The sequence below is a fragment of the Lentibacillus populi genome (assembly GCA_014642895.1).
GTDB lineage: Bacteria > Bacillota > Bacilli > Bacillales > Amphibacillaceae > Lentibacillus_C > Lentibacillus_C populi.
In genome coordinates this window covers 9,432-67,102 of record BMJD01000006.1, presented here as the reverse complement: position 1 = coordinate 67,102, position 57,671 = coordinate 9,432, and the positions used below count along the sequence as shown (strand labels likewise).

The following is a 57,671-nucleotide window of genomic DNA, read 5'->3' as shown; positions in this document are numbered from 1 at the left end:
GGCAAGGGCAATCGAAAGTGTGTTACCACGGGCACCTTCCCCTTTTAATAGAACGGCAGGATATTTCATCGTCAGCTTCGATCCGATGTTTCCGTCAATCCATTCCATTGTTGCATTAGCATCACACGTTGCCCGTTTTGTTACTAGATTATATACGTTATTTGCCCAGTTTTGGATCGTTGTATAACGGCAGTAGGCATCTTTTTTAACAAAGATCTCTACAACCGCACTGTGCAGTGAATTCGTTGTATAAACTGGAGCTGTACAACCTTCCACGTAATGAACAGATGCACCCTCATCAACAATGATCAGTGTCCGCTCAAACTGTCCCATATTTTCCGAGTTAATCCGGAAATATGCCTGTAATGGTGTCGTTGCTTTCACGCCTTTTGGCACATAAATGAATGATCCGCCAGACCATACCGCTGAATTTAGTGCGGCAAATTTGTTGTCTGTAGCTGGAATCACTTTACCAAAGTACTGTTTGAATAATTCTTCGTTTTCCTTCAGGGCTGTGTCGGTATCTTTAAACACAATACCCATTTTTTCCAAATCTTCCTTTAGACTATGATAAACAACTTCGGACTCATATTGTGCTGATACACCAGCTAAATATTTTTGTTCTGCTTCCGGTATACCTAATTTATCAAAAGTTTGTTTGATTTCATCTGGTACTTCATCCCACGTTTTACCTTGTCTTTCGGACGGCTTCACATAGTAAACAATTTCATCAAAATCTAGTTCTGAAAGATCGCCGCCCCATTGTGGCATAGGTCGTTTATAAAAGTGGTCCAATGCTTTTAAACGATAATCCAACATCCACTGCGGTTCTTCCTTCATTCTGGAAATTTCCTTCACCACTTCAGGTGTCAGACCTTTTCCAGAGCGGAAAACTGAAACGTCTCTATCACGAAAGCCATATTGGTACTCTTCTTCCATCTCTGGCATATTCTTAGCCATGAAAAAAACCTCCTTTTAGTGTCACCCATGTCTAATCCGTATTTCCTACTGCATGTCGTGGACTCCTTTTTCCATTGCCTTCCAAGCAAGGGTTGCACATTTAATCCGTGCAGGAAACTGCGAAACACCTTGCAATGCTTCGATATCACCAAAATCAGCCTCTTCGGTGTCAACGTCCTCGCCAAGCATCATATCGGAGAACATTTTTGACATATTTAATGCCTCGTGAATTGGCTTTCCTTTGATCGCTTGTGTCATCATCGATGCGGATGACATACTAATGGAGCAACCTTCCCCATCAAACTTAGCGTCCTTAACGATCCCATCCTTCACTTGCAATTGAAGCTGGATACGGTCCCCGCATGTTGGGTTATTCATATCAACGGTTAGTGCATTGCCGTCGACTGTTCCCTTGTTCCGCGGATTTTTATAATGATCCATAATTACTTTTCGGTATAGTGTATCAAGGTTGCTAAAAGACATCACCAAAATACTCCTTCGTTTTCAAAAGTCCATCAACTAAACGATCAATATCTTCCTCGGTGTTGTATAAATAAAAGCTTGCTCTCGCGGTAGCAGTGACATTCAACCATTTCATCAGCGGCTGTGCACAATGGTGCCCAGCTCTTACGGCAATCCCTTCCGCATCAAGTGCCGTCGAAGCATCATGCGGATGGACATCATCCAGATTAAACGTTACGAGTGCTGCCCGTTTTTCCGGTCCATAAATCGTAATACCATCAATTGTCCGCATCTTTTCCATCGCGTAGTCCGCCAGTCTATGCTCGTGAGCTGCAATATTCTCCATACCAACTTCATTTAAAAAGTCAATTGCCGCACCAAGTCCAATCGCACCTGCTATGATTGGGGTACCGCCTTCAAATTTCCAGGGGAGCTCTTTCCAGGTTGAATCATAGAGGTTTACGAAATCGATCATCTCACCGCCAAATTCAACTGGTTCCATTGCTTCCAGATGTTCGCGTTTCCCATATAATACCCCAATACCGGTTGGTCCACACATTTTATGGCCGGAAAAAGCGTAGAAATCACAATCCATGTCCTGTACATCCACTTTTATATGTGGAGCGCCTTGTGCACCATCAACAAGCAATACGGCTCCGTGCTGATGGGCAATTTGCGCAATTTCTTTGACCGGATTAATCGTTCCAAGCACATTTGATACATGCGCGACTGCGACCAGTTTTGTGCTATCGGTAATGGCCTGACGAACATCATCGAGATCAATTGTACCATCTGGTTGTAATGGTAAATAGTTCAATGTTGCACCTGTAGCCTTCGCGGCTTGCTGCCATGGAATAATATTACTATGATGCTCCATCGGGGTAATCAAAATTTCATCCCCGCTTTTCATATTACTACGTGCATAACTATATGCAACTGTATTAATCGATGTTGTTGTCCCACGAGTAAAAATCACTTCCGCTGTACTTGATGCATTAATAAAACGACGTACTTTTTCTCGTGCACCTTCATACTTTTCTGTGGCCCTTGTACCTAAAGTATGAACACCGCGGTGAACATTTGAATTATCTTCCCGGTAATAGGCATCAAGTGCTTCGATAACAGGTAACGGCTTTTGCGATGTTGCCGATGAATCAAGATATACTAAGGGATGTCCGTTCACTTCCTGGTTCAAAATAGGAAACTGTTGCCGTATGGCTTGCACATCCATTAGTAAACCTTCCTTTCAATAACCTGTTTCAGTTGTTCTTTAACCGATGCAATCGGCAGCTGACCAACTACTGGCTCCAGGAAGCCATGAATGATTAATCGTTCCGCTTCAAATTTTGAAATCCCACGGCTCATTAAATAGTACATTTGAATCGGATCAACGCGACCAACCGAAGCCGCATGCCCCGCCATTACATCATCTTCTTCAATCAATAGAATTGGATTTGCGTCTCCACGGGCTTTTTCACTCAGCATCAGGACACGAGATTCCTGTTCCGCATTTGATTTCGATGCCCCGTGCTCAATTCTGCCGATCCCATTAAAAATAGTCGTTGCATTATCTTTCATAACACCATGTTGAAGGATATACCCTTCTGAATTTTTTCCAAAGTGAACAATCTTTGTTGTGAAATTTTGTGTTTGACTGCCGCGTCCTACGGTTACAGCTTTTGCATTGGAATTGGAATTATCGCCAACTAAATGCGTAACATTTTCTGAAACCGAGTTACCGTCATTCATTTGCCCTAATGCCCAATCAATTGATGCATCACGATAGGCAACACCACGACGGTTTACATATGTTGTTGTTCCTTCAGCAAAATTATCAACAGCACCAAATGAGATTTTGGCATTATTTTGGGCAATTACTTCGGTCACTATATTGGCTACGCTTTGTTCTTCATGATTACTGGAGATATAGTTTTCCACATATGTCAATGAGCTGTTATCATCCGCAACAACTAATACATGATTGAACAACGCCACTTCCGGATCTTCCTGCCAAAAAATAGCTTGCAACGGTTTATCCAATTGAACATTTTTCGGTACGTACACGAAAACGCCACCGTTCATTAACGCAGCATGAAGTGCAGTCAAACGATGTTCATCGATTGATACCGCATCTTTCATATAATAACGTTTCACTAAATCCTCATGTTCGTTTAAAGCAGTGAAGATATCAGTGAAAATAACACCTTTTTCCTTCAGATCATCTGTCAGTGCTGCATATGCAACGGTGTGATTACGCTGGATTACCAGATTTTCAGTTTTATTTTCTTTATCAAGAAATTCCTGAATTTCCGCCGGCAGCTCTTCTAGAGAAGAAATTGTAGCGCCTTCTGCTGTATGTTTAAACTTACTGAAATTCCACTTGCCTATTCTCGTTTTATCCGGTTCTGGCATTGGAAGAGCATCAGCTTGTTCCAAAGCTTGAAGGCGTAAATTCCGCATCCATTCTGGTTCATTCCTGTCTTGTGAAAACTTGATTGTATAACCTTGATCGTATGGCAGCTTTGTTTCAACAGTCATATTACCCCTCCTAACCTTTACGCATTTTGCTCAACAGTTTCGTCTTCAATACCCAATTCTTCCTTAATCCAGTCGTACCCTTCAGCTTCTAACCGTTGTGCCAGCTCAGGTCCGCCAGATTTAACAACACGTCCTTGCATCATGACATGGACAACGTCCGGAGTAATATAATTCAGCAAGCGTTGATAGTGCGTAATAATTAAGCAGCCAAAGTTTTCATCACGTAACTTATTGATCCCTTTGGAAACAACTTTCAGTGCGTCAATATCCAGCCCGGAATCGATTTCGTCCAAGATGGCAATTTCTGGTTTGATCATCATTAATTGTAAAATTTCATTACGCTTCTTCTCACCACCGGAAAAGCCTTCGTTTAAATAGCGTTGTGCCATGTTTTTATCAATTTCCAGGTAATCCAGTGTATTATCCATTTCCTTAATAAATTTCATTAATGGAATTTCATCGCCTTCCTCACGACGAGCATTAATCGAGGAGCGCAAGAAGTCAGAAGTTGTCACACCACTGATTTCACTTGGATACTGCATGCCAAGGAACAGACCAGCACGAGCACGTTCGTCAACTTCCATTTCCAACACATCCTGGCCGTCCAAAAGTACACTTCCTTCTGTTACTTCATATTTCGGATGACCCATAATTGCTGATGCCAGGGTGGATTTCCCTGTTCCGTTCGGCCCCATGACCGCATGGAATTCTCCACCCTTTATCGTAAGGTTTACACCTTTTAATATCTCTTTTCCTTCAATAGATACATGAAGATTTTTGATTTCTAGTGTTGATCCTGCCATATCGATACCTCCAATTACTATTATGTGTGTATTCAAATGGAGCAATTTCCATTCTCAATTTATTCTCATTACAATCTTATATCATTTCGAATGTATATTCAACTCTTTTAGGTTGATAAATATCACGTTTTTTCTTGGGATAGTTATAGTTTAACACAAAGTGAAACGTCATTGTCTGTTAGGCAATTTGGCCATGAACGAGGAAATTACACAACTTGCAATCTAAGGCCATTCACCAATCTCATATTCCAAAAAATGCTGGCAACTTGTATATAAAGTTGCCAGCATTCATTCGTTAAATTTCTATTAGAAAAGAAAATGTATAAACTAAGGCCCAATTCCGTTCGCAACAGTGTAGGCCACGTCCGGCTCCAGCGCCCAGCGACTAGTGGACAACACCCGCCTCCGTACGATAAGTCAACATCGGTTCGGGTAAGAAGGAATGCCGACTAAGAACGGACTTTGCGTCCAACTCACGTCTACCCCTGTTGCAGGGGCATGTTTCCTTTATCTCCTACGGTAGGAATGTTCGGTTAAAACCGCCGCTTTGCGCGGCAACACCGAACCACCCTGCATGGCAGGGCGCAGTCCATACGTCGCTAACCGGGCGCTTCCACCTTTGGTTCTTATTTATGAAAATGACTATCGATTTCCGCGACAATATGCTTGCATTGCTCGTATTCTTGTTGCCTTCTCTTTTCCACAACGATTCGTTTGTCAAGTTTCCTCCCGTATTCCGCATAGCCCATTCCGTGTGACTGCTGCATTGCTTTCTCCATTTCGGGAGTGTAATTCATCCTTATTCCACTGTGGATAGTGAATCATCCTTTCGTTTTATTTACAATCCTAAGATTATCACAAGGACGATTCCCGTGGCAAAGCCGATTTAAACGTCAGTTAACGCATTGAATTGGAAATTAGCCGCTGAACCGAACATAGCCATTTTTCTTCATCATATTTATCTTTTTTCACCTGGATACTGCCAAATACTCAAAATTCCCAATAAATTACTTTTCTCCACCGACCGGAACAACTGCCCCGTCATATTTATCCAACATAAAGTCCTGGATTTCTTTTGAATGCAGCACGTCTACCAATGTATTCAACGCTTCATTATCTTTGTCTTTCGCTTGAACAGCAACAACATTCACATATGGCGATTTTTCATCTTCCAAAATAAGCGTGTCGTCCATTGGATCTAAACCGGCCTGAATGGCATAGTTTGTGTTGATGGCAACGAGAGTATTTTCCTCTGAATTATACAGTTCCGGTAAAATTGCTGCCTCATAATCCGGTGAAAAGGTTAAGTTCTTCGGATTTTCAACAATATCATCAAATGTCGCTTTGTTCGTTTTCACACTATCGTCCAATTTGATCAGACCAGCTTTTTCAAACAAGGCTAATACACGGGGATGATCTGATACGGAATTACTTAAAATGACTTCAGTACCATCTTTCACATTATCCAGACTGGTAATATCTTTGGAGTAAATCCCCATTGGTTCAATGTGGATGCCATCTATATAGTCCAAATCATATCCCGTATCCTTTACTGTTTGCTCCAAATATGGGGTGGTTTGAAAATAGTTGGCATCAAGATCACCATCTGCCAAGGCGTCGTTTGGTAATACATAATCCTGGTATTCCTCAATTTCAAGTGTGATTCCTTTTTCTTTCAGAAGTGGTTTTGCTTCTTCCAAAATTTCTGCATGCGGCACACTGGTTGCCCCAACTTTAATGGTTGTATTTTCATCGTCACCTTTGCTTTCATCAGACCCGCCACATGCTGCTAATACGAGTACCAACAATATAGATACAAATGCTAAAATCTTTTTCATGATGAACTCCCCCTTTTTATCTTTTATCTAATTTATTGGAAATAAAGTCGCCAATAAACTGAAAAATAAATACGATTAAAACAATAACGACGGTACAAATAAAGACAATATCAAAATTACGCCGCTGAAATCCAAAGTAATAAGCATAATTCCCTAAACCACCAGCGCCAATGACACCAGCCATTGCTGTATAACCAATCAGTGCAATCGCCGTTACGGTCAGCCCTGAAACCAATGCGGGCATGGATTCAGGAAGTAACACCCGAAAAATAATCGTTCGTGTTTTGGCACCCATTGCTTTCGCCGCTTCCACCACACCTTTATCCACTTCCTTCAAAGCAATTTCCACAAGCCTTCCATAAAATGGGGCTGATCCGATAATCAATGCTGGTAAGGCAGCATTGGGGCCACGAATCGTACCAATTAAAAAGTCGGTAAATGGAAATAACAGTAAAATCAAGATGATAAACGGAATCGCTCGAAATATGTTTACGATTGCTGCGACAACAAGGTTAATTAATTTATTTTGCCAAATCCCACCCTTCGCAGTCAGGTATAATAGCAAACCGAGCAGGATCCCCAAGATTAACGTTCCAACGAGTGAAAGTATCGTCATATAAAACGTTTCATAGATTGCTCCCCAAAGGTCCTCAACATCCAAATTGGGAAATAAATCAGTTAACATCACGGATCACCTCCACTTCAACCGAGGTTTTGGTGATAAAGCCGATTGCCTTGTCCATTTCTTCTGTTTCTCCTTCTATTTGTACAAACAGCGTTCCATAGGCGCCAGCTTGCGTTTGGGTAATTTTTCCCTGTAAAACGTTAATATCAACCTTATATTTCTTCGCCACTTGACTAATCAGTGCCTGGTTTGCCGTTTCCCCGATAAAATGAAGGCGAACAATCTTTCCATGATCATAGGCATTAATCAAGTCCTGTATTCCTTCATTCTCATCCTGTGTACCCATTACCTGCTCAACAAATTTTTTCGTCACTTGCTGCTTTGGCCGTAAAAACACATCCAGCACGTCACCTTGTTCAACGATCTTTCCATTTTCCATTACGGCAACCTGCCGGCAAATTTTACGAATAACGTGCATTTCATGGGTAATTAAAATAATCGTCAGGCCCAGCTTTTTATTAATATCCACCAGCAAATCTAAAATCGCGTTGGTCGTTTCCGGGTCAAGTGCTGAGGTAGCCTCATCGCAAAGCAGCACTTTTGGATTGTTGGCAAGTGCTCTGGCAATCCCGACTCGCTGCTTTTGCCCGCCGCTCAGCTGTGACGGATAGGCATTTTCCCGTTCAGAAAGTCCAACCAAATCGATCAGCTCCCGAACCCGCCTCTCCCGTTCCGCTTTTGGCACTCCAGCAATTTCCAAAGGAAACGCAATATTATCCTTTACTGTCCGCGACCATAGCAAATTAAAATGCTGAAAAATCATCCCAATTTCCTGTCTCGCCAGCCGGAGCTGATTAGAATTCATGGCCGTAATGTCTTGATCATCTATAATAACCCGTCCGCTAGACGGCTCCTCTAACCGGTTAAGCAATCTGACAAACGTACTCTTACCGGCACCACTGTAGCCAATCACACCGAAAATCCCGCCTTCCTTAATTGCAAGTGTTAAGTCATCAACGGCAGTGATTTGCTTTTTATTGGATGTAAAAATTTTGCTTAATCCTTCAATTGAAATCACGAATAATCCTCCTTAGCAATAACTCGGCATCCGCCTTGCATTTTCAGAGGTCGGAAGCCAGAGGTCGGATTGGAAGAAATCGGCGAATTGCTGATTTCATTATCAAAACCTCTTACATATCTCTTATTATGCCCATTGAAACCAAAAACGCCTTTCTGCAAGAGAACAGAAAGACGTATCTATAAAAAGTCTCACGTCCCCTCATCTGTCAAAGGATTACTTTGCAGGAATTGGCACCTTTCAAATACACCTGAAGGTTGCCGCGGGTTCATAGGGCCAGTCCCTCCACCGCTCAAGATAAGAGATAAGTCGTATTTAATTTAAAAATGATAAGTAAAATACTAGCACTTACCGAAACACGTGTCAATGCAAAAAGTAATAGTCCGCTAATTATGAATTATTAGCGAACAACTCCGGTTTATATTTCAGCAAATAACTGTAAATGTTCCCGATCGAACGGAACGCATAAACGCTTTCTTTGATTTCCCCATCTTGTTTTATCAGCAGACATGGCACACTTTCGATTTTGTTATCTTGCATAAAATCGGGATGCAGTGCAGCATTCATTTCATAAAAAATGTCCTCATGATGCACCGCTTCAATTTTGTCCAGCATCGATCTTGCCAATGCACATGTACCGCAAAACGGGGTGTAAATATATAGTAAATAATGATCTCCAATCAATGTTTCGTCTGTAATCTGTTGCAAAACTATCACCCTACACCAAAAATATCGGATTGACCGCGATTCGTTTGCTTACTAATACGGTTGCAAGGATTTGTTCAGGCGTCGTTGCTACTTCCCGATATTCACTGTTTACGTAAATATGCTCTGCATGGGGGAGCTCCCGTGCTAATTGTTTACGCAGCTTTATCCCTGATTCATCCTCATCAACTAAAATGAAGACATCCTTATTATCCAAATCATACGTATACAAAAGCTCATCAAACCGTTCCACACCGAGCGTGCCATTCGTACAAATTATTTCAACATCCTCCGTGATTACTTTTTTGATTTGCTTTTTATCGGTTAACCCCTCAACAATAATGACTTTGTCTGATTCATGTGTCATGATCCCACAGCACTCCTTACCAAATCAAGCAAAAAGCTGCTTACAACTATAATATGATGCGAATAAGGCTGACTCTACACCTTTTAATTGGAGTGCAAAGTCAGCCTCGAATGCGTTCTAATTTTATCTGATTAATCTTCCTGAATAACCTCTTCGTATTTTTCAGCAGATAACAATTCGTCTATTTCCGATTCATCAGAAGGCTCAACCACAACCATCCATGCTTTCTCATATGGCGATTCGTTTACTAGTTCAGGGCTGTCCTCTAATTCTTCATTTACTTCAACGACTTTACCACTGATTGGGGCATACAGTTCAGATACAGTCTTAACAGATTCAACACTTCCAAAAGGCTCATCCGCTTCGATTTCGTCTCCTTCTTCCGGCAGCTCAACAAATACAATATCGCCTAACTCATCTTGTGCAAAATCAGTAATTCCGATTCGTACTTTGCCATCTTCTTGTTTTACCCATTCATGTTCTTCTGAATATAATAAGTCCTTTGGTAAGCTCATTAAAATCCCTCCATTAATTCATAGCAATTTTACTATACTAGGTAACCCGGTTTATTTCTAGTATTTCACCTTACATTTACAGCCATTCTTCTTCAAAGGTTTCTTCTTTAAATCCAACCGTTACCTTTTGTCCATTTGTAACAATCGGCCGCTTGATCAGCATACCATCTGACGCCAGGATTTCCGCCATTTCTTCAGTACTGGCATCTTTAATTATTTCCTTAATATTCCCTTCCCGATACTTCTTGCCACTTGTGTTGAAAAATTTCTTAGCAGGTAAACCGCTTTTCTCGATCAAATCCAGCAACTCGTTTTTTGTCGGCGGGTTGTCCACAATATGTATGCTCGTATAGGTGATGTTTTGATCGTCCAACCATTTTTTCGCCTTTTTGCATGTACCGCAATTTGGATACCAGTAGAATGTTAACGCCATATACTTTACATCCCTCCCCTGCCCATGTAATTAATTTCATCTATTATAGCAGATTTGTATGGGAATGGTCGAAGAAATTGCAGATTAAGAATCCAATTTTATTCACCGATGGTATAATGATGAAAAGAAGTACTGTTTGAAATCGAAAGCAATACACGTTGACGATTCTATTTTCATAGTAACAAATAAAAAACCATGATATACTATAAAAAATAGCGCCATAAAGGGAAAGGTGTTCGGGATGGGAGAAAAATACGGTGGCAAAACAAGTAAAGATAATGACATGATCAAAGAAAGCAATCTGACATATGATGATTACGCTTCAATCGACGACGGGAACCGATATGAACTGGTAAATGGACAATTAGAATTGATGAGTCCTGCGCCAGCCGTTACCCACCAATTGATTAGTCATCAAATGCAAAAGATAATCACACACAGCTGCGAATCGGATTATTTTATTTTATATGCACCTGTTGATGTCATTCTCTCTTCCAAGGAGGTTCGTCAGCCAGATCTTGTTCTATTACACAGAAGCCGTATCGATATTTTACGTAACCGCGGGATTGAAGGTGCACCAGACCTTGTTGTCGAAATTCTGTCACCTTCGACATTAAAGCGTGATAAAATTGATAAACTTAAAACTTACGCACGGTATAAAATCCCGGAATACTGGATCGTGGAACCTGCAAGCGGAATGTTAGAACAATATACGCTTCAAGACGAACAATATACTATATTTAATGTTTTTCAACATAATGATAATGTATCTTCTCCAAACGTCTCATGTATTTCCTTCACTATGGAAGAAATTATGAATAATATTCCCGATATCAAGAATTAACAAAAGCCCTAGTTACCAACGTAACTAGGGCCTTTGATTTTTTATACAAAATATTTTTCTTCTTCAATAATACCCGCCGCAATCTCGCGTTTTTTCGCAATAACATTTGTTGGTGTGTGGCGTGTAAGTTTGCGTAATGACGAAAGCATCATACGCAATGTATCGCCTTCTTCAACAGCGATCAGCGTTTCTTTTGCATCCGCTTCAATTCGGTTAAATGCTTCCTGAACATAAACTTGTGTATAAAGCAGTTTTTGTTTATTCTTTTCTTCACCCGATTTGTTAATAGCTTTTTCGGTCCGAAGAATAGCAGATTCCATGTTATACACTTCATTAACCATATCGGCAAGGTTTACGAGGATTTCTTGTTCATTCTCCAGCTTCTGCATATACTTTTGTGCTGCGAGTCCGGCACCAAGCAAAACGATTTTCTTAGCATTTTTCAAGAGATGTTTTTCTTGTGCTAACGTTTCATCACCGACTTCTTCCGGCATCATCATCATGAGCTCTTCCTGCAGGCCTTGTGCTTTTTGCAGTAATGGCAATTCCCCTTTCATTGCTTTTTTCAGCAATGTTCCAGGCACGATTAAACGATTGATTTCGTTTGTTCCTTCAAATATCCGGTTGATCCGTGAATCACGGTACATACGGGCAACCTCATATTCTTCCATAAAACCATACCCGCCATGAAGCTGTACGGCTTCATCAGTGACATAATCGAGACATTCCGTAGCAGCGTATTTATTCATCGAGCACTCGATTTGGTATTCGGCAATCGCTTTGGCTATTTCACGTCCATCTTTTAATTGCTTATCTGTTAAAGCTCCCATCCGCTGTTCGAACAATCCGACTGTGCGGTAAACGGCACTTTCATTTGCATACGTCCGTGCTGCCATTGTAGCCAATTTTTCCTGCGTAAGGCTAAAGCTTGAAATGGATCTGCCAAATTGCTTACGTTCGTTTACATACTTGGTTGCCACTTCGATTCCACGTTTTGAACCGCCTACACCACCGATTGCCAATTTATAACGGCCGACGTTTAAAATATTAAAAGCAATTTTGTGGCCTTTGCCTTTTTCCCCTAATAGATTCTCAACAGGTACTTCTGCATCTTCCAATATCAATGTACGGGTTGACGAGCTTTTAATTCCCATTTTGTCTTCTTCATTACCAACTGATACACCAGGGAATTTACGCTCTACAATGAATGCAGAGAAATGTTCGCCGTCGATTTTGGCATAGACAATGAAAACATCTGCGAATGCCGAGTTTGTGATCCATTGTTTTTCGCCATTTAAAATATAATGGGTACCAGCATCATTTAATTTGGCGGTTGTTTTTGCACCTAGAGCATCGGACCCTGATGAAGGTTCTGTTAATGCGTAGGCCGCTAAAAGTTCACCAGTTGCAAGTTTTGGTAAATACTTTTGTTTTTGCTCATCGTTGCCGAAAAATACGATTGGCAATGAACCGATGCCAACATGTGCCCCATGTGTTACGGAAAATCCGCCAGCACGGGAGAATTTTTCCGTAATTAAGGAAGAACTAATTTTATCTAATGCCAATCCGCCATATTCTTCCGGAACATCAGCACCTAACAATCCAAGTTCCCCGGCCTTTTTAAGCAGATCCACCGAGTATTCAAATTCGTGGTTTTCTAATTTGTCTACTACTGGCAACACCTCACCGGCGACGAACTCTTCCGTTGTTTTAGCAATCATTTTATGTTCGTCAGTGAAATCCTCCGGGGTAATCACATCATCACCGGTTAAATCCTCTATTAAAAATGCTCCACCTTTAAATAATTTTTCTTTCGTTTCACTCATGATTAACGTCCCTTTCCATTATGAAATAATAGGGCAAACACCCTTCTGTGAGTTTTAGCATTTCTGTGATGTTCAGCATTTTTAGATGAACTTCAGTATTTTCTCCTGAACTTCAGCACTTTCTCTTTGAGCTTCAGTATTTTGTATGAAGTTCAGCACTTTCTCTATAAACTTCAGCACGTTTTAGATGATGTTCAGTACTTTCTCCGTAAACTCAGCATTTTAATAAGAAGTTCAGCATTTCCTCTGTGAACTTCACAATTCACTTAAAAACATCACCTTGACCATAAGGTTTAACTAAACAAGTTCAAATACACCAGCAGCACCCATTCCGCCACCAATACACATGGTAACAACACCATATTGTACGTTGCGACGCTTCATTTCATGAATCAGACTTAACGTTAATTTCGTACCGGTCATCCCAAGTGGGTGGCCAAGTGCAATGGCGCCGCCGTTTACATTGACAATATTCGGATCGAGTTCTAATGCTTGGATAACACGAACCGATTGGGAAGCAAATGCTTCGTTCAATTCGAACAAGCCAATGTCCGCTAGTTCAAGTCCGGCAATTTTCAATGCCTTTGGTACCGCTTTAACCGGACCAACGCCCATAATTTCCGGCTCCACACCTGCTACAGCAAAGGAACGGAATTTCACAAGTGGTGTAAGTCCTTCCGCCTCAGCTTTATCCCGCTCCATTAACAATACGGATGCTGCACCATCACTCATTTGCGATGAATTACCAGCTGTGACAGATCCTCTCACATTAAATGCCGGGCGCAGTTTTGCCAATACTTCCATCGATGTTCCTTTGCGTACACCTTCATCCATTTCAAATATGAAGCTTTTCTCTTCAATCTGATTGTTTTTGCCAACTACCCGCTCGGTTACTTCAACCGGAACGATTTCATCCTTGAATTTCCCTTCTTGGATAGCTTTAGCCGCACGCTCGTGACTCTGAACCGCAAAGGCATCCTGATCTTCGCGGGAAATACTGAAACGATTGGCTACTTCTTCGGCGGTATGCCCCATCCCCATGTAGTAGCCTGGTGCATCCTGAACAAGCTTGCTATTCGGCTTGATTACGTGACCGCCCATTGGAATCAAACTCATTGATTCCGTTCCACCGGCAATCATCGTATCACTAGCACCGATCATAATACGCTCCGCTGCAAAAGCAATACTTTGCAAGCCTGATGAACAGTAGCGATTAATGGTGACTCCTGGAACCGTATTCCTCAATCCTGCAAGGCCGGCAATATTACGTGCCACATTCATTCCCTGTTCTGCTTCAGGCATCGCTGTTCCAATAATGACATCATCGATATTGCCGTCGTAATTCCCAGCACGTTTTAGTGTTTCTTTTATCGTTAATGCTGCCAAATCATCTGGTCGAGAATTGGCGAGTGACCCTTTCTTAGCTTTTCCTACAGGGGTTCTTGCACCTGCAACAATTACTGCTTCCTTCACATTTCTTCCCCCTCTTCTTTTTAATTACGTAAAGGCTTCCCTTTTAGTAGCATGTGCTGCATCCGTTGTTGGGTTTTCGGCTCCCCGATTAAACTTAGGAATGCTTCCCGTTCTAAATCGAGCATGACTTGTTCGTCAATTAATGTACCTTCTTTTATTCGTCCACCTGATAGTACATATGCGAGTTTTTCCGCGATTTTTACATCATGATCTGATGCATAACCACTTAGTTGGAGTGACTTTGCTCCTAGCAGCATTGCCGCATAACCAGGATCACCGACAACCGGTACCTTTTCCCGTTTTGGCGCCTGATAGCCAGCATTTGCTAAGGCAAGTACTTTTTCTTTTGCATCATGCAGCAGATGATCCGGATTTGCACTGATGGCGTCTTGGTTATTTAAAAAGCCGTTCTCCCGTGCTTCGGCAGCCGATGTGGAAACTTTTGCGGTAGCTACTTTTTCAAATACATCAATCGCTACTTTTGTCAGATCAAACTCAACACCCTTCGGCAGGTTGCGCAGCTCTTTTAAATACAGCTCTTTAGTACCGCCACCGCCTGGGATTAAACCAACGCCAAATTCCACAAGTCCCATGTACGTTTCCGGTGATGCCTGGATTGCAGCCGCCGGTAAGGAAACCTCTGCACCGCCGCCAAGTGTCATATTAAATAGTGCAGACACAACCGGTTTCTCGGAATACTTAATGTTCAGCGCCATGTTTTGGAATTGACGAACAACCATATCCAACTCAAAGAAATTATCGTCCTGTGCCTCCATCAGCATCATGCCAAGGTTTGCCCCCACACAGAAATTTTTGCCTTGGTTGCCGATGACAAGTCCTTGATAATTTTTCGCAACCTCTTCTAGTGCAAAGTTAACCATTTGGATAATATCCAGTCCAATGGCATTGCTTTGCGAATGGAATTCTAAAGCTGCTACACCGTCCCCTAAATCTATTAAACTAGCGCCCGTATTCTTTTTAATGACCCCATTAACATCTTTAACCCGTTTTAAATTAATTTCTTTTTTATTGAAATGCTGCTGTTTATATTCACCTTGATCGTAATAATAGACATTGCCATTCTCTGTTTTATAGAAGGATTCATTGCCATCTTTTAATAATTTCAGCACCCAGTCAGGAACCGTTTCTCCTTCTTGTTGCATCCGCTCGACTGATTTGCGGACACCAATCGCGTCCCATGATTCAAATGGTCCAAGTTCCCAGCCGAAGCCCCATTTCATAGCCTGATCGATGGAAATAATATCATCGGCAATTTCACCAGTAAGCTCTGCTGAATAAATCAATGCCGGTTTCATTACAGACCAGACTAAATCACCCGCTCTGTCACCTTTCGCCGATACAAGCGCTTTCAATTTGCGATGCGAACCTTTTTCCTGTTTTGCCATTTCGGTTGCAGCCGTTTTTAGTTTTTTCCGATCCTCGTATTCTAGTGTTTCCGGATTTAATTCATAGATGGTACTGCCGTTTTTGTCTTTCTTCTTCCAGAAAAATCCTTGACCGCTCTTAGCACCGAGCCAGCCTTTTTCCTGCATGCTTAAAATAAACTGCGGTACATCGAATACTTCTTTTTCCGCACCTTTAACCTGATCATAAACATTTTTGGCCACGTGAATAAATGTATCAAGGCCAACAACATCCAGCGTACGGAAAGTCGCACTCTTCGGACGGCCAATCATTGGTCCGGTAACAGAATCAACCTCACCGACACTATATCCGCCCTCCAGCATTTTTTGTACAGTGACGAGAAGTCCGTATGTACCAATTCGGTTGGCAATAAAGTTTGGTGTATCCTTTGCTTCTACTACACCCTTACCAAGTACATTCTCGCCAAATTTTTTCATGAATGCCAGTACTTTCGGATCTGTATCCTTCGTCGGTATAACCTCAAGTAATTTCAAATAGCGAGGCGGGTTGAAAAAGTGGGTACCGAGAAAATGTTTGCGAAAATCTTCGTAACAATCTTCTGCCATTGCCTCTACTGAAATTCCTGATGTATTGGAGCTAACAACTGTTCCGGGTCTACGATATTTATCGACATTTGCAAAAATCTGTTTCTTAATATCCAATCTTTCTACGACAACTTCAATAATCCAGTCCACATCAGCTAATTTTTCCATGTCATCATCCATATTGCCAACCTCGATTAAATCAAGGCTCTGCTTTGTCGTAATCGGTGATGGTTTCTGCTTTAATAGGGCCTTTTTGCTTTGGGCTGCCGTTCGATTTCGAACAACACGATCTTCCAGTGTTAAGCCTTTTTTCGCTTCATCCTTCGTTAATTCCCTCGGTACAATATCGAGCATCAGCGTCGGTATCCCAACGTTAGCCAAGTGAGCAGCAATTCCGGATCCCATTACACCAGACCCTAATACTGCAGCACGCTTGATCGTTCGTGTCATGATTTGTCCCCCAATCCTTATTTGAATGAACACTCATTCATTTTACTGCGAAAAATAAAAGATAGTTCCCTATCCATCTATTAATCAGTATAAATTATATTCAGAAATATCGCAACGGAAACGAATAAAAAAGTTTAGGATTTATTATGATTTGCAGGGTGGTAGTGGATATGTTAGGAAAACATGCTGTTGTTGCGCGTAGATTACTATTGATGTTTCGCTTTCACTGCCGATGTTCCACTGTTTCCTGGTGATGTTATGCAATTCACTGTCGATGTTCCGCTGTTTCCTGGTGATGTTATACAATTCACTGCCGATGTTCCGCTGTTTCCTGTTGATGTTATACAATTCACTGCCGATGTTCCGCTGTTTCCTGGTGATGTTATACAATTCACTGCCGATGTTCCACTGTTTCCTGTTGATGTTATACACTGCAGATAGACTGATTATCCCTGCCAATGTCCTTAAGATCGACTCCTCCATCAAACCACCCGGATGGACGATAGCTGACACGTGTTAAAAAGTGTCAGCTCCAGGATTTATCATCAACCCGCTGGCATTGGTGTTGGTGTTGGACCAATTCCATTCCCGCCAAACGTATCGTCAATAAGTTTTCGAATATCTTTTAGCGATTCACCGTCTTTATATTTCGCAACAGCAGTTTTAGCGATATCAATACAAATACCACAGCTAAAGCCCATACTATCAAGTTCAGCAATTTTTCCATTAAACTTATCAACAAAACAATCCGTATTGCTTTCATGGCCATTGCTGTCATAGCAGCCACAATAACAAGGCATATAATCCAGTACATCTGAATGATTGATTGCCAGTTCATACGCACCTTTTACACGGGGATCATCAACCTCGCCAAAAAACTGGACCATTGTCTCGGACCATGCTTCTTTTTCCATGTTGTAGGAAAGTCCATCCAATGATTGATCAACATGTAATTCCCCGGATGTTTGATCCTGCTGCTCCGAAATCGCCTTATCATTGGAACAGGCCACAAGCGCTACCAATAACACTAAAAACAGAAACATAAACTTTTTCAAAGTAAAATGCCACCCTTTCGCTTTTCTTCTACGATAATAATATCGAATACAGAACAGTTATTGGTGGCATAATCATGAACATTTTACGACGTTTTTAAAAAACGTAATCATTACAGTTTACAAATCGTAATCATTACTGTATGATGATTTAGGAAATAACAAGGAGGAATATGATTGAAGCGAAATGTTATAATCATTACATTTATACTATTAGCACTAACCGTTGCTGGGTGTAATGCGGCAAAGGATAGTGACAAAGAAGGACTAACCATTTATACATCGATTTATCCGATTCAATATGCTGTGGAGCGGATTGGTGGTGACACGGTTGATGCCAAGTCTGTCTACCCACCTGGTGTTGATGCACACACCTATGAACCGACAACTAAAACAATGACATCGATCGCGTCCGGTGATGCATTTATTTATTTGGGTGCTGGCATGGAAGGCTTTGCGGAAAGCGCAGCAGACGCACTGCAATCAGAGGGTGTCCAGTTAGTCGAGCTGGGAAAACATGAGGAGCTCTTTCATACAGATGCAGAACACCATGAGGATGCGGATCATGCTGATGACGGACATCACCATGGTGACCATAACCCACATATTTGGCTTGATCCATTACGAATGATCGATATGGCTGATTTAATCAAGCAAGAATTAATCGAGTTAAATCCGGATAAAAAAACACTTTATACAGACAATTTCAATGCACTAAAAGAAGATTTGCTTAATCTGGATAATAGCTATCAAGAAACACTTAAGGCGAAAGCAAATAAAAAAATACTGGTGACGCACGCCGCATACGGATATTGGGAAGAACGATATGGAATTGAACAAGTGGCGATCAAAGGGCTGTCATCGAGTGATGAGCCGTCCCAAAAAGAGTTAACTTCCATTATTGATCAGGCGAAAGAATATAAACTGCACTATATTCTTTTTGAACAAAACAGTTCCGATCGTGTATCAACAATTATGCAAGATCAGCTAGGTGCAAAGGTTTTACGTATTCATAATTTATCCGTCCTTACTGAGGATGACATAAAAAATGAAGAAGATTATTTATCCTTAATGAAGCACAACCTGGAAGTGCTGGATAAGGCAATAGACGAGGGAAGGTGAAAACAACCATGAACGAGTCAGTGATAACCATGAAAAATATCCACTACAGATATGATAAAAAAGAGGTACTGGATCATATTAATTTCACATTACTACCAGGTGCGTTTATGGGGCTGGTCGGTCCAAACGGCGGCGGAAAAACGACCTTCATCAAATTAATTCTTGGAATACTAAAACCGGATTCGGGTACTATCGAGCTTTTTGACCAGCCAACCGAAAAATTTCATGACTGGGAGCGAATCGGTTTCGTTTCTCAAAAAGCCAATGCCTTTAATAAAGGATTTCCAGCTACTGTTTATGAAGTTGTATCGATGGGGCTTACCGCTAAAATTGGCTATTTAAAGTTTTTCAAAAAGCATCATAAAGAAAAGATCCTGCAGGCAATTGATCAAGTTGGCATGACCGATTACACCCATCAAAATGTAGGAAATCTATCAGGCGGACAGCAACAGCGCGTTTTCATTGCCCGGGCTCTTGTAAACGAGCCTGAATTGCTTATCCTGGATGAGCCTACCGTTGGGGTCGATGCGGAAAATGTCAAACGTTTCTATGAGATACTCTATCAATTAAACCGGGACAAGGGGATAACCTTGCTGCTTGTAACGCATGACACCGGGATCATGACCGAATATGCAACCGATATCGTGTGTCTGAATAAAACAATGCATTTCCACGGAAGTCCTGCTAAATATGCGTCATTAACGGAACAAGATTTTTCGCAGTTTTACGGGCATCCGGTTAACATTGTTACCCACAATCATATATAATAGAGGTGACACAATGCTTTCAGATATTTTGCAATACGATTTTTTACGAAACACTTTTTTAACCGGTTTACTTATCGGTATCATTGCTCCGTTACTCGGGACATTTATTGTTGTCAGACGCCTGTCGTTAATTGCCGATGCCCTTTCCCATGTCACGCTGGCCGGGATAGCATTTGGTTTATTACTGGAAAAGAAGCTTGCCACAACGATTATTACCCCCTTATATGGGGGAATGGCATTTTCCGTGCTCGGCTCCATTTTTATTGAGAAACTACGTGGCGTTTATAAAGCATACCAGGAGATTGCTATCCCGATTATTTTATCTGGTGGCGTTGGACTGAGTGTTATTTTTATTTCCTTAGCAAACGGGTTTAATACCGAGCTTTTTAATTATTTATTTGGTTCTGTATCGGCGGTCAGCCAGAAGGACTTGTTTACAATTTTAGGAATATCCATTTTTGTCGTGCTGATAATCTTTTTATTTTATAAAGAATTATTTGCTTTATCGTTTGATGAAGAACATGCATCCGTTGCAGGAATTCATGCCAAACGCATTCATTTGCTTTTTATCGTTTTAACGGCACTCGTCATCGCAGCGTCGATTCGAATTGTCGGTGTACTGCTCGTATCCGCGTTAATGACACTTCCGGTGGCGGCCAGCATGCGACTGGCCAGGGGTTTTAAACAAACAATGATCCTATCGATTGTCTTTGGCGAACTAGCTGTTATTCTTGGATTAATATCCGGTTATTATTTCAGCATCCCACCTGGAGGTACGATTGTTCTGATTTCGATTATTATCTTACTTGCCTCGATCGGGATGAAGCGGTTTAATTTCACTTTTAAAGGAAGAGGGATTTCAAATGAAACTTCAAGAAGCGATTCAGAATTTAAAAGAAAAAGGCTATAAAACGACGAAAAAAAGAAAGGATATCATAACTTTCTTTGCAAAGGCGGACGGCTATCGTACGGCAAAGGATTTAATTCAATTTATGGAACCAACTTATCCAGGAATTAGTTTTGATACGGTTTATCGTAACCTGCATCTATTTAACGAGGTTGGCATCCTGGAAACGACTGAACTTAATGGGGAAAAACTTTTCCGCATTAGCTGTACGAGTCACCATCATCACCATTTTATTTGCAAGGATTGCGGCAGAACGAAGGAAATTGCTGTTTGCCCAATGGAAGAGGCAGTGAACGAGCTGACAAACTATAGTATTGAGGGTCATAAATTTGAAATTTACGGTATATGTCCGGCATGCCAAACAGCATGAAAGTAAGTAATCAAAATTCCTTCAAACTTTATCTTGCTGTTGGTATCGGTGGTATGTTCGGCGCTATGGCGCGTTACGGTATCTCACTCCTGTTTGCTTCCAACGGGATTTTTCCATATGCAACATTGATCGCGAATTTGGTCGGATGTTATTTGTTAAGCTTTTTACTGAATAAGCAGGCCATAAAGAAAAAACTGTCTCCTGAATTATTTGCCGCACTTGGTACCGGGATGATTGGGGCATTCACCACGTTCTCGACTTTTGCAGTGGAAACGATTGAATTGTGGGAGACAGACATCTTTTTGGCTTTTGTTTATCTGCTGGTTAGTATTTTTGGCGGATTAGGGTACTGCTATCTAGGTTTTATGTCCGCTAGGGAAAGAGAGGTTCAGTCATGAGTTTTCTTTCCGTAGCAATAGGCGGTTTTTTCGGCAGTATCCTCCGTTTTTATATTTCAGTAAAGGCGAATAAACATTTAATTGGTACGTGGATCGCCAATATTACCGGATCGATTCTCTTGGCTATCGCAGTCTATTATCAGCAAGATGGATTACTTACAGAATGGATGTGGGCACTTTTTGGTGTCGGGTTTTGCGGAGCCTATACAACCTTTTCAACATTTGGCAACGAAACATTGCAGCTGATTTTTGATAAAAAATATTGGACGGCAGCAGGGTATATTGCTGGTTCGCTGGCAGTATCATTGTTAGCTGTTTATTTGGTTTTAATTTAAACCAAAACTTTTTATAAACTACTGAGCAAAAGGGATTTAAAAGCCAAATTGACTTTTAAATCCCTTTTTCAATTCATCCAAACACTTCCTCCAGTACCTTGGATTCTTCATGCTCAAGCATATTTTTCTGGATGACCTTGTCGACTGGCTTATTCATTTGTGCTCTTATTTCTTGAGAGGCATCGGATTCGCCAATAATATAAATTTCTTCCCACCCTTTGTCCTTGGCACGCTTGTCCAGCTTTGGTGCGATGCTTTTATACCATCTTTGTTTATTGGCCTCATAGCGGTCCTGAAACTCATCTTGTTTCAAACTCTTACCGCCTTTTCCCATTGATGCATCTGCTTTATGAGGACCGGTGAATTGCCGCCAATGGTCGGTTTCAATATCCAGTTCATAATAGGCAGTATCAAGTATATCCCCAATCTCCGCTTCAACCACCTTAACCTGATCCTGCTGTACAAGAATGACACCAGATTTAGGAAATGACGCATATAATTGCTTGAATTGTTCGGTTACCGGTGCATTCTCCCAGAAAAATTCTGTTTTCAACCGCAACTGGACACGTATGGCAAACCAGACTGTTTCATCTGCAGTTGCGAATAGAATGATTCCTTTTCGAAAGTTTTGTTCATTTACCCGTACATATTTTTCTACCTTTTGCTGAACCAGCTGAAAATTTTTCAGTTCTTCCTTATCATCATCTTCAACCAAATATTGTTCGAAATTGCGCAACCCGTTCTTTAAGTGGATTTTCCATTCGCCACCTTGCTGCTCTGGGTCTGATGGATCTGTATTCAAGTACATGGTAAACACTTTATTTGTACTGTCTTTTCTTACGTTTTCAAGTTTCCTGATCTCCTCATGTAATTCCATTAATGATCGGCACCCCTTTACAAATTTCTTAATTACCTGTAGCCGAAAACACGAAAGGATAAACATAGACTAAGAGATTAATTTCAACCCTACTGCTGCGGATAAAATCATGCTAATAAACAAGATCCTGCGCCAATCCTTCGACTCCCCATAAACAACCATGCCGACAAGGGCACTGCCAACTGTACCCATGCCTGTCCAGACAGCATATGCCGTACTCATCGGCAAGGATTCCATCGCAATCGACAGGAATACAAAACTCATGACAAAACCGCCAATCAAGGTGATAAATGCTGAAACGCTTTTCTCTTGATTAACTTTATTAATACCCGCAACTCCAATCACTTCCCCGACCCCGGCAATGATAAGCAATAGCCACGCCATTTCTAATTCTCTCCTTCTGTCTCAGGTGCCTTTGTGATCGTTTTAAGACCAATGACTCCACTTAATAGCAATAAAATGAGCAATATTTTTGCAAAGCTGAATGGCTCATGAAATACAGCCATGTCAAAAACAACCGTACCTGCAGTACCCATGCCGGTAAATACTGCATAGGTTGTGCCAACTGGAAGCTTTTTGGAAGCGATAATTAAGAAATGCATACTCGCATAAATGGCAATCGCAGTTAGTAACCATGTTCCAACATTAAAAGCATGCTTTAAGCCGATCGCCCAGCCTATTTCAAATATTCCTGCTATAAATACGTAACTCCAATCTTGTTTCATCCTTCATCACCTCATTGTTATTTATTACCTAAAAGCAGAAAAAAACCCAGGCTGATATCCACTTTTAGATATCCTCCCGGGCTTTTATCCCTCCGTGTACACGTTCCGTGCGTTTTCTCTCGGACCAGTCCAATTTACATTGTGGAACCCTAGAAAACTGTTATTATATAAGAGTATAGCCGTTATATGCATGGCCGTCAATTTTAGTCTGCAAATTCCTCTTCCATCTCCCCTAGTTGACGTTTCAAATCGGTAATCTCTGCTTCATTCACTTCATCACCCCCATAACGTACCTTTTGATATACAGCAAGGTCTGCATTGATGCCAATTCGCCTAAACCAATCCTCTATGGTTTCATATGCATTGCGTCCATATCCACTTTTTGCTGCTTTTTGTTCAAATTGATACACCATTTTCCGGACAGGATGATCAGGTTTTTGAAAATAGCCACCAAATAGCTTACTTAAGATGGAACGTTTTTTCCGCTCGTCTTGATCAAGCTCTCCATAAATGACTGCTTCACTCGTACCGATTTGTTCTCTGACAACAAATTGCTTTTTCAGAAAGCGAATCATGAGAAAAATAACAAACGCTAGCGTGACAATCACCAGCCCCCAATAAATAAACGGTAATATTTTTTCCATAAAGGAGGGCTCAACCTGTTCCATTTGCTTCAGTTTGTTTTCCTGCTGTCCCATTGGTGATGATTCGTCCGGGAGTTGTACGTTATCGAAATCCAAATTCTGAAACAGAAATGCCAGCTTGCTTACTACGATAGCCGCAATATAGCTAAGCCCCTCGCCAATTTTCAGAAAAACATAGCGGCCTGTATCAAATAAAGTAAAAATAATTACGGTACCAGCTGTAAAAATGCCAGCAATCAACAACCATAATTTCCTATCAAACCGTTTTCGTTCTTCTTTTTTTATTACCGTTAAATGGCTGCAAATATACCCAACAATCAGTAGTAAAAACTGCAAAAAAGTATAGATGATAATTTGGAAATCATTTATCAGCAGCATCAGTCCGGTACCAAGAATCAAGGTGATCCGGATATAAGTATTTTCCCGCGCCAAAATCGTTTCACTGCGGATATTGATGTACCGCCAAGTTAGCATACCAGGAAGCACGACCCCGATTATGATCGGAAAACCGCTAACGATAAAGATAATGACCAAAACTGGTGCCGTTACGATATATGGCAAATACCCTTTGAAGAATTTTGTATAAATGGAAAACAGTGTACAAATCCCAGCAACAAGTACAGCATAAAGACCGTATGGAACCCACTCGTAGTGATAGAACAGAATAGGCAGAGAGATTAGAAATAAAATGATTGCTTCACTCATAAAATGATATGCATACGTAATAATTGGATGTTTATTTTGCATGATCAAGCTCACTCTTTTCCCAACGTTTCATATAAGCCCCATCCGCTACAGTCTCAACATGAAAGATGTTTTTTTGCTTGTATTTCCAGTTATCCATCATCTGTACTGCTCCGGCCGGAATTTCTCCAAGCACAATAATTGTTTTTGGTTTATCAAATTTTTGCCCAACCCGATATAGCATTTGCTCAAACGGAATAACCATTGCCTGGGGATGTACCCGTGCCAAAAGTTCAAGTGCGTGAACATAATGTGTCTTCCCTTCCCCTTCCGGCAGGAAAACGTACGGTGTTTTCCCGGGTTTTCGGGCATTGATTGCAATTTCAAAGGAAACACCTTGTTTCGTTGCATATTCGCATAAATAAGCTGTATGGGACAGCAGATCTTCCAGATTCCTCGTCAATTGTGCGATATTCAACCCATGGGGAACCCCAATATTGACCAAAAATAGATATGACATATCAACGACTCGTTCGTAAACATTGGTTTGCAATTCCTGTGTTTTCGCGCTTGCTTTCCAATTAATCCGGTAAAATGGATCGTGATAGCTGTACGTCCTTGTTCCGCGCAAGCTTTGTAAATCTTCATATGGCGAAAAGTTTGTTCGCTGTGATCCAGGCGTGACATAGGATAGCGACTCCAATCCTTTTACCGGAAGCAGCTTGGGATAAACAACATACTCCGTGTAAAAAAACGGATTGTATTTCAATGTTACATTGTCAAAATTCAATAAGTGTGGAAATAGATACTGAATGTTCTTCACCCTTGATGTACCACGTTTTTCCGCCCGAATCGGCAGTTTGATCGTTACCTTCCCTTTCCCGATAACAGACAATGGCATGTGGAATTGATTCCAATGCTTGTTCGCTGATTCAACATAGTTTGTTGCCTTAATGGCTTGGTCTGTCTGGAATTGCAACTCCCCATTGATAATCGGAAAAATGGAACGGTTTTGCAATTCAAACTGAATTTCCGCATGATCACCCGGGAACATCCGCAACACTTGCCGGTGATTTTTTAATTCCAGCTTCCCGCCAATTTTTTTGTCATACAACTTGTTCAATAACAGGTATGCCGCAAATAAGCCGACGATCAAAAACAAGATTGGTTTTTTGAAGAAAAAACCGATCGCCACCAGAACAACAATTGCCGCAAGTATGTAATCGGTGTTCGTTCTATTTGCCTGACCAAACTCCTTCTGCCATATCATGCCTGATCTGCTCCAACTTCAACAGGTACTTCCACCTCGGTCAGAATTTCCCCGACAACCTGAGACGGGGTCTTTTTAATCGAGCCTTCCAAGGACAAAATCAGGCGATGCTCGAACACATAAGGTACTAATGCTTTGATGTCGTCTGGACGAACGTAGTCTCTTTGCTCTATGTATGCCCGGGCTTGTGCGGCTCGCATGAGTGCCAATGTTCCACGTGGACTGATTCCCAATTCCACGTCGGTATGCTCACGGGAATACCTTACAAGTGCGACCAAATAATCGGTGACAACGTCAGAAACCGTAATCTGTTTGATTTCCTCCTGCAATCCGCGAATATTCTCCAGTGTTAACGATGCCGTAAGTGATGCAAACGGGTCATCGGTACGATAGGTATGTAAAATATGCTTTTCTTCTTCCATTGATGGATAGCCTAAATCAATTTTAAACAAAAAGCGATCGAGTTGTGCTTCCGGCAATGGGAATGTACCATAATTATTTTCCACTGGATTTTGTGTGGCGATGACCAGAAACGGAGCATCGACCTTGATTGTTTCTCCATCAATTGTCGTTTGATATTCTTCCATTACCTCAAGCAGACTTGATTGCGTTTTCGGTGTAGCCCGGTTGATTTCATCTGCCAGCAGGATATTCGTCACGACCGGCCCAACGTTCAGTTCAAATTCCTGAGTCTTCGGATTAAAAATGCGGATCCCGGTGACATCACTTGGCAACACATCCGGTGTAAATTGCACCCTGTTAAATTTTCCATCAATCACCTTGGCAAAGCTTTTCGCAAGTTTCGTTTTGCCTGTCCCCGGAACACTTTCCAGGAGCACATGCCCTCCGGCGATCAGGGCAATAAATAATAAATCGACAATCTCCTCCTTTCCAAAAATAACCCTATTTAACTTCTCTTTTGCTTGATTCAATTTTTCCATTTTGTTGCCAGCCTTTCTCGTTTTTTTATTTGTTCCATTCAATTATAACGATGAAAAGGTTTCCATTATGAAGATGCTTCTTTAAAATAGACTGCTTTTGTTGGCCGTACTACCATAACAGTTACGATGGCTGCAATGATCAGCATGGCAGTGGCAAGGGTAACGATTGTTATTCTTAATGCAATATAACACAGCAACAGCTGCAGCAGATCCCGTCATTATTACGGCTGCTTCCATTTTTGAATATGGTTTACCCCTATTAACAATTTTCTTATCTTTTCTACTATTATATACTTTCCAGTCATCAAAAAAAAGACAAACCCTGCTAGGAGTTTACCTTAAATCTTTCTTATTTTAACCTTCTTAATCTGGTGCCCATCGATTTCTACTACAATAAATCGGTAACCACCATGCTCGAGAGTTGTGCCTTGTTTCGCATCCATATTGTTCGTGATCATCCAGCCGCCAATTGTATCAACATCATCTTCTTGCAAGTCAGTACCAAATAAATCATTTATTTCCTCTAATAGCACCTTCCCAGCGACAACAGTGGTCGTATCGTCCACCTTCTCAATCATTGGTTTTTCATTCATATCGAATTCATCCCGGATTTCACCGACAATTTCTTCCAGAATATCCTCAACCGTTATTAATCCCGCAGTCCCACCGTATTCATCAATGACAATCCCCATATGAATACGTTCCTTCTGCATTTTGATCAGGGCCTGTTTAATTGGCGTTGATTCGGAAAAGTAGAGGATCGGCCTAATCAAGGGTGCAATGGATTCCTCCTCATTCTTGAGATGATTCGTAAAAAGTTCCTTGATATTTACTAATCCGACGATATGGTCTTTATCGCCTTCCGCAACCGGATACCGGGTAAATTGTTTCTCCCGGACGACAGCAATATTCTCCTTTTTGTCATTATCTTTAAAAAAGCAGACCATTTCCGTACGGGGAACCATGATTTCTTTGGCCATCCGTTCATCAAATTCAAATATGTTATTGACATACATCATTTCCGCCTGATTAATTTCACCGCCTTCATAGCTTTCCGATAATATCAGCCGTAATTCTTCTTCCGTGAGTGCTGCTTCACTCTCGTTGGCAGGTTTAAAACCGAACAAACGAATAATGAATCGTGATGATCCATTTAAGATCCAAATGAACGGGAACATCAATTTATAAAAAACGATAAGCGGTTTGGCAAATAATAATGTCACCGTTTCCGCCTTTTGGATAGCGATTGATTTTGGAGCTAACTCCCCAATAACAACATTTAAAAACGTAATGAGCAAAAACGCAATAATAAACGATAATATGGATGCTAAAGCCATATTTAACCCCAGTCTTTCGAAAACAGGATCAATTAATACTTTTATTGTTGGTTCCCCGAGCCACCCTAAACCTAATGCTGTAACCGTAATACCCAGCTGACTTGCGGACAAGTACGTATCCAAATTATCAATAATTTTCTTCGCATGCAGGGCATTTTTGTTCCCTTCAGCAATTAGTTGATCGATTCTGGTTGGCCGTACCTTTACAATTGAAAATTCAGTTGCAACAAAAAATGCAGTCAAAGCGATCAATATAATAATCAGCAATAAATTAATAATATCCATTTTGTTTCCTGCCGTATAATGCAGGAGCCCACCTCCTAACATATTTTTTTACCAAAACAGCTAACACGTAATGGATAATTCAGCCTTTTCAATCATATCTATTAGTAAGATGTAGTTTGGACAGGTTTGGCAGGTGGATAAATATATGGTCCAAAAAATCGTATCAATTATTATCGGCAGTGTTTGTGTAGCAATTGGCATCAATTGCTTTTTAATCCCAAATCACTTGTTGGATGGGGGAATCATAGGTTTAGGACTAATTGCCAAATATACAGTAGGTTTACAACCAGGGTTAACAATTATCGTGCTAAGCCTTCCCTTGTACATGATTGCCTGGTTTCATTATCGGAAATACTTTTATAATGGACTGCACGGGCTATTATTTTCCTCGTTTCTTATCGATTATTTTCGCCCATTATCCCATATGTATACAGCACCTATCCTGATTAGCTCATTGACTGGCGGTCTGCTAATTGGTACAGGTGTCGGTATTATGCTATTAGCGAATATTAGCACTGGTGGGACAGACTTGCTAGCTTTAATGTTGTCCAAGCTGACATCTATTAATGTCGGTATTTATATTTTAATGATTGATAGTATAGTCATTCTCTTTGGATGGATCGTTATACAGGAGGCAACTATTACTTATTCCGCTATTATGGTGTTAATGGTTGGATTAACTACCTCCTTTATTACTAGCTGCTTTGCCCCTAAGCGAAACAGGAGCTGACAGGCAGGTGCCTGTTACTCCCAAGTTCAGCGGCTTACAATGAATCTTCAGCATTTTTCAACTCCAGTCCAGCAACTTTCGGCCAAACCTCAGTGTTTTTTAAAACTTCAGTCCAGAAACTTCAGCAGCTCACCAAAAAAGCCAATAAAAATGCCCCTTGCCATAACAGGAAAGGGCATCAACTATTGTTTATTTTTCAGCAAAGGTACCTTCAAACATAAATTCTTCCACTTCTTTACGGCTTGAAGGTTTTTCCCGGTCACGATACTGCTCCATCAATAAATCTTTTTCCCCTTTATACCCCAAAGCAACGATTGCATGCACGTTATAGTTTTCCGGAATATTTAATACTTCCTTTGCTTTTTCACGGTCAAAACCACCCATAGCATGTGTGATAAGACCTTTACGGAAGGCTTCCAAGGCCAGGTACCCCCAGGCTGTTCCTGTATCAAATGCATGTGCCTGGTTGTGTCCTCCGGTTGTTTCGGAATCCGTTTTCGATATTACCGCAATAAGAACTGGTGCTTTCTTACACCAGGCAACGTTTCCTTCATTGATAAAAGTAAGAAACCTTTCTCGGTCTGTTTGTTTTCGAGCCGTCACAAACCTCCATGGCTGAATGTTTGCAGCAGACGGAGCCCACCGTGCGGCTTCAAAAACACTATGAAGAATATCCTCTGGTACCTCTTTATCCAAAAATGATCTTGGAGACCAGCGATTTACGTAAATTGGGTCAATATCATATGACGCTTTTCGAAACGCTTCTACTTCAATCATTGAAGACTTTCCTCCTAATTGCATTAATGTTAGTTAGAAATAAACTCCGAGACTATTATACATGGTTTAGTTACTTTTTGAAACCATTTGACTTTTAATAACTAAGTTAACCCCTTCACAAACTTATAGTGGCTCCCTTTTCGATTAACATATATAGGTAGGACGGTAAAGTTGAAGAAACAGAGAGTTACTGCCAATTGTGGTGACCTAATGGGTTTTGCAAATTTATATTTAATTAAAACGAACTGCAAACGTACACAAGCCTTGTCCAATAATTCGGTAAGGGGCAACTTTAAGAAGTGAAAAAAGTAATCACCATTGTCTTGATCAGCAAGGTGATTACTTTAATATCACATGTTTCAATATAAATTTTTCATATCATTTTCTAGCTTGTAAACTGCTCTTCCTCCGTCGATCCTTTTAATGCCGCCGTTGAGGAGGTACCTCCAGCAATTACTTGTGCTACTTCATCAAAATAACCGGTTCCGACCTCACGTTGGTGACGGGTGGCACTGTAGCCGTACGATTCACTGGCAAATTCCGCTTGCTGTAATTTTGAATAGGCAGCCATACCGTTATTGTTATAATCTCTTGCCAATTCAAACATGCTATGATTCAGCGCATGAAAACCTGCCAATGTGACGAACTGGAATTTGTATCCCATTCTCCCAAGCTCCTGCTGGAACCCGGCAATTTCATCATCTGATAGTTTACGCTTCCAGTTAAATGATGGAGAACAATTATAGGCTAACAATTTATTCGGATATTTTTCATGGATAGCATCAGCAAATTTTTGTGCCTCCTGTAAGTTTGGTTCCGATGTCTCACACCAGATTAAATCGGCATATGGCGCGTAGGCGATTCCTCTGGAGATTGCCTGATCAATACCTGCCCTTGTTTTGTAAAAGCCTTCTGCCGTCCGTTCACCTGTCATAAATGGTGTATCATATGGATCAACATCACTAGTAATTAAATTTGCTGCATTGGCATCTGTTCTTGCAATAACAACTGTTGGCGTTCCCATTACATCCGCCGCAAACCGTGCAGCTATCAAATTTCGTACAGCGGTTTGTGTTGGCAGCAATACTTTTCCACCTAAATGGCCACATTTTTTCTCAGATGACAGCTGATCCTCAAAATGAACACCTGATGCTCCAGCTTCAATCATGGCCTTCATCAATTCAAAGACATTTAATTGACCGCCAAACCCCGCCTCCGCATCGGCAACAATCGGCGCAAACCAGTCGATTTCTTCCTTCCCTTCCGCATAATGTATCTGATCAGCACGTTGTAACGCCTGATTTATTCGCTTCACTACATTCGGTACACTGTTTGCCGGATATAAGCTTTGATCCGGATACATCTGGCCCGCTAAATTTGCATCGGCTGCAACCTGCCAGCCACTTAAGTATATCGCTTTCAAACCCGCTTTCACCTGCTGGACCGCCTGATTCCCTGTTGATGCCCCTAATGCGTTGACATAGTTTTCTTCATTAACCAGTTTCCATAGTTTCATAGCACCGTTTCTGGCAAGTGTATAATCCATATCAATGGAACCGCGCAGGCGCACAACATCCTCCGCGGTATACGGCCGTTCGACGCCTATCCAGCGCAAATCATTTTTCCATTCGTTTTGCAGTTTTTCAATTCTGGTCTTTCTCATTATTGAATTCCTCCTTTAAGTAATTGGTCATCATCCGCTAACATTTCAGTAAATCTGGGGAAAACATGTTCATCCGGATTTGCTTTTTCCCGGTTCGCAATTTAACATTTGTTATACTACAACAGGTTATTATTTACCTTGTTATATAACATAATGTCCAAAAAAATTAATCCTCCTTCTTCTTAGATAAACAATAATCACATTCCTGAAGATAATTTTTTGGATTCATTGGTTTGCCACATTGCTGGCAGTGAACATAAGTTGATGTATTCAATTGCATCCCCCTCCCTTTTATATAACAATTATTATTAATTCTTACTGTTATAATACAGTATATGTGTATCGATTTAAAAATGCAACCCCTTTTTTTAAAATTAATTGGAAAAATAAGAGTTGAAAGAAAGTATCTTGCCTTTTTAAGTCAAGGAAAAGTGCCTACTCTAGTGCCTGTTATGCATTATGATATAATTAATTTTTAATCCCTATTTGATTTTGGATATGTTGGAAGAGGTGACAACGTTGCGTTATTTCCAGATAGCTGGTACACGTACTGTCAAAACCGGTATAGCCATTTTTATAACGGCCTGGATCTGTGTGCTATTAAACTGGCCACCTGTCTTCGCCGTTATCACAGCAATTGTTACTATTGAACCAACTGTTGCGGATTCGATTAGAAAAGGAATTGTGCGGTTCCCAGCTTCCGCAATTGGTTCTGCATATGCGGTAATTTTCATATCCCTGTTTGGCGATTCTCCGCTCACCTATACGCTAGCTGCAGTTTTCACGATTGCCACCTGCTTCAAATTCCGGTTGCACGCCGGGCTATTAGTGGCCACTTTAACGGCGGTAGCAATGGTGGAGGTTATCCACAATAACTATTTAATTGCATTTTTCATCCGCCTAGGCACAACAACAACAGGTTTACTTGTTTCTACACTTGTCAATCTGTTTGTTCTGCCGCCGAAGTATACGGAAGAAATCGTAAAAGACATTCAACAAGTTGCTAAGCAGACCGGAATCGTAATCGATCAGGTACTAATAGAAATCCTGGAAAATGAACAGCAGGAAACAAATAGAGCAGATAAACTTGTTGACCAATTGGATAAAAAATTACATCATGTAGAACTACTAATTAAGTTTCAAAAGGATGAAACAAAATACCATCCATTAGCAGGTAATAAAAAGGACACATTTGATCATGCCAGCAAGCAAGTAATTCAATTACGGCTTATCCAGTATCACTTGGATAATTTAATCAAAACACCATTAAAATCCATTAGCTGGTCTAACGAGGAACGATCAATTTTATTACAGGCAATCCGGAAGCTATCGTTAAGTATGGGCAACAAGGTAGATTATGATCCAATTCTTCACCAAAAAGAGTTGGATAAGCTGATGCAACTTTACTGGGTAAACAATGTGGAGACGAAGAACAAAAAACATCCGACTCATTTCCCGCCAGAACTAATTATTCTGTATGAAGTGGTGTCGATTTATAACCTTGTTGCAGCTTTCTATGACAGGAAGAACAAAAGCGAAAGCGTGCCCGGTTAGCGGCTGGAATGCTCTCGCTCTGCCATTTAATGTGGTTCGGTATTGCGGTTTTAACCGAACAAACAACCACAGGAAATAAAGGAAACATGCCACTAAGGTGTATGCCGGCGCCCGAGGGCAGCCCGGTTTTAGCCGGCCTTCCTCCTTTTACCCGAGTCGATGTTGACTTATCGTACGGATGCGGGTGTTGCGTACTAACGCTTTAGCGCTGGAGTGAGCGGAACATAGCCTGAATTCTTATAGTTTCTTATCTATTTAAAAAGCGGGTAATTTCATTTTAGAAATTACCCGCTTGTTGTTTCTTATTTAACTCGTCTTACATGGCCTTTGAATGCTTTTGACCAATAAGGATTTGACATACTTACTTTAGCTACACCAGTCGAACTTTGTGAGCCAATAAATTGACCGCCACCAATATAGATTCCAACATGACCATTCTTTCTTCCATCTGTATCAAAAAATACTAAATCACCCGGCTGAATATTGCTGTAGGAGACTTTAGATCCGACCCCTGACAATCCTGCGGTACTTGCCGGAAGAGAAATACCTTCTTGCCGATATGCCCAGGAAACAAAACCGGAACAGTCAAATCTGCCATGTTGCACATCATATGCTGAACGTCCACCGCCCCATACATAAACAGAATTGCCAATATATTTATTTCCTGCAGTAATTGCTGAACCCGTGCTTCCGCTTGGTACTGTTGCAGTAGTAGCTTTTACTGATGGTTTACTAGTAGTTGAGTGCGAGCTTGAACTTCCATTACTTTCACCACTCACAGAAGGCGTATCATTATTAGCGGCCTCCATGCTTGAGCGAATGTCGGCTTCCAATGCTGCAAGATTACTATCTTTACCTTCCAGATTAGCCTTCATCTCTTTAAGCTGGGCTTCTTTGTCCTTTAGTTCCTGTTTTGCTGCTTCGTTTTGTTCTTTTTGTTCCAATATCGTATCTTGGATAGCTTCTTGCTCTGCCTTCATATCGTTTAATTCATCAAGCTTTTCTTCCACCGCTGCCTGTTTTTTTTCAACTGCCTTTTTATCGGCTTCCTGTTGTTTCATTAAATCAGCATCTGCATCTGATATTTTGGAAACGGCTGAACTTCGGCTAATAAAGTCACCAAAGCTTTTTGATCCGAAAAGTACTTCTAAATACTGAACGTCCCCGCCATTTTTTTGATAAGCAACGATTCGCTCTTTCATAATTTCAAAGCGTTCTTCAATCTTATCTTCCAAAACTGCTATTTCTTCTTCTAACTCGTCTACCTTTTGCTTTGTATCCTTAATTTTGTCTTCTGTTTCTTTCACTTGTTTCTTGTTTTCCGCTAATGCACCATCGACTCTGGCAATTTTTTTGTTCAGATCTTCTAAATCTAGTAACACCTGGGCAATCTTTGCCTCCGCATTTGATAGATTTACTTTAATTTCCGAACGTTCATCATGGATTTGGGAGACTGTTTTTTCCGCATGTGCTGTCTCCGCAAAAAAAGCACTAGTTAAACCAACTACAGCAACAGTGGACATTGTTACAATTGTCTTTTTCAACTTTCTTTTCCCCGCTTCCCTAACTCACACCCGCAACTTTCTATGTATGTATGTTAAATCCTGTTCCATTTTTGCGTAATGTGATTTATTTATATTTTTTAAGAATATGTATTTACTATCTTAGGTAATTCGTAGTATATCATCTAAAAATGACAATCATGTAATAGTAATATTACAATTATGTTTCAAATTTGACGATAAACTCCTTTTTTCGTTACAAATTATCCTGTTTCACAACAAAAAGCCCGCCAAAACAACATGGCAGGCTATCCAACCCATTTTCCTGATTCCATTATTTTCATGTACCTTTTGACCTAGTCGAATTATGTTGCAAGATTGTGTTTAAATGCATAAATGACTGCCTGTGTTCGATCCTGTACTTCCAATTTACCAAGGATATTGCTTACATGTACTTTTACTGTCTTTAACGCAATAAATAGCTGATCGGCAATTTCCTGATTTGTTTTCCCTTCTGCCAAAAGCTTTAAAACTTCCATTTCCCGATCTGTCAATTGAAGGTGAAGCTTTTCGTCAGGCTTTTCCCGCATGCGTGTCATAATTTTCCCCGTAACTTCGGGTTCCAATATCGATTGTCCCTGATGGGTTGCGCGAATCGCTTCAGCAATTTCGTTTGCTTTCGAGGTTTTCAACATATAGCTGGTGGCCCCTGCTTCCAGTGCAGGATAGACTTTTTCATCATCAAGAAAGCTCGTAACAATAATAATCTTAGCCTCAGGCCAGTTCTCAATAATTTGTTTTGTTGCTTCAATCCCATCCATATCTTTCATGACAAGATCCATCAGAATAATATCCGGCTTTAACTCCAATGCCTTGTGAACAGCGGATCCGCCATCGTCCGCTTCAGCTACCACTTCAATATCAGGCTGGGCGGAAAGATAGGCTGATACACCGATTCGAACCATTTCATGATCATCTGCAAATAATACTTTAATCATCGCTCTCATCCTCATTTTTTAATCGCGGAACTTTAACTTCCAACCGAGTCCCCTGATTCGGTAAACTAACAATTTTTAACGTGCCACCAACTTCATATGCTCGTTCACTCATATTTTGCAGACCATATGAGCTTGCACGTGCTTGCTCCACATCAAATCCAATCCCATTATCCATTACACGTAAAATAATGGTATCATCGCGTTCAATTAATAAGACGCTAAACGTTGTCGCTTTGGCATGTCTTAATGTATTTGAAACAGATTCCTGGAGAATTCGGAATAACTGATCTTCTATTCCCTTAGCAATTGTAAATGTTTCTATTTTCCAGTCGATCTCCATCGGTACCTTTTGCGTTAGTTCGACTAAAAGTTCCTTAATACCTTCCTGCAATGATTTACCCTTAAGCGCAACCGGCCTTAGATGCAGCAGCAATGCACGCATTTCCAATTGTGATTGATTGATCATCTTTTCGACCAGTTGCAGCTGGTTCTGCAGTTTCCCATTTTGCGATCCACCAGATTCATTAATTGCAGCCATCAACATCGATACGGCAAACAATTGCTGACTGACCGAATCATGTAATTCCCTTGCCAGACGATTACGTTCCTGAATAACAACCTCTTGCAGGCTTTTTTCCCGTTCATTTGCCCGCTCCGTCGCTAATTTTTGCTTATTTTCTGCTTGGATTCGGAAATTCTGCTGGATTTGTTCCATATGCTTTTGCAGTTCTGTCAATTCCTTGTATGGTTCCTCATCGCTTACAAATTTTTGCTCCTTGACTAGTTCTGCCAGTTGCCGATCCAAAACGTGCAATCTTTGCCGCCAATACCAGCCATTCGCTACTCCAATTACAGTACCTGCTACTATCGGAGTAATTACTACCAGTACTAAAAAGGGAATACCTTCAATTTTCCGTTCCAACAGCACCGTCCAATTATCTAATGGAAAAGCAATAAAGGTGGTCCCAATTACAACGACGGAAATAAACAGGCTAAAAAAAACGGCTCGCATTACTTGTCGAATGATCAAATTCATATCCGCCTCACCTCGATATCACCTGATAATAAAGAGGTAATGATTTTGACACGGGGATAAGCTGAATCATATCCTTCTGTTTGATAGGAAAGGGTTTGGTTCATTAAGTTCCAGTGATGCTCACCAAGAATATGAGCGCGTCCAAATATCGAACTATGATGAATACTAACTTCAACCTCATACGGAATGTAGATTTCAATATTACCAACCAGATGGCGAATCGAGATAATAGCCGTATCATCTGGAAGAACTGTATTACTTAAATCAATCACCCGATCACCAAATGCACCATGGATGTTAATATCACGCCAATAATACGCATTTTCCGCCGTTTTTTGGTCACCAAACACACGATGGTTAAACAATGGTGCCACGCGGATCAGTGCTTCTGTATTCGGATTATTTTGTGTCGAAATGGACGGAATAACCTGATCTTTATCTTTTTTTGATTTGGCATAATCAATAATGAATAAAGCAATACCTGCTACAAGCAAAAATCGTACGGCCAGCATATTTAATACAGAAATCACCAATCCAATAATTCCGATCCAAAATATAAATTTCCCCCATATATGGTAAAATTTCTTCCAGCCTATATAAATAAACAGACCACATACCAAGGCAGAAAAAATCATTCCGCCATGAAAAAAGACAATTTCAATAATAAATAGGATCACCCCAATGATCATGATCCAGTTCAATGTATCTGTCGACAACCTATGAAACATAAGGGCAATCCACCTTTCTATCGAGTATGTTCAAAAAGTAGCCAAAGTAGAATAGTCGGCTGCATAGTTCAAGGGGGCTGGCTTCTGTTTTCGGCGATTGCCGGGACTGATTTTAGCAGAAGCCCCCTTACTGCCGACTATCATTTGGTGACTTTTTACATATCTTCTAATAATTAAACAGACGCATGTCGCTACGCCTGTTTAGTATACCATGTTTTACCTTATTCCTACATTATCAGAATGCAGCAGATTTAATTTGCTTTTTCCTGTTCTTTCATTTCCTTTTCCAAACGAGCAATCTTACTATCGAAGGTACTGCGGTAATAAGAGCTGTTTACCTTATATTCCAGACCTTCAATATAATTTTCCAGCTCCGCAAAACGCGAGTATGGCTTGTCCGAGGATTCTTCGATAACTTTATTCATTTGATGGTGGGCATGGGCAATGTTTTCACGGCCCATTAACTCCATCCGGCGTATGTGCATGTCCTTTAGTTTATGTTTCATTTCTTCATATTTTTGCTCCAGACTTTCCAGCTGATTTACTGCCTCTTGCCTTAACGTTTTCATTCGGTCTGCACGCGCTTGATACTCATCATGCTCTTTCATGGCAAATTGATGCAGCTGTTCTTCTCCCGCTTTTTCAGCAACCTCTGCCTGTTTTAACCGTTTATCAGCGAAGTCCTGTGCTTTGTGATATTCGCTCGTAAATTCATCCTTGAGTTTGTACTGCCGTTCCACAAGTTTGCGGACCTTTTCCTTCTCTTGTTCACTTTGCCGCAAGTATTGATTTAACGCAGCAATCGGATTTTTTTGTTCCTTTTGATCCAATAGGTTATGCAGATCCGCTGAAACGGAATCTTTTATACGTGTAAATAAGTTTGACATGTAGAAACACTCCTTTTTTATTGGTTAAGCTCCGCCCATTGCTTTTCAAAATTTGCGAATGGGTCATCATCCACTATCGTTTTTTCTTTTGCTTCGGAACGATCACTTCTGAAATTTCGGAAAATCAAATACAATCCATATGCCGCTGCCACACCTATTATCGCGTAAATATTGGATAAGCCAATACCGAATACGATCAGTCCTGCTATTACCCAGCCAATTTTTCCGATTGTCGAATCGCTTTTCATAAATTGCTTAAAGATCACATACAACAGCCAAATACTCACTGCCAGCAGTACCATCGGGCCTAACATGGCAAGTAAAACAAACAGTGCCGCCAATCCACCTAAAAACAATAGAAACTTGTTCATGAATGTCGAATCCTCCTTTCCTTATCTTGTCTCTATCATATCGGGTAATTGGGATTTCGATAATGAGCCTGAGCTATATTTTTTAGTAGGGCCTGAGACGTAGGTACCTGGCTCCGCTCGAATTTTGTGGAATAATATTGTAAGCATAAAAATCATGACCACCCGTCCAACGGGTGGTCATGATTTTACAAACTATTATTTTTTAGCGCGAAAATCGCAAGGGCAATAACAAATACGGAAGCAGTCGTTTTACAGAACCAAAACGGGATTTTGATCGGTCCTAATTTAAAGTAAACACGATTAAGGCGATATTTCATAGATCGAGAGAAAGCAGTAATACCGATTAAAATGAGAATTATCGACATCGTATTAACCAAAAGAGACAATGAAATCCACTCCTAATCTCCTATTCCTCATCCATATGAACCCTGTTATCAATACGTTCCATCCAATCACAAAGAAGTGGGTAATATTGAGGTAAAACACCAAAAATTTCAATAGCTAAATCCTCGTTATATGTATAAACAGTTAAATTGCGGTGATCGACCATTCGCAAGCCAGAAACAGTTTCTTCTTCTGTGAAAACACCAACTTCACGAAAAGAACGAATAACCCCCTTTGGAGAACCAATATCCAGGCCTTCAACATCGTATAAATATTGCTTACCCGCTTTCCAGCACGCCTCAAAGCTAAACTCAAAACGTTGAATAGCCGCGTCACGCTCTATACTAGTTGGTTCTTTAATATTTACTAATTCATCAAATACCTTTAGAGCCCTGTTTGCGACTTGGATTCGTTCGAGCAATCTTTCCATTGTATTCCCTCCCTTTTAACCTTTTTAACAATATCCGGATTCGCCTTTGATAAATCCACTAAATCAACACGATATGGCAGCGTTGATTCCTCAATTCTTTCCCGAAGTTCAACCAGTTTTATTGTTGGAATTTCTTCTTGTGATTGCAGTGCTACATCAATATCAGAGGTTCTTTTCTCCTCCATTCGAGCCCATGATCCAAAAAGATATACATTTGCCGGCGTATCTTTTAACGTTGTATTAATTATATTTTTTAGATGCATCAACGTTTGATCTCTGTTATAAGTCATGATAATCACCGTCCGCCATTTTTCACTATTATATCATATTCGATCCATCAACTTAACGTCCTAACGCTGGAATGTAACTGGAACATTAAAAACGAACCCACCCAAATGAGTAAGTTCGCCCTTTTAACGTCACTTCCTTAATACTTAACCATCTCTGAAAGCACATAATAATACAGCAACTGCTCCGTACACTCCAATGATGTTTCATGCGTCCTCTCATAAGCATGGGAGGAGTCGATGCCTGGTCCAATAAGTCCGTGGACAATATCATGACCGGCCCTGATTGCTGCCGATGCGTCTGATCCATAGTATGGGTAGATATCCAATTTATAACTGATATCATGTGATTCCGCCAGCTCAACCAAATGTTTGCGCAACCCGTAATGGTATGGACCGCTAGCATCCTTCACACAAATGGAAACCGTGTACTCATCAGTCGACTGCCCATCTCCCATTGCTCCCATATCAACCGCCAAATATTCAACCGTTTCAGGGGGTATATTCGAGTTCCCGCCATAGCCAATTTCTTCATTGTTTGAGATCAGAAAATGTGTCGTATATGGAAGTGTCACATTTTCCTCTTTCAGTCGCTTGATTAACTGCAGTAAAATACCGACACTTGCTTTGTCATCCAAATGGCGGGATTTTATGAACCCGTTTTCAGTTAGCTCGACACGCGGATCAAATGATACAAAGTCGCCAACTTCAATGCCGAGTTCGCGAATATCCTCAGCATTTTCAACCCTGGCATCAATCCGGACTTCCATGTTTTCCTGATTACGCTTAGCGTCCCCAGCATTTTTATAAACATGGACGGACGTTTGGTGCATCAGAATGGTCCCGGTAAAAACTTTACCACTTGATGTATGAATCTCGCAGTACTCACCTTCAATCGCATTATATTTAAATCCGCCAATCAGATCGAGACGAAGCCGGCCATTACTTTTTACTTCCTTTACCATCGCACCTAGGGTATCTACATGAGCTGTTAACATGCGATGTTCTTTTTCATTTTTACCAGGTAATGTCGCGATTAAGCCACCTTTGCGGTTTCGTCTTGTTGCCACCTGTAAATTCCGTAAAAAAAGATCGACATGCTGAATCACTTTTTCCGTGTAACCGGAAGGACTTGGGATTGCGACTAACTGTTTAATTTGCTCTTTTGTTTCGGTTATGTTTGGATATGTATTCATTTTGCTAACTCCTTTCAAACTATTCATACGTTAAGAGGATTAGAAAATGGTCAAATCAATAGATGTTGCCAATTTCTTCTGCTATATAGTACTCTTGCAATTGAAACTACTTTTGTTTTCTGATCTATCGCATAAAAAACAATATAATTTTCAACCGGCAGATATCTTATCCCCATTTGAGCAAGACGCCTATCTTTAACCAAAGCACCTCGATATGGCATACGTTCCAGGCTCAGAATAGCATCTCCGATTTTAGAAACAAGTTTTCGTGCTAATTCAGGTTCTAATAGCTCCATGGAAATATACCTGCCGATTTCAAGTAAATCATGTTCACCAACATTTGACAAAACAATATTGTAGGATTTCATACCTACAAATCCTTTTGAATATCTGCCAATGCTTCTTTAAATGGTCGTGTCTTATTTTTGTTTATGTCAGCAATACCTTCATCAATCAATTTATACAGTTCAAATTTCCCGATAAGTTTTTCGTATGTTTCAATACTCATTACAGCCAAATCACCTTGACCGTTTTTCGTAATATAAACTGGTTCATCATATTTATGGCAAAAGTCCGATATTTCATTATACTTGTTTCTTAAGTCAGAACTTGCTCGAATAAATGGCATTTGGAGCACCTCCTCAATATATATCATTATTGTATCATTTTGTTGATATAATAGCCACTTTCCTAGATGGTTATAATTGGACTACTTATTATTCCTCAAGTATGTGAAATACGTTACATCACTTTTTCAGTTCATTACCAAATTTATCTAATAATTCCCCGTTATATTCCTTCGAACCAGGATTATTTTTAACCTGCTTCCATAAATATGCCGCTACCTTCATTTTGTTTTTCATTCCTTTTGTTCGATCATCGCTATTGAAATCGCGTACAAAATTGTTCCACTGATAAGTTCTGTCTTCAGGGGATGTTGTTCGTATTCTTTTCCCATTTTCGTAAATAGCAATCAAGTCAGCTACCGTCATGTCCTGATCGCTCCTTCGCTCAGCGTCTCTTAGGGCAGATGCCATCTCTTTAGTAAAAGAAAACTTTGAAACTTTATAGTATGCTTTAAAAAATCCCCTTGCCCGCTGATTGAATTTGAATCCATCCGGAATCAACTTTGTATCCAACGAAATTTCAGCAGGGCTCTTACGCTTTCTTTGACCTGAACTTTGCTTCCTTTTATCCGGTACTATTTCACCTTGGAGAAATCCTTTAATTCTATCCTCTAATTCAGCTTTGATACCATGTGATGAGAGATTGTGTTCGCGGCAAATTCTTTTCAAGTCCTCCTTGTACCAATAGTGCTGTTCAAATTCCTTAATTGTCATATCCGGATGAAATTGTCTCATTTTGTAAACTTCCCCCAATACTGATCTTTTCCACGTTTGTTTTATGGCCTCTAATAAACTTTCTAACCTCTTCCGGTGCCAGTCCGATTTGTTTCGCCATCTGGATCAAGGCAATCCCTCTTCCTCAGCTTGTCGTTCTTATGCTTTACCCAACACGTTCATACATTATCAACTCCCCTGTATTTTTCAACGACAAGGATCGCTTCGTGGTTTAATTAAAGAAGATGCATTTCCAATGATCTAAGTCTTACACCTGTCGTTCATATCAAACAACGGAAATAAAATATTTTTCCTGCTGCCAGGTCTAGATCTTCAGCAGCTTAAGCTCCAGTTCGTTCATGCAGTCGCAATATGGCATATCTATAGCGTTTTTGATTCAAACTACAGCGAATCTCGGGAAATCTACAGCGATTCTCAAGAAATATTTAGCGATTCCAGCTCATTCTATAGCGATTATCCTCCAAGGCTAGTTCTTACCACCCGTTATGAAATATCACCTGCGCTCGTCCGCTCTACACTGAGTACAAAGGCATTTCGAAGACTCCTGGCACCATCTTCAAGCGCATCCTTCGCTTCAGGTACAAATCCAGCAAAATTTGCAAATCCATGAATAAGATCATCGTAATTTTTGTAAAAAACTTCTACATCATTTGCTTTCAGTTCGTCAGCATACGCTTTCCCCACATCACGTAACGGATCATACTGAGCTGTCAAAATTGTAGCTGAAGGCAATCCGCTTAAATCATGATACAAGATCGGTGAAGCATATGGATGAAGCATGTCGTCATCACGATTGAAATAATGCTTTCTAAACCAGTTCATTGATTCTAAAGTTAAAAAATATCCTTCTGCATTCTCCTTTAACGAAGGCGGTTCCTCCTTAAATCCTGTTGAAGGATACAAAAGCAGTTGATGACAAACTTCCGGTGCTTTTCGTTCTTTGGCAATAATGCAAGCAACAGCTGCAAGATTTCCGCCGGCACTATCCCCGCCAACAGCAATTCGGTTACGATCAATCGCAAAATCCGCTTCGTGCATTGCAATCCATTCAAGTGCATCGTAGGCGTCGTCTACCGCAGCAGGAAATTTATGTTCCGGTGCTAAACGATAACCGACCGAAATAACGATGCATGCTGCTGAATCTGCAAGGAATCGGCAAACAGAATCATGACTGTCCAAATCCCCCAGAACCCATCCTCCACCGTGGTAATAAACCAATCCCGGGTATGGAGCCATCCCTTTATTCGGAGTATAAACTCGTATGGGAATATCCCGACCTTCTAATTGCAGAACCCGATTCTCCACCTTTTTAACTGGTACATTCAGTTGCGGCATATCCTTTATTGATTCCTTTTCCATTTGTCGATAAGCTTTCGGTTCAATTTCATCCATAGGAACTTTCGGAAGTGCATTTAGTTTGTCCAGGAAAAACTGAATTTTAGGATTTACGGGCATGATCATTCTCCTTCATATTAGTTTTTCTTATTCTTTTATGTTATGTCAATGTATATTCATCATCGTAATACATTTAACGAATTGGAATACTTCTTCGACAGTCATTTGAAATTCAAGACAAATGTTCATCGCCAAGCGAAGAGAAGGAATCAATGCCAAAGGGCCTTATTTCACCGTGCAGAAACTAGTTCCGCTGCTCAGCGAAGGAAGCAGTGTGGTCACCACCATGGAAGATCTTTACTTCGTTCATGGCGGCTAGTATTTTTGATGTTTTAAAAAGTAAATGATGGGAAGACAACAAGTAAGAATGAAAAGTTAGTTTTGAGAGGAGAGATAAAGTATGAATGTTAAAAAAGGGTTGTTAGTTGGCGCAACTGCTTTTGGTTTCGCGTTATCTGGGACAGGGTTGTCGTCCGTTGCTGCTGAAAGTTCCGATACTAGTATTCCTGCTTCATCTGTTTCGGGTATCCATTCTTCTATTACGAACCAAGAGGCAGCTGAGTACTTGAACAACATTTATGATCAGGCCTTTACTGGAGAAATGCCCAGTTCGGTTCACGGGCTTAAAATCAATAAAAGCACAAAAAGGGACGTTCACCAAAAGTTAGGTAGTCCTCAAAAGGTTAAGGGCCAATTTGATTTGTATAGCTGGAATATGGGGAATCCCGGATATGGTTTTTCCTATAACAAAGATAATACCATATCTGAAATCCGAAACTTTGGTACAGGTGTTGAAAGACAAACAAACCTTGGTGGAATCACACCTGCCGTATTGAGTGAACAAATAGGAAGTGCGGATAATATTCTTGCTGTTCCTGACACAAATGAAATGGACTTTGTTTATGAAACGGGAGATTATGAGCTTCATTTTGTCGTTGGCAGTGATCAGACAGTTGATCATGTGAATTTAAAAGAAGCGAAATAGCTGTTTATTTAGTAGGGTTGTCTCAAAATTGAGGCGACCCTACTTTTGTGTTTTGGATTGCCACAAACGCGCGCTTTTCCCTAATAAGGATTAGCGCCAGTATTGCATATAAGGGCCATTTTGTGGAATAACCTATTGTGCAAATTATAGGAATTTGAGATGATTGTTACTAGGCTGGAAAGAAGGTTGAATTCAATTATAAATATAACCATAACTTGAGTTTATAATTCCTAAGGGTGACGGTTTTATTCATATGTGGTTTTGTTAGACTAACGAACAAATAGAAAGTGCGTGTTTTGAAAAAAAGTTAGGTCTTTAATATATTTTTTATTCCCAGTTTCCTTCATTCCAAAGTCGTAGTTCACCCAATATAATTTAATATCGTTTAGGCAATAAATTTTAAGCTATATGATTTCTGCAACTTGAAACACAATAAAATCGATAAGGAGGTGTTTCTCTTGAAGCAAGGCTCGTTATTTGAAAATAATAATGATAAGCATCGCCCATTAGCTAACAGGGTGCGACCTCAACATTTGGAGGATTTGGTGGGACAGAAACATTTATTAGGAGAAGGAAAGGTTCTACGGGAAATGATTGAGAATGATCAAGTCTCCTCCATGATTTTCTGGGGTCCTCCCGGAGTTGGAAAAACAACGCTGGCTAGAATTATTGCTAATCATACGAAGTCGAAATTTATTGATTTTAGAGCTGTAGCAACGGGGATCAAAGATATTCGCAATGTGATGAAAGAAGCTGAAGAAAACAGAGAATTAGGTGATAAATATATCTTGTTTATTGATGAAATTCATCGGTTTAATAAGGCGCAGCAGGATGCTTTTCTGCCCTATGTTGAGAAAGGAAGCATCATCCTTATAGGTGCAACTACTGAAAATCCTTCTTTTGAAGTAAATTCTGCTTTGTTGTCACGCAGTAAAGTTTTTGCTTTATACAACTTATCGAGTAATGAAATAGTTGAATTATTACAAAAAGCTATTGCTGATCCAAAAGGGTTTGGTGATCAGCATATTCAACTGGAAGATGGTGTACTGCAGGCAATAGCGGCGTTTTCTGATGGTGATGGGAGAATTGCTTTGAATACTTTAGAAATGGCCGTACTCAACGGAAAAGAACAAGAAGATTCCATTGCTATTGGAAAAGAAGATCTTTCCCAAATTATTGAAAGGAAGTCGCTTCTATATGATAAGGACGGGGAAGAACATTATAACATCATATCAGCACTCCATAAATCGATGCGAAATAGTGACGTTAATGCATCTATTTATTGGTTATCACGAATGCTGGAAGCTGGAGAAGACCCCTTGTTTATTGCGAGGAGATTGGTCAGATTTGCTAGTGAAGATATTGGTTTAGCAGACAACAGGGCTTTAGAGATAGCGGTAGCTGTTTTTCAATCCTGTCAATTTATTGGAATGCCGGAGTGTGATGTACACCTTACACAAGCCGTCATTTATCTTTCAATGGCACCCAAGTCAAATTCCGCCTATGCAGCCTATTCAAAGGCCAAAAAAGATGCTAAAGAATCCATGAATGAACCGGTTCCCATGCAGTTACGCAATGCACCAACAAAAGAAAAAGATATTGTAGTGACGAAAAGTTTAGCGTATCTGGATGTAATGACGATGCACCACCTATGGAAACAATGGAGTTCGGATCGATTCTTCCCCAAGGATCGTTGGGTTGAAGCTTTCGTAATTAATCGTTGTCTAGATCCCTGCAGTAAAATTAAGACTCATATACACTATACATTAAAAAGAAAATGGATGTATTTCGAGTCCTTGGAGAAATCTACCTATTCTTAAGAATAGAACAAAAGAAAAAACGAGCTGGGTGGATTCTAAGCAGATATAATTCTGTTACTCCAAGAAAATGGGAAGTATAGTGATGATCAATTAAACAAAAAGAGATTATTCGAAGAAGGTTTTTTTGCGCTATAACAAATTTCCTTTAGATAATGTTTTATTAACAAAAAAAACCACCAAATATGTATTGGTGGAGACGGTGGGACATGCTCTTCCATGCTTTCGTCATGGCACTGACTATATCTTGAACCTGATCACTTCACAGGTTCTCCGGCGTCTTATGCGAAATGTTTATTTACCTTATCAAGGCAAGATTTCGCATCCTAGTACTACCATTGGAATGGCAGCCTATAAGTCGATACACGGCTGTTGGATTGCTCCACACACCGCTCGGCATTGCCTTATTGCTATAAATAACAACTTAGGTTTCACCGATAAAGCCGGATTTTCACTTTTGTATTACTACAAAAGGCGACTATTTACTAATCGAACCCACGTCCAGAGGTATTGCCACTCAGGCTTCTACACGCGTAGTTGGTATATTAGTCTTCACTGCATCATCGGCCTGCCAACAGGCTTTTAGAGCAGCTAGTCTGATTGGTTTCAACTATCATCCTCGAGACGGCGAATGACAGTATAGCCCGCTTCATTTGAGACCCTTCAATCTGCATCACGGGCGAATGCAGGAAGGATCGCTTTAGAACTACTTACGCAGCAGCTAAAGCTGGTTGATTGTTAGTTTTGCCAGTTATATTTAGGCGAATAACGTTTTACGAGCCGTAACCTCGACGTGCAACCTGAGCTCAATCTACCCCTGTCGAATCCGTAACGTCCCCGTAAAGAGTAACGCTCGGGTAAGCTTGAGCAATTATTAAATTGACTGTCGTCCTAACGACAATTCTTATTATATCACAAACTTGACAAAAATCAATACCTGGTAAGCTTTACATGCGGTCGCGATCCTTGATTGCCCGGTCGATATCGCGTTTCATTTGCTTCCGCTTTAAATCTTCCCGTTTATCATATTTCTTTTTCCCTCGGCCAAGACCGATTAATATTTTTGCTACACCATTTTTAATATAGACCTTCAACGGTACCAGTGCATACCCCTGCTGCTGCGTTAATCCGATCAATTTATCTATTTCTTTGCGATGCAGCAGCAATTTGCGGGTTCTAGTTGGATCATGGTTAAATCGATTCCCTTGTTCATATGTGGCAATATGCATATTAATCAGCTTTACTTCACCACGATCAATTCGTGCATGGGCATCTTTCAAATTGATTCTGCCCGCACGGATTGACTTAATTTCAGTGCCCTGAAGTACAATTCCGGCTTCATACGTATCCTCTATAAAATAATCATGCGATGCTTTTTTATTTTGCGCGATTGTTTTTCCGATTCCTTTTGGCATACCCGGCTTCCTCCTACTGCTTGCGTGGCTCTTATTTTATCAAAAATCAGTGGATTTAGCCAGTATGCCAAAATAATTGCCTTCTACTCCGTTAATCCTTTAGTGATCATATCGACATTCCATTCAATCATCTTTATATACGTATCTCCATCTTCACCTTGTTTCCCTAATGAATCCGTAAATATTTTCCCAACGATTGGTACACCTGTTTCATTTGAGACGGTTTCCATACTGCGAGGATCGACACTAGTTTCTACAAATAATCCAGGAATGTCCTTTTCCTTAATTAAATCGACAACGGATTTAATCTGATCTGGTGTGCCCTCATTTTCAGCATTAATTTCCCAAATATATGCTGCGTGAAATCCATATGCTGCCGAGAAATATTTAAACGCCCCCTCACTTGTTACCAACACTCGCTTTTCTTCTGGTATTTCCGCCACTTTTTTCTCTATTTCTTTTTCTAATGCTTCCAACTTTTTAATGTACTTCGTTGCATTTTGTTCATATTTTTCCTTGTTATCCGGATCGATCTTGATCAAAGCATCTCTTGCATTTTCCGCATATTTAATACCATTTTCCACAGCCAGCCATGCATGGGGATCGGGCTCACCTTTATGCCCGCCGGATTTAAGTAATTGCGGATCGATCCCTTTCGTAATGCGAAATACTGTCGCATCCTCTTCAGACTTACCAGCTGTTTCAATCATATTTTGAAACCAGGAGTTTCCGGTTTCTAAATTAAATCCATTATAAAATACAATATCTGCGTCTGTTGTTAGTTGCACATCATCTGGCAATGGATCATACGAATGCGGATCCGTTCCGATTGGTACAAGACTATGAACCTCCGCAAGATCTCCTGCGACGTTTTTCACGATATCATATAAAACGGAATACGTCGTCACAACCTGAAGCTTATCATCACTTGCTTTAGCATCCTTCCCGTCGCCTTTATCGCCTGAACACCCTGCAATCAAAAGAACTGCAGCAAACAAAAAAGTTATAATGTATTTCTTCATTTTCCATACCCCTCCAATTTGTTTTAAGAATAAGAAGCCCGTTTTCTGCGCGTACGAATTTTTTTCCATAACACGCCATGCTTTGGAGAAAAAATAAACGTTACAACAAACATTGTTGCTGCCACCAAGACGATCGTAGCACCCGATGCCAGGTTAGCTTTATAACTAATATAAAGACCGATCACAGATGCAATCGTACCAAAACCTGCGGACAGAAAGATCATGGTCGATAACCGGTTGGTCAACAAGTATGCCGTTGATGCTGGCGTGATCAGCATGGCAACCACCAGGATGATTCCAACTGTCTGTAACGATGCAACCGTGACCATGGTTAATAAAGTCATCAAAAAATAGTGAATCAATTTTGTTGGGAGTCCGTATGCTTGTGCCATAGTCGGGTCAAAAGAGGTTACAAGTAACTCTTTATAGAAAACATAAACACTAACAAGTACAATCAGACCGATTATCAAGGTCATCCACATATCTGAGGACCGAACAGCCAGCACATTCCCAAATAAAATATGGTATAAATCGGTACTGCTCTTCATTAGCGTAATTAAAATAATCCCAAGTGCAAAGGCCGCGGAAAACACGATCCCAATGGAAGAATCGTTTTTAATCCGGCTATTTTGACTAATATAACCGATCCCAATGGCGGTCAGCACTCCAGTGAAAACCGCGCCAAAGAAAAAGTTGATCCCGAGGAAATAAGAAACCGCAACACCCGGAAGAACCGCGTGTGAAATAGCATCCCCCATTAAAGCCATTCCTCTTAGTACAATAAAACATCCGATTACACCACAAATGATTCCAACCATGACAGATGTTAACAGAGCTTTTTCCAAAAACTCATAATGCATAATTGCTTCTAAAAAGTTCATGCTTTCACCCCCAGTTCTTTTAAAAAGGAGAGTTGCCCTTGATAAGCTCGGATAATTGTCTCTGGCTGCATCACATCATCCACATCGCCAAATTCGACCAGCTCCTGATTCAGTAAAAGGACCTGCTGAAAATAATCCTTTGCTTTACTTAAATCATGGTGAACGACTAAAATTGTTTTCCCTTGACACTCAAGTTCCTTTAATATCCGAATAATTGTTTCCTCGCTACCGATATCAATTCCTACAAATGGCTCATCAAGAAAAAAAACTTCTGCCTGTTGAGCAAGGGCCCGTGCAATAAAAACACGCTGCTGCTGTCCACCAGAAAGCTCACCAATTTGCCGGTTTTTAAAATCTTGCATTTGCACCTTTTCCAGACAATGTATCGCAAATTCTTTATCCTGCTTTTTCGGTTTTTTAAACATCCCAAGCCTTGGATAGCTCCCTATTAGCACCGTATCAATAACCGATATTGGAAAGTCCCAATCAATATCACTTCTTTGCGGCACATAGGCAATCTTTTTCCGAATATCCTTCCTATCTTTGTTCAAAATTACTATCTGACCATTATCTTTGGGTATTAGCCCCAAAACGGCTTTTAACAAGGTGGACTTTCCCGCTCCATTTGGACCAATAACTCCCACGAGCTTACCTGGAGCAATGGCAAAAGAAACATCCTTTACTGCCTCTTTACCATAGTAGGATACAGATAAATGCTCTACAGCAACAGAACTAATCATTTTCTACCCCTCTTTTCTTCACCGCTGCACAACTGTTTTTTGACGTTATACAGGTTAATTAACCTTAGTATAATTTGTAGTATATAATCTAAATAATTTTATGTCAACAATAAAATTTACCTAACGCAAAACTCATTGTATTCTCATGCTGCCATGACAAATTGATGACAACACAAACGTTTTTTAGTTTTTTTAAGTGCGTGTTCAAAAGTCGCCTAATGAGAAGCAAGAAGGTCGAGGCGGCGTAGCTCCCGGCACCGGGCTTGTACAGGAGGTACTGACTTCTGCTGTTGGCGATTGTCGTGGGCGGTTTTAGCAGAAGATCCTTATCCCAGGTACATGAGGAGCGGAAAAGCAAGCGGGCGACACGATTCGCCGCTTATCATTTGGTGACTTTCTGAACATCCTCTTTAAACAAAAAAATTGCCAGCCCTGTTTGAGCCAGCAATTCCTTGCAAAATTCCGTTTAGGATTTTCTTTTTGGTTTACGTGGTTTACGACCATTTATTTCATTATCACGTTTCTTACGTCTTTTTGCCCCTGCCAATTCAAAGTCGACAGCACGCTCATCCAAATTTACACTTTCGACACGAACTCGAACCTCATCCCCGATGCGGTACATATTGCTCGTCCGTTCACCAATCAATGCTTGATTGCGTTCATCGTAATGATAATAATCATCGGTCAGCGTACTCACATGGACAAGTCCTTCGACCGTATTCTCCAATTCAACAAACATACCAAAGTTGGTAACCGAGCTGATAACACCTGTATATTCTTCACCAATGCGATCCTGCATGTATTCCGCTTTTTTCAGATCATCGGTTTCCCGTTCGGCATCGACTGCCGTCCGTTCCATTTCTGATGTATGTCTGGCTATTTCCGGCATGCGTTCTTTCCAGGCCTGAATCGTTTGCTTATCCATCTGTTTCTCAATCAAGTATGTCCGGATTAATCGATGAACAATCAAATCAGGATACCTTCTAATTGGCGATGTAAAGTGGGTGTAAAACTCTGTTGCCAAGCCAAAGTGCCCAATACTTTGCGGATCATATTTTGCCTGCTTCATGGAGCGCAGCATCAGTTTGGAAACGATCATCTCCTCAGGCTTTCCTTGAACCTCTTCAATCACCTTTTGTAATGCTTGTGGATGTACTTCATTAGCAGTACCTTTAACAACATAACCAAGGCCGGCTAAAAATTCGAAAAAATGCTGCAGCTTTCCTTGATCTGGCTCCTCATGAATGCGATGGATAAATGGTACATCCATCCAATGAAAATGCTCCGCTACCGTTTCGTTTGCTGCCAGCATAAATTCCTCAATTAAACGCTCGGCAACCGAACGCTCACGTAATATTACATCCTCTGCTTTCCCATTCTCGTCAACCAATACTTGTGCTTCTTTAAAATCAAAATCAATTGCCCCACGTCCCATTCGCTTGCCGCGTAAAATGGCTGCAAGCTTTTCCATTTTCTCAAACATCGGAACAAGCGCATCATATTTATCGCGTAGTTCCTTATCTTTGTCAACTAAAATTTTGTTGACATCACGATATGTCATCCGTTCCGTTGTCTTAATAACACTTTGGAAAATGTCGTGGTTGATAACTTCACCTTTTGTATTGATTTCCATTTGGCAGCCTAATGTGAGCCTGTCTACTTGGGGGTTCAAGGAACAAATCCCGTTAGACAGCCGGTGAGGTATCATGGGAATAACCCTGTCTACCAAATACACACTAGTCCCTCGTTCGAAGGCTTCTTTATCCATCGGTGTACCTTCTTTTACATAATAGCTCACATCTGCAATATATACGCCTAGCTGGTAATTGCCATTGTCCAATTGTTTTACGGATACGGCATCATCAAGATCTTTTGCATCCGCTCCATCAATCGTGACAATTGTCTCATCACGTAAATCACGGCGCAGTACTATCTCTTCCTCCTTGATCGTATCCGGAGCATTCGCTGCTTGCGCTAAAACTTCATCGGGGAAATCTATCTTAATTCCATGCTTATAAATAATGGAAACAATATCGATGCCCGGATCATTTTTGTGACCGAGGATTTGAATAATTTCGCCTTCTGCACTTTTTCTATCTTCTGGATACTTTGTAATATGAACGATAACTTTATGACCACTTACTGCTCCCATTGTCATGCCTTTTGGTACAAAAATATCATTCGGAATTCGCTTGTCATCGGCAATTACGAAACCAAAAGCGCGATTATCTTCAAATGTCCCAACAACGGTATGAACGGCTCGCTCTAAAATTCGAATGACCGTTCCCTCTGGTCTGCTTCCACCGTCACTTTTCTTTTCCAGACGAACTAAAACCTTGTCATTGTTCATCGCTGACGCCATATCGGAATGATGAATATAAATATCGCGCTGATCCTCATCGTCTGGAATCAAAAAGGCAAAACCTTTCGCATGCATTTGAATACGGCCGCGAATCAGATTCATTTTTTCCGGCAAACCAAAACGATTTTTGCGGGTTCGAACAAGCTCTCCCGCCTCTTCCAGTTCATTTAGTGATTTTATCAATTCCTTAAATTCCTCAGCATACTCAAGCTCCAATATTTCCTCTAATTCATTAATAGACAACGGTCTTGTCCCACTTTCATGGAAAAAATCAAGTACCTGTTGTTTTATTTCCTTCATACGTTCACCTTCTTTCTCCTCTATTGTTGACCTTTTTGCGCTTTTTAAATCATTCGTGCCAGTCAAGTGATTCCAGGAAATGATAAATATCCTGGTACAGTTTTTCTTTTTCTTTATCAAGTGTGATCACATGACCAGATTCTTCATACCATTTGATTTGTTTATTCTCCGCTTCAACACTGTCATAAATAAATTCCGCGCTATCTGTATTAATCATTTGGTCTTTTCGGGCCTGAACAACAAATGTCGGGGTGTAAATGGTGTCGACATTGTTTTTTACTTCGGCAATAATGCTTCCCAGTTGTTTAAACAGGTCTGTAGAATTTTCTACCAAATCAGCGACTTCTTGTTTAATCGTATCGTCATTTTTTCCTTCCAGCTGCTTGTATTCCTTGGCAAATGATTTAAATCCTTGCGTCAGCTGTGTCGCATTGTCAAAAAACATCGGTGCACACATCGGGATTACTGCTTGCAACTTTTCCAAATAAGCTAGTTTTAGTCCTAAAACACCTCCAAGCGATAAACCGGCAACAGCTATTTCCGCATGCCCAAGATCCCGCAGATGTTGAAGCGCTTCTTGGACATCCTCCCACCACTCGTCGGGGTTTGCCTTGATTAACTCTTCCGGTGGCAATCCATGTCCTCTGTAAATCGGAGCATGTGAAGTATACCCTTGTTTTTCCAAAAAGCGTCCCAGCATTCGTACATCAGCCGAATGCCCGGTAAACCCATGTAATAACAATACCGCACGCGGGCCAGCTTTAAACGTAAAAGGTTCTGGTTGTTTTATTTTCATTATGCACAAACTCCTTTTTAAATCCTTACATTATTATTCTATTGTACATGATTTGACAAAAAATAACCCCCACCACGACATGCAGTAAGGGTTATGTGTATTACCTATTGTAAAACATATGCACTTAAGAAAGCTAAGGCGAAGAAGATTACTCCAGTCACGATTGTACTTCGATGTAAGATAAGATCCGCACCTCTAGCTTTTTGCTTACCGAATAATTGTTCAGCCCCACCTGAAATTGCACCAGATAAGCCTTCACTTTTCCCAGATTGTAATAGAACTAAAATAATCATAATTACTGCATCGATAACTAATAACACGTGTATTACACCTAACATTACCGCACCTCCTGAAACGAACAAATACCTATTCATTACTTTAGCATAATTCTGTTTTAGATAGCAAGTGATTTTTTAGTAAACCTGGATTATATATAATTGGACGTATCATTTAATTAATCTTATCCTGATTATATAGAATCTATAGAAACGGGTGAATAGAATGGAACGTGAATATTGGCTGCCAATGAATGATGGTACGGAAGTTTATCTGAAAAAATGGTATGAAGAAAACAGGAAACCAAAAGCAATCATCCAGTTTGCCCACGGAATGGTTGAACATATTAATCGTTACAAGGATTTTGCCAAGTTTTTGGTTGCCCAAGATATCTTCGTTTACGGAAATGATCACCGAGGACATGGTAAAACTGGGGACAAACAAGGGATGTTAGGCTATCTTGCTGATGAATCTGGTTTCTCCAAGACCGCCGAAGATCTCTATACAATAACCAAACATATTAAACAGGAATTACCTGGTACGCCAATTTTTTTACTAGGCCATAGCATGGGTTCCTTTTTAGCTCGCACCTACATCCAGACACATAGTAACGAAATTGCAGGCGTCATTCTGGCAGGAACAGGTTTCTATCCGCCGTTAACCTCCTATACGGGACGAAAAATTGCTTCGCTCCTGCCACCTAAAAAGCCAAGCAAGGTCATGAATTTTATTGCCTTTGGTACGTTTAACAAACGAATTCGTCCAAAGGAGACCGCCTTTGACTGGTTAACTAGTGATGCCAAAATTGTCCAGACATACATGGATGACCCATACTGTGGATACATTCCAACTGCCCAATTTTTTGTCGATTTGATGACCGGGTTATCGACCATTCATGATCAAAAGGGTAATCAAATGATTCGAAATGACCTGCCAATGCTGCTCATTAGCGGTGATGCTGATCCGGTTGGCAGCTACGGAAAAGGCATTTGGAAAACGGCTAACATGTATGCAAAAGCTGACCTGGAGAATATTAAAGTTACACTTTTCAAAGATGGCCGTCATGAAATTCTGAATGAAAGCAATAAAGCAGAAGTTTATCAACATGTCGTGGAATGGATAAGCAGAAATTTGTCGGCTTAATTTGGAATCCTTGGAAGAAGCCGGATAATAAAAACGCTTTCAACTAAAACCTTATTCTAAAGCGCTTCATAACTTGAAACTACTGCACAAAAGAGGTTAGAATAATAGGTAGAATTACATACCTTATTATTTGGAAAGGCTGGTCGTAAAGAATGTCATATATTGACGGAATTGCTGCATCAAACGGGATTGCAATTGCCAAAGCATATCAGCTTGTAACTCCCGATTTAGCTTTTGAGAAAAAACCGATTGATAATCCAAACGAAGAAATTGCCCGTTTGGATAAAGCATTAGCAACCTCGAAGCAGGAATTGGAAAAAATAAAAGCACATGCCAAACAGGAAATCGGAGATGAGCACGCCGAGATTTTCTCAGCCCATTTGCTTGTTTTAAGTGATCCTGAGCTGATTAATCCAATCAAGGACAAAATCACGTCGGAAAACGTTATGGCTGAGGCTGCGTTAGAGGAAACTGCTAACATGTTTATTGAAATGTTTCAAAACATGGATAATGAATATATGCGAGAACGTGCGGCTGATATTAAGGACGTTACAAAACGTGTTATGGCGCATTTATTAGGGGTTACCTTCCCAGACCCGGCATTAATCGATGAAGAGGTAATTGTGATTGCCCATGATTTAACACCGTCCGATACAGCCCAGTTAAATCGGCAGTTTGTAAAAGGTTTTGCAACAGATATTGGCGGACGCACATCCCACTCAGCCATTATGGCAAGGTCACTCGAAATTCCAGCAGTTGTCGGATCAAAGGAAATAACCAATTTAGTTTCACATGATGATATGGTTATTGTTGACGGGCTGGAAGGAAAAGTCATCGTTAACCCATCCACTGATGAATTAGCAGTATACAAAGAAAAACAAGCGAACTTTGCTCAACAAAAAGAGGAATGGGCAAAATTAAAAGATGAGCCTACGGCTACTGCAGATGGTGAACAAGTAGAATTAGTCGCCAACATTGGTACTCCTGAAGACATTACAGGTGTCCTGGCTAATGGTGGAGAAGGTGTCGGACTTTATCGAACTGAATTTTTATATATGGGTAAATCAGAGCTGCCAACCGAAGAAGAGCAATATGATGCATATAAAGCTGTGCTAGAACAAGTAGGCGATAAACCTGTTGTTGTAAGAACACTGGATGTCGGCGGTGATAAGGAATTAAGCTATTTGGATTTGCCAAAGGAACTGAATCCATTTTTAGGCTTCCGCGCAATTCGCTTCTGTCTGGAAAATGAATCCGTTTTTCGCACACAATTGCGGGCACTGCTGAGAGCAAGTGTTCATGGCAATTTAAAAATTATGTTTCCAATGATTGCAACCCTGGAAGAATTTCGCCAAGCAAAAGCAGTTCTATTAGATGAGAAGGAAAACCTGACAGGTGAAGGCGTGGATGTTTCGGATGATATTGAAGTCGGGATTATGGTCGAAATCCCATCTACCGCTGTAATCGCCAAACAATTCGCTAAAGAAGTAGACTTTTTCAGCATCGGTACGAATGATTTGATACAGTATACAATGGCTGCCGATCGTATGAACGAACGCGTTTCCTATCTGTACCAGCCATATCATCCAGCAATATTGAATTTAGTTAACAATGTTATCGAAGCTGCGCATGGCGAAGATAAATGGGTTGGCATGTGTGGCGAAATGGCTGGGGACCCAATTGCGATTCCGATTCTCTTATCCCTTGGTCTTGATGAATTTAGTATGAGTGCAACATCGATCTTACCTGCCAGAACTCAGATTCACAAGTTATCAAAGGAAAAACTATCTTCCTATAAGGACAAGCTGTTAAGCATGGGAACCGCGGAAGAAGTTGTAGAATTTGTGAGGGAGAAAACGGAATAAGTTTTAGAATGAACCCGCCTGGGATCTATGTGTCCGGGCGGGTTTTTATTTTGCGCGGTCGATCGGCGACTTTGCGCGGTCGATCGGCGACTTTGCGCGGTCGATCGGCGACTTTGCGCGGTCGATCGGCGACTTTGCGCGGTCGATCGGCGACTTTGCGCGGTCGATC

The 57,671-nt window shown here is 40.7% G+C and carries 62 protein-coding genes, 1 other RNA gene and 2 riboswitches (1 of these 65 only partly in view); of the genes, 13 read left to right on the top strand and 50 right to left on the bottom strand.

Going from position 1 to position 57,671, the window contains the following annotated elements; translation table 11 throughout:
• The 13 genes from sufB to IEX12_RS06135 all read right to left on the bottom strand — a co-directional run.
• Window positions 1-960 carry the 5' portion of a Fe-S cluster assembly protein SufB gene (gene sufB / locus IEX12_RS06195; RefSeq protein ID WP_088053085.1) on the bottom strand. 441 nt of this gene lie to the left of the window's left edge, so 960 of the gene's 1,401 nt are visible here — the first part of the coding sequence; its start codon is at window positions 958-960; its stop codon lies off the left edge, out of view.
• 45 nt (window positions 961-1,005) lie between these two features.
• Window positions 1,006-1,443, bottom strand: a complete 438-nt coding sequence (sufU, locus tag IEX12_RS06190) for a Fe-S cluster assembly sulfur transfer protein SufU (protein WP_088053084.1) — start codon at window positions 1,441-1,443, stop codon at window positions 1,006-1,008.
• A complete protein-coding gene (locus IEX12_RS06185; RefSeq protein WP_088053083.1) occupies window positions 1,433-2,653 on the bottom strand; it encodes a cysteine desulfurase in 1,221 nt (406 codons plus the stop codon). Before IEX12_RS06185 ends, sufU begins: the two co-directional genes overlap by 11 nt.
• Complete coding sequence (gene sufD, locus IEX12_RS06180; RefSeq protein ID WP_088053082.1) at window positions 2,653-3,960, bottom strand: Fe-S cluster assembly protein SufD; 1,308 nt, start codon at window positions 3,958-3,960, stop codon at window positions 2,653-2,655. Before sufD ends, IEX12_RS06185 begins: the two co-directional genes overlap by 1 nt.
• Before the next feature lie 17 nt (window positions 3,961-3,977).
• On the bottom strand, window positions 3,978-4,763 hold the full coding sequence (gene sufC / locus IEX12_RS06175) for a Fe-S cluster assembly ATPase SufC (RefSeq protein WP_088053081.1): 786 nt from the start codon (window positions 4,761-4,763) through the stop codon (window positions 3,978-3,980).
• Window positions 4,764-5,389: 626 nt separating this feature from the next.
• Window positions 5,390-5,560: a YuzK family famiily protein gene (locus IEX12_RS06170; RefSeq protein WP_188724795.1), complete on the bottom strand. Its 171-nt coding sequence runs from the start codon at window positions 5,558-5,560 to the stop codon at window positions 5,390-5,392.
• A 210-nt stretch (window positions 5,561-5,770) separates the two neighbouring features.
• Window positions 5,771-6,601, bottom strand: coding sequence for a MetQ/NlpA family ABC transporter substrate-binding protein (locus IEX12_RS06165; RefSeq protein ID WP_102414993.1), 831 nt, complete (start codon window positions 6,599-6,601; stop codon window positions 5,771-5,773).
• Window positions 6,602-6,617: 16 nt separating this feature from the next.
• On the bottom strand, window positions 6,618-7,286 hold the full coding sequence (locus IEX12_RS06160) for a methionine ABC transporter permease (protein WP_088053079.1): 669 nt from the start codon (window positions 7,284-7,286) through the stop codon (window positions 6,618-6,620).
• Window positions 7,276-8,304, bottom strand: coding sequence for a methionine ABC transporter ATP-binding protein (locus IEX12_RS06155; protein ID WP_088053078.1), 1,029 nt, complete (start codon window positions 8,302-8,304; stop codon window positions 7,276-7,278). Before IEX12_RS06155 ends, IEX12_RS06160 begins: the two co-directional genes overlap by 11 nt.
• Window positions 8,305-8,502: 198 nt before the next feature.
• Window positions 8,503-8,608, bottom strand: a riboswitch (SAM riboswitch).
• Between the two features lie 86 nt (window positions 8,609-8,694).
• A complete protein-coding gene (locus IEX12_RS06150) occupies window positions 8,695-9,012 on the bottom strand; it encodes a thioredoxin family protein (RefSeq protein ID WP_188724794.1) in 318 nt (105 codons plus the stop codon).
• A gap of 10 nt (window positions 9,013-9,022) precedes the next feature.
• Entirely contained in the window at window positions 9,023-9,376 is a 354-nt protein-coding gene (locus IEX12_RS06145) for a toprim domain-containing protein (RefSeq protein WP_088053076.1), read from the bottom strand.
• A gap of 131 nt (window positions 9,377-9,507) precedes the next feature.
• Window positions 9,508-9,891: a glycine cleavage system protein GcvH gene (gene gcvH, locus IEX12_RS06140; protein WP_088053075.1), complete on the bottom strand. Its 384-nt coding sequence runs from the start codon at window positions 9,889-9,891 to the stop codon at window positions 9,508-9,510.
• Window positions 9,892-9,967: 76 nt separating this feature from the next.
• Window positions 9,968-10,324: an arsenate reductase family protein gene (locus IEX12_RS06135; protein WP_088053074.1), complete on the bottom strand. Its 357-nt coding sequence runs from the start codon at window positions 10,322-10,324 to the stop codon at window positions 9,968-9,970.
• Window positions 10,325-10,565: 241 nt separating this feature from the next.
• Here IEX12_RS06135 and IEX12_RS06130 point away from each other — a divergent pair, with 241 nt between their 5' ends.
• Window positions 10,566-11,168, top strand: a complete 603-nt coding sequence (locus tag IEX12_RS06130; RefSeq protein WP_088053073.1) for a Uma2 family endonuclease — start codon at window positions 10,566-10,568, stop codon at window positions 11,166-11,168.
• A gap of 41 nt (window positions 11,169-11,209) precedes the next feature.
• Here IEX12_RS06130 and IEX12_RS06125 read toward each other — a convergent pair whose 3' ends face one another.
• The 5 genes from IEX12_RS06125 to IEX12_RS06105 all read right to left on the bottom strand — a co-directional run bounded on the left by IEX12_RS06125 (window position 11,210) and on the right by IEX12_RS06105 (window position 17,942).
• Entirely contained in the window at window positions 11,210-12,994 is a 1,785-nt protein-coding gene (locus tag IEX12_RS06125; RefSeq protein WP_088053072.1) for an acyl-CoA dehydrogenase FadE, read from the bottom strand.
• A 297-nt stretch (window positions 12,995-13,291) separates the two neighbouring features.
• Window positions 13,292-14,467, bottom strand: coding sequence for an acetyl-CoA C-acetyltransferase (locus tag IEX12_RS06120; protein ID WP_088053071.1), 1,176 nt, complete (start codon window positions 14,465-14,467; stop codon window positions 13,292-13,294).
• Between the two features lie 20 nt (window positions 14,468-14,487).
• Complete coding sequence (locus IEX12_RS06115; RefSeq protein ID WP_188724793.1) at window positions 14,488-16,887, bottom strand: 3-hydroxyacyl-CoA dehydrogenase/enoyl-CoA hydratase family protein; 2,400 nt, start codon at window positions 16,885-16,887, stop codon at window positions 14,488-14,490.
• A 144-nt stretch (window positions 16,888-17,031) separates the two neighbouring features.
• Window positions 17,032-17,370 carry a hypothetical protein gene (locus IEX12_RS06110; protein ID WP_188724792.1) on the bottom strand — a complete coding sequence of 113 codons (339 nt, stop codon included), beginning with the start codon at window positions 17,368-17,370 and terminating at the stop codon, window positions 17,032-17,034.
• 62 nt (window positions 17,371-17,432) lie between these two features.
• On the bottom strand, window positions 17,433-17,942 hold the full coding sequence (locus IEX12_RS06105) for a PCYCGC motif-containing (lipo)protein (RefSeq protein ID WP_230856011.1): 510 nt from the start codon (window positions 17,940-17,942) through the stop codon (window positions 17,433-17,435).
• A 174-nt stretch (window positions 17,943-18,116) separates the two neighbouring features.
• Between IEX12_RS06105 and IEX12_RS06100 the strand changes: the two genes are divergently transcribed.
• From IEX12_RS06100 to IEX12_RS06075, 6 genes are read left to right on the top strand one after another with little or no spacing between them, the layout of a single operon-like run.
• Window positions 18,117-19,061: a metal ABC transporter solute-binding protein, Zn/Mn family gene (locus IEX12_RS06100; protein WP_088053068.1), complete on the top strand. Its 945-nt coding sequence runs from the start codon at window positions 18,117-18,119 to the stop codon at window positions 19,059-19,061.
• Between the two features lie 8 nt (window positions 19,062-19,069).
• Complete coding sequence (locus IEX12_RS06095) at window positions 19,070-19,828, top strand: metal ABC transporter ATP-binding protein (protein WP_102414989.1); 759 nt, start codon at window positions 19,070-19,072, stop codon at window positions 19,826-19,828.
• Window positions 19,829-19,841: 13 nt separating this feature from the next.
• The gene (locus tag IEX12_RS06090; RefSeq protein ID WP_088053066.1) at window positions 19,842-20,738 is read left to right on the top strand and encodes a metal ABC transporter permease; all 897 of its coding nucleotides are present in this window, start codon (window positions 19,842-19,844) and stop codon (window positions 20,736-20,738) included.
• Window positions 20,692-21,105 carry a Fur family transcriptional regulator gene (locus IEX12_RS06085; RefSeq protein ID WP_102414988.1) on the top strand — a complete coding sequence of 138 codons (414 nt, stop codon included), beginning with the start codon at window positions 20,692-20,694 and terminating at the stop codon, window positions 21,103-21,105. Before IEX12_RS06090 ends, IEX12_RS06085 begins: the two co-directional genes overlap by 47 nt.
• A complete protein-coding gene (gene crcB, locus IEX12_RS06080) occupies window positions 21,102-21,503 on the top strand; it encodes a fluoride efflux transporter CrcB (protein ID WP_088053064.1) in 402 nt (133 codons plus the stop codon). The genes IEX12_RS06085 and crcB overlap by 4 nt, the downstream gene beginning before the upstream one ends.
• Entirely contained in the window at window positions 21,500-21,838 is a 339-nt protein-coding gene (locus IEX12_RS06075; RefSeq protein WP_088053063.1) for a fluoride efflux transporter FluC, read from the top strand. Before crcB ends, IEX12_RS06075 begins: the two co-directional genes overlap by 4 nt.
• Window positions 21,839-21,911: 73 nt before the next feature.
• On the opposite strand, the gene IEX12_RS06070 is transcribed toward IEX12_RS06075, so the two are convergent.
• The 8 genes from IEX12_RS06070 to IEX12_RS06040 all read right to left on the bottom strand — a co-directional run bounded on the left by IEX12_RS06070 (window position 21,912) and on the right by IEX12_RS06040 (window position 28,601).
• Entirely contained in the window at window positions 21,912-22,715 is an 804-nt protein-coding gene (locus IEX12_RS06070; protein WP_102414987.1) for a VLRF1 family aeRF1-type release factor, read from the bottom strand.
• A 69-nt stretch (window positions 22,716-22,784) separates the two neighbouring features.
• Complete coding sequence (locus IEX12_RS06065; RefSeq protein WP_088053061.1) at window positions 22,785-23,099, bottom strand: DMT family transporter; 315 nt, start codon at window positions 23,097-23,099, stop codon at window positions 22,785-22,787.
• 2 nt (window positions 23,100-23,101) lie between these two features.
• Window positions 23,102-23,440 carry a DMT family transporter gene (locus IEX12_RS06060; RefSeq protein ID WP_102414986.1) on the bottom strand — a complete coding sequence of 113 codons (339 nt, stop codon included), beginning with the start codon at window positions 23,438-23,440 and terminating at the stop codon, window positions 23,102-23,104.
• A 71-nt stretch (window positions 23,441-23,511) separates the two neighbouring features.
• A riboswitch (guanidine-I (ykkC/yxkD leader) is annotated at window positions 23,512-23,604 on the bottom strand.
• A 39-nt stretch (window positions 23,605-23,643) separates the two neighbouring features.
• Window positions 23,644-24,831: a hypothetical protein gene (locus IEX12_RS06055; RefSeq protein WP_188724791.1), complete on the bottom strand. Its 1,188-nt coding sequence runs from the start codon at window positions 24,829-24,831 to the stop codon at window positions 23,644-23,646.
• Complete coding sequence (locus IEX12_RS06050; protein ID WP_155554321.1) at window positions 24,821-26,038, bottom strand: DUF58 domain-containing protein; 1,218 nt, start codon at window positions 26,036-26,038, stop codon at window positions 24,821-24,823. The genes IEX12_RS06055 and IEX12_RS06050 overlap by 11 nt, the downstream gene beginning before the upstream one ends.
• Window positions 26,035-26,979 carry an AAA family ATPase gene (locus IEX12_RS06045; protein ID WP_102416314.1) on the bottom strand — a complete coding sequence of 315 codons (945 nt, stop codon included), beginning with the start codon at window positions 26,977-26,979 and terminating at the stop codon, window positions 26,035-26,037. The genes IEX12_RS06050 and IEX12_RS06045 overlap by 4 nt, the downstream gene beginning before the upstream one ends.
• 65 nt (window positions 26,980-27,044) lie before the next feature.
• The gene (locus IEX12_RS23320; RefSeq protein WP_269058757.1) at window positions 27,045-27,176 is read right to left on the bottom strand and encodes a hypothetical protein; all 132 of its coding nucleotides are present in this window, start codon (window positions 27,174-27,176) and stop codon (window positions 27,045-27,047) included.
• 141 nt (window positions 27,177-27,317) lie between these two features.
• A complete protein-coding gene (locus tag IEX12_RS06040) occupies window positions 27,318-28,601 on the bottom strand; it encodes a hemolysin family protein (RefSeq protein WP_088053057.1) in 1,284 nt (427 codons plus the stop codon).
• A gap of 145 nt (window positions 28,602-28,746) precedes the next feature.
• On the opposite strand from IEX12_RS06040, the gene IEX12_RS06035 reads away from it, so the two are divergent.
• Complete coding sequence (locus IEX12_RS06035) at window positions 28,747-29,331, top strand: YitT family protein (RefSeq protein ID WP_088053056.1); 585 nt, start codon at window positions 28,747-28,749, stop codon at window positions 29,329-29,331.
• 189 nt (window positions 29,332-29,520) lie between these two features.
• Here the strand turns inward: IEX12_RS06035 and IEX12_RS06030 are convergent, their stop codons facing one another.
• Window positions 29,521-30,108 carry a nitroreductase family protein gene (locus IEX12_RS06030; RefSeq protein ID WP_088053055.1) on the bottom strand — a complete coding sequence of 196 codons (588 nt, stop codon included), beginning with the start codon at window positions 30,106-30,108 and terminating at the stop codon, window positions 29,521-29,523.
• Window positions 30,109-30,493: 385 nt separating this feature from the next.
• Window positions 30,494-31,771 carry an isocitrate lyase gene (gene aceA / locus IEX12_RS06025; protein ID WP_088053054.1) on the bottom strand — a complete coding sequence of 426 codons (1,278 nt, stop codon included), beginning with the start codon at window positions 31,769-31,771 and terminating at the stop codon, window positions 30,494-30,496.
• A 519-nt stretch (window positions 31,772-32,290) separates the two neighbouring features.
• On the opposite strand from aceA, the gene IEX12_RS06020 reads away from it, so the two are divergent.
• The gene (locus IEX12_RS06020) at window positions 32,291-33,325 is read left to right on the top strand and encodes an aromatic acid exporter family protein (protein ID WP_230856012.1); all 1,035 of its coding nucleotides are present in this window, start codon (window positions 32,291-32,293) and stop codon (window positions 33,323-33,325) included.
• 302 nt (window positions 33,326-33,627) lie between these two features.
• Here the strand turns inward: IEX12_RS06020 and IEX12_RS06015 are convergent, their stop codons facing one another.
• The 14 genes from IEX12_RS06015 to lipP1 form a co-directional block, all read right to left on the bottom strand.
• Entirely contained in the window at window positions 33,628-34,869 is a 1,242-nt protein-coding gene (locus tag IEX12_RS06015) for a coiled-coil domain-containing protein (RefSeq protein ID WP_286170954.1), read from the bottom strand.
• 323 nt (window positions 34,870-35,192) lie between these two features.
• Window positions 35,193-35,825, bottom strand: a complete 633-nt coding sequence (locus IEX12_RS06010; RefSeq protein ID WP_088053052.1) for a response regulator transcription factor — start codon at window positions 35,823-35,825, stop codon at window positions 35,193-35,195.
• Window positions 35,818-36,861, bottom strand: a complete 1,044-nt coding sequence (locus IEX12_RS06005) for a sensor histidine kinase (RefSeq protein ID WP_088053051.1) — start codon at window positions 36,859-36,861, stop codon at window positions 35,818-35,820. The genes IEX12_RS06010 and IEX12_RS06005 overlap by 8 nt, the downstream gene beginning before the upstream one ends.
• On the bottom strand, window positions 36,858-37,589 hold the full coding sequence (gene liaF, locus IEX12_RS06000) for a cell wall-active antibiotics response protein LiaF (RefSeq protein WP_088053050.1): 732 nt from the start codon (window positions 37,587-37,589) through the stop codon (window positions 36,858-36,860). The genes IEX12_RS06005 and liaF overlap by 4 nt, the downstream gene beginning before the upstream one ends.
• 251 nt (window positions 37,590-37,840) lie before the next feature.
• A complete protein-coding gene (locus IEX12_RS05995; protein WP_088053049.1) occupies window positions 37,841-38,476 on the bottom strand; it encodes a PspA/IM30 family protein in 636 nt (211 codons plus the stop codon).
• Between the two features lie 17 nt (window positions 38,477-38,493).
• Window positions 38,494-38,847 carry a lmo0954 family membrane protein gene (locus tag IEX12_RS05990; protein ID WP_088053048.1) on the bottom strand — a complete coding sequence of 118 codons (354 nt, stop codon included), beginning with the start codon at window positions 38,845-38,847 and terminating at the stop codon, window positions 38,494-38,496.
• Between the two features lie 406 nt (window positions 38,848-39,253).
• The gene (locus IEX12_RS05985; protein WP_088053046.1) at window positions 39,254-39,661 is read right to left on the bottom strand and encodes a nucleotidyltransferase substrate binding protein; all 408 of its coding nucleotides are present in this window, start codon (window positions 39,659-39,661) and stop codon (window positions 39,254-39,256) included.
• Window positions 39,616-39,951: a nucleotidyltransferase family protein gene (locus IEX12_RS05980; protein WP_088053045.1), complete on the bottom strand. Its 336-nt coding sequence runs from the start codon at window positions 39,949-39,951 to the stop codon at window positions 39,616-39,618. The genes IEX12_RS05985 and IEX12_RS05980 overlap by 46 nt, the downstream gene beginning before the upstream one ends.
• Before the next feature lie 137 nt (window positions 39,952-40,088).
• Window positions 40,089-41,144 carry a M42 family metallopeptidase gene (locus IEX12_RS05975; RefSeq protein ID WP_102414980.1) on the bottom strand — a complete coding sequence of 352 codons (1,056 nt, stop codon included), beginning with the start codon at window positions 41,142-41,144 and terminating at the stop codon, window positions 40,089-40,091.
• A gap of 50 nt (window positions 41,145-41,194) precedes the next feature.
• Complete coding sequence (locus tag IEX12_RS05970) at window positions 41,195-41,512, bottom strand: type II toxin-antitoxin system RelE/ParE family toxin (RefSeq protein WP_088053043.1); 318 nt, start codon at window positions 41,510-41,512, stop codon at window positions 41,195-41,197.
• 2 nt (window positions 41,513-41,514) lie between these two features.
• Window positions 41,515-41,772: a type II toxin-antitoxin system prevent-host-death family antitoxin gene (locus IEX12_RS05965; protein WP_102414978.1), complete on the bottom strand. Its 258-nt coding sequence runs from the start codon at window positions 41,770-41,772 to the stop codon at window positions 41,515-41,517.
• 118 nt (window positions 41,773-41,890) lie between these two features.
• Complete coding sequence (locus IEX12_RS05960; RefSeq protein ID WP_102414977.1) at window positions 41,891-42,505, bottom strand: SAP domain-containing protein; 615 nt, start codon at window positions 42,503-42,505, stop codon at window positions 41,891-41,893.
• Entirely contained in the window at window positions 42,474-42,614 is a 141-nt protein-coding gene (locus tag IEX12_RS05955; RefSeq protein WP_188724790.1) for a hypothetical protein, read from the bottom strand. Before IEX12_RS05955 ends, IEX12_RS05960 begins: the two co-directional genes overlap by 32 nt.
• 374 nt (window positions 42,615-42,988) lie before the next feature.
• Entirely contained in the window at window positions 42,989-43,960 is a 972-nt protein-coding gene (gene lipP1, locus IEX12_RS05950; protein WP_102414976.1) for a LipP1 family hormone-sensitive lipase, read from the bottom strand.
• Window positions 43,961-44,300: 340 nt separating this feature from the next.
• Here lipP1 and IEX12_RS05945 point away from each other — a divergent pair, with 340 nt between their 5' ends.
• Complete coding sequence (locus IEX12_RS05945) at window positions 44,301-44,885, top strand: YjgB family protein (RefSeq protein ID WP_102414975.1); 585 nt, start codon at window positions 44,301-44,303, stop codon at window positions 44,883-44,885.
• A 458-nt stretch (window positions 44,886-45,343) separates the two neighbouring features.
• Complete coding sequence (locus tag IEX12_RS05940; protein ID WP_188724789.1) at window positions 45,344-46,705, top strand: replication-associated recombination protein A; 1,362 nt, start codon at window positions 45,344-45,346, stop codon at window positions 46,703-46,705.
• 483 nt (window positions 46,706-47,188) lie between these two features.
• Here IEX12_RS05940 and ssrA read toward each other — a convergent pair.
• From ssrA to secG, 8 genes are all read right to left on the bottom strand, one after another.
• Window positions 47,189-47,533: a transfer-messenger RNA gene (gene ssrA / locus IEX12_RS05935) on the bottom strand.
• Window positions 47,534-47,649: 116 nt separating this feature from the next.
• A complete protein-coding gene (gene smpB / locus IEX12_RS05930) occupies window positions 47,650-48,117 on the bottom strand; it encodes an SsrA-binding protein SmpB (RefSeq protein ID WP_088053026.1) in 468 nt (155 codons plus the stop codon).
• A gap of 83 nt (window positions 48,118-48,200) precedes the next feature.
• Complete coding sequence (locus IEX12_RS05925) at window positions 48,201-49,139, bottom strand: metal ABC transporter substrate-binding protein (RefSeq protein WP_088053025.1); 939 nt, start codon at window positions 49,137-49,139, stop codon at window positions 48,201-48,203.
• A gap of 23 nt (window positions 49,140-49,162) precedes the next feature.
• A complete protein-coding gene (locus IEX12_RS05920) occupies window positions 49,163-50,020 on the bottom strand; it encodes a metal ABC transporter permease (protein ID WP_088053024.1) in 858 nt (285 codons plus the stop codon).
• Entirely contained in the window at window positions 50,017-50,760 is a 744-nt protein-coding gene (locus IEX12_RS05915) for a metal ABC transporter ATP-binding protein (RefSeq protein WP_088053023.1), read from the bottom strand. The genes IEX12_RS05920 and IEX12_RS05915 overlap by 4 nt, the downstream gene beginning before the upstream one ends.
• A 466-nt stretch (window positions 50,761-51,226) precedes the next feature.
• Complete coding sequence (gene rnr, locus IEX12_RS05910) at window positions 51,227-53,422, bottom strand: ribonuclease R (RefSeq protein WP_188724788.1); 2,196 nt, start codon at window positions 53,420-53,422, stop codon at window positions 51,227-51,229.
• Window positions 53,423-53,471: 49 nt separating this feature from the next.
• The gene (locus IEX12_RS05905) at window positions 53,472-54,218 is read right to left on the bottom strand and encodes an alpha/beta hydrolase (protein ID WP_088053021.1); all 747 of its coding nucleotides are present in this window, start codon (window positions 54,216-54,218) and stop codon (window positions 53,472-53,474) included.
• A gap of 104 nt (window positions 54,219-54,322) precedes the next feature.
• The gene (gene secG / locus IEX12_RS05900) at window positions 54,323-54,556 is read right to left on the bottom strand and encodes a preprotein translocase subunit SecG (protein ID WP_088053020.1); all 234 of its coding nucleotides are present in this window, start codon (window positions 54,554-54,556) and stop codon (window positions 54,323-54,325) included.
• Between the two features lie 163 nt (window positions 54,557-54,719).
• Between secG and IEX12_RS05895 the strand changes: the two genes are divergently transcribed.
• Window positions 54,720-55,637 carry an alpha/beta hydrolase gene (locus tag IEX12_RS05895; RefSeq protein ID WP_188724787.1) on the top strand — a complete coding sequence of 306 codons (918 nt, stop codon included), beginning with the start codon at window positions 54,720-54,722 and terminating at the stop codon, window positions 55,635-55,637.
• Window positions 55,638-55,789: 152 nt separating this feature from the next.
• Window positions 55,790-57,502, top strand: coding sequence for a phosphoenolpyruvate--protein phosphotransferase (ptsP, locus tag IEX12_RS05890; protein ID WP_188724786.1), 1,713 nt, complete (start codon window positions 55,790-55,792; stop codon window positions 57,500-57,502).
• The last annotated feature ends 169 nt before the right edge of the window (window positions 57,503-57,671 follow it).

What these genes read in the sequence shown, in the direction of transcription:
- sufU (WP_088053084.1), bottom strand. Translation starts at nt 1,443, where the DNA reads ATGTCTTTTAGCAACCTTGATACACTATACCGAAAAGTAATTATGGAT.
- IEX12_RS06185 (WP_088053083.1), bottom strand. Translation starts at nt 2,653, where the DNA reads ATGGATGTGCAAGCCATACGGCAACAGTTTCCTATTTTGAACCAGGAA.
- sufD (WP_088053082.1), bottom strand. Translation starts at nt 3,960, where the DNA reads ATGACTGTTGAAACAAAGCTGCCATACGATCAAGGTTATACAATCAAG.
- sufC (WP_088053081.1), bottom strand. Translation starts at nt 4,763, where the DNA reads ATGGCAGGATCAACACTAGAAATCAAAAATCTTCATGTATCTATTGAA.
- IEX12_RS06170 (WP_188724795.1), bottom strand. Translation starts at nt 5,560, where the DNA reads ATGAATTACACTCCCGAAATGGAGAAAGCAATGCAGCAGTCACACGGA.
- IEX12_RS06165 (WP_102414993.1), bottom strand. Translation starts at nt 6,601, where the DNA reads ATGAAAAAGATTTTAGCATTTGTATCTATATTGTTGGTACTCGTATTA.
- IEX12_RS06160 (WP_088053079.1), bottom strand. Translation starts at nt 7,286, where the DNA reads ATGTTAACTGATTTATTTCCCAATTTGGATGTTGAGGACCTTTGGGGA.
- IEX12_RS06145 (WP_088053076.1), bottom strand. Translation starts at nt 9,376, where the DNA reads ATGACACATGAATCAGACAAAGTCATTATTGTTGAGGGGTTAACCGAT.
- gcvH (WP_088053075.1), bottom strand. Translation starts at nt 9,891, where the DNA reads ATGAGCTTACCAAAGGACTTATTATATTCAGAAGAACATGAATGGGTA.
- IEX12_RS06135 (WP_088053074.1), bottom strand. Translation starts at nt 10,324, where the DNA reads ATGGCGTTAACATTCTACTGGTATCCAAATTGCGGTACATGCAAAAAG.
- IEX12_RS06130 (WP_088053073.1), top strand. Translation starts at nt 10,566, where the DNA reads ATGGGAGAAAAATACGGTGGCAAAACAAGTAAAGATAATGACATGATC.
- IEX12_RS06125 (WP_088053072.1), bottom strand. Translation starts at nt 12,994, where the DNA reads ATGAGTGAAACGAAAGAAAAATTATTTAAAGGTGGAGCATTTTTAATA.
- IEX12_RS06115 (WP_188724793.1), bottom strand. Translation starts at nt 16,887, where the DNA reads ATGACACGAACGATCAAGCGTGCTGCAGTATTAGGGTCTGGTGTAATG.
- IEX12_RS06110 (WP_188724792.1), bottom strand. Translation starts at nt 17,370, where the DNA reads ATGGAGGAGTCGATCTTAAGGACATTGGCAGGGATAATCAGTCTATCT.
- IEX12_RS06095 (WP_102414989.1), top strand. Translation starts at nt 19,070, where the DNA reads ATGAACGAGTCAGTGATAACCATGAAAAATATCCACTACAGATATGAT.
- IEX12_RS06090 (WP_088053066.1), top strand. Translation starts at nt 19,842, where the DNA reads ATGCTTTCAGATATTTTGCAATACGATTTTTTACGAAACACTTTTTTA.
- IEX12_RS06085 (WP_102414988.1), top strand. Translation starts at nt 20,692, where the DNA reads ATGAAACTTCAAGAAGCGATTCAGAATTTAAAAGAAAAAGGCTATAAA.
- crcB (WP_088053064.1), top strand. Translation starts at nt 21,102, where the DNA reads ATGAAAGTAAGTAATCAAAATTCCTTCAAACTTTATCTTGCTGTTGGT.
- IEX12_RS06075 (WP_088053063.1), top strand. Translation starts at nt 21,500, where the DNA reads ATGAGTTTTCTTTCCGTAGCAATAGGCGGTTTTTTCGGCAGTATCCTC.
- IEX12_RS06070 (WP_102414987.1), bottom strand. Translation starts at nt 22,715, where the DNA reads ATGGAATTACATGAGGAGATCAGGAAACTTGAAAACGTAAGAAAAGAC.
- IEX12_RS06065 (WP_088053061.1), bottom strand. Translation starts at nt 23,099, where the DNA reads ATGGCGTGGCTATTGCTTATCATTGCCGGGGTCGGGGAAGTGATTGGA.
- IEX12_RS06060 (WP_102414986.1), bottom strand. Translation starts at nt 23,440, where the DNA reads ATGAAACAAGATTGGAGTTACGTATTTATAGCAGGAATATTTGAAATA.
- IEX12_RS06055 (WP_188724791.1), bottom strand. Translation starts at nt 24,831, where the DNA reads ATGCAAAATAAACATCCAATTATTACGTATGCATATCATTTTATGAGT.
- IEX12_RS06050 (WP_155554321.1), bottom strand. Translation starts at nt 26,038, where the DNA reads ATGATATGGCAGAAGGAGTTTGGTCAGGCAAATAGAACGAACACCGAT.
- IEX12_RS06045 (WP_102416314.1), bottom strand. Translation starts at nt 26,979, where the DNA reads ATGGAAAAATTGAATCAAGCAAAAGAGAAGTTAAATAGGGTTATTTTT.
- IEX12_RS06040 (WP_088053057.1), bottom strand. Translation starts at nt 28,601, where the DNA reads ATGGATATTATTAATTTATTGCTGATTATTATATTGATCGCTTTGACT.
- IEX12_RS06035 (WP_088053056.1), top strand. Translation starts at nt 28,747, where the DNA reads ATGGTCCAAAAAATCGTATCAATTATTATCGGCAGTGTTTGTGTAGCA.
- IEX12_RS06030 (WP_088053055.1), bottom strand. Translation starts at nt 30,108, where the DNA reads ATGATTGAAGTAGAAGCGTTTCGAAAAGCGTCATATGATATTGACCCA.
- aceA (WP_088053054.1), bottom strand. Translation starts at nt 31,771, where the DNA reads ATGAGAAAGACCAGAATTGAAAAACTGCAAAACGAATGGAAAAATGAT.
- IEX12_RS06010 (WP_088053052.1), bottom strand. Translation starts at nt 35,825, where the DNA reads ATGATTAAAGTATTATTTGCAGATGATCATGAAATGGTTCGAATCGGT.
- IEX12_RS06005 (WP_088053051.1), bottom strand. Translation starts at nt 36,861, where the DNA reads ATGAATTTGATCATTCGACAAGTAATGCGAGCCGTTTTTTTTAGCCTG.
- liaF (WP_088053050.1), bottom strand. Translation starts at nt 37,589, where the DNA reads ATGTTTCATAGGTTGTCGACAGATACATTGAACTGGATCATGATCATT.
- IEX12_RS05995 (WP_088053049.1), bottom strand. Translation starts at nt 38,476, where the DNA reads ATGTCAAACTTATTTACACGTATAAAAGATTCCGTTTCAGCGGATCTG.
- IEX12_RS05990 (WP_088053048.1), bottom strand. Translation starts at nt 38,847, where the DNA reads ATGAACAAGTTTCTATTGTTTTTAGGTGGATTGGCGGCACTGTTTGTT.
- IEX12_RS05985 (WP_088053046.1), bottom strand. Translation starts at nt 39,661, where the DNA reads ATGGAAAGATTGCTCGAACGAATCCAAGTCGCAAACAGGGCTCTAAAG.
- IEX12_RS05980 (WP_088053045.1), bottom strand. Translation starts at nt 39,951, where the DNA reads ATGACTTATAACAGAGATCAAACGTTGATGCATCTAAAAAATATAATT.
- IEX12_RS05975 (WP_102414980.1), bottom strand. Translation starts at nt 41,144, where the DNA reads ATGAATACATATCCAAACATAACCGAAACAAAAGAGCAAATTAAACAG.
- IEX12_RS05970 (WP_088053043.1), bottom strand. Translation starts at nt 41,512, where the DNA reads ATGAAATCCTACAATATTGTTTTGTCAAATGTTGGTGAACATGATTTA.
- IEX12_RS05965 (WP_102414978.1), bottom strand. Translation starts at nt 41,772, where the DNA reads ATGCCATTTATTCGAGCAAGTTCTGACTTAAGAAACAAGTATAATGAA.
- IEX12_RS05960 (WP_102414977.1), bottom strand. Translation starts at nt 42,505, where the DNA reads ATGAGACAATTTCATCCGGATATGACAATTAAGGAATTTGAACAGCAC.
- lipP1 (WP_102414976.1), bottom strand. Translation starts at nt 43,960, where the DNA reads ATGCCCGTAAATCCTAAAATTCAGTTTTTCCTGGACAAACTAAATGCA.
- IEX12_RS05945 (WP_102414975.1), top strand. Translation starts at nt 44,301, where the DNA reads ATGAATGTTAAAAAAGGGTTGTTAGTTGGCGCAACTGCTTTTGGTTTC.
- smpB (WP_088053026.1), bottom strand. Translation starts at nt 48,117, where the DNA reads ATGCCAAAAGGAATCGGAAAAACAATCGCGCAAAATAAAAAAGCATCG.
- IEX12_RS05925 (WP_088053025.1), bottom strand. Translation starts at nt 49,139, where the DNA reads ATGAAGAAATACATTATAACTTTTTTGTTTGCTGCAGTTCTTTTGATT.
- IEX12_RS05920 (WP_088053024.1), bottom strand. Translation starts at nt 50,020, where the DNA reads ATGAACTTTTTAGAAGCAATTATGCATTATGAGTTTTTGGAAAAAGCT.
- IEX12_RS05915 (WP_088053023.1), bottom strand. Translation starts at nt 50,760, where the DNA reads ATGATTAGTTCTGTTGCTGTAGAGCATTTATCTGTATCCTACTATGGT.
- rnr (WP_188724788.1), bottom strand. Translation starts at nt 53,422, where the DNA reads ATGAAGGAAATAAAACAACAGGTACTTGATTTTTTCCATGAAAGTGGG.
- IEX12_RS05905 (WP_088053021.1), bottom strand. Translation starts at nt 54,218, where the DNA reads ATGAAAATAAAACAACCAGAACCTTTTACGTTTAAAGCTGGCCCGCGT.
- secG (WP_088053020.1), bottom strand. Translation starts at nt 54,556, where the DNA reads ATGTTAGGTGTAATACACGTGTTATTAGTTATCGATGCAGTAATTATG.
- IEX12_RS05895 (WP_188724787.1), top strand. Translation starts at nt 54,720, where the DNA reads ATGGAACGTGAATATTGGCTGCCAATGAATGATGGTACGGAAGTTTAT.
- ptsP (WP_188724786.1), top strand. Translation starts at nt 55,790, where the DNA reads ATGTCATATATTGACGGAATTGCTGCATCAAACGGGATTGCAATTGCC.